Genomic DNA, 57671 nt, shown 5'->3' with positions numbered 1-57671 from the left:
GGCGGAGCCCTCCCGCTCCCACGGTGTCGCGACGATCAGGGACTTGTCGACGAGGGCCCCGATGAGGTCTGCGGCGGGCCCGGTGCACACGGCCTCCGCGGCCTGAAGGTCCCAGCCGCCCGCGAAGACGGACACCTCGCGCAGGACCGTACGCTCCGGCTCGTCGAGGAGGTCCCAGGACCAGTCGACGACGGCGCGCAGGGTCTGCTGGCGCGGCAGGACCGTACGGCTTCCGGAGGTGAGGAGCCGGAAGCGGTCGTCGAGGCGGTCGGCGATCTGGCGTGGGGTGAGCATGCGCAGGCGGGCCGCGGCGAGTTCGATGGCCAGGGGCAGGCCGTCGAGTCGGCGGCAGATCTCGTCGACGGCCTCCGGGTCATGGGCGACGTCGGCGTCCGCGTCGGGACGTACGGCCGCGGCGCGCTCCATGAAGAGGCGGTGCGCCGGGCCGGGCGGCAGGGGCTCGACCGGGCGCACCGACTCGCCGGGCACCCCCAGGGGCTCGCGGCTGGTGGCGAGGATCGTGAGTCCCGGGCAGTGGGTGAGGAGGGTTTCGGCGAGCTCGGCTGCCGCCTCGATGACATGTTCGCAGTTGTCAAGGATCAGTAGTTCGCTGCGCGGGGCGCAGTACTCGATGAGCAGGGCGACCGGGTCGTCCTGCGCCACCGCTCTCTCATGGGTCATCAGCACGGTCTCGCGCAGACCGAGGGCACTGACGACCGCTCCTGCCACCGCCTCCGGCCGGTCGAGCGGGGCGAGCTCGGCCAGCCATGCCGGTGGAAGTCCGGCGGCGACTTCCTCGGCGAGGCGGGTCTTACCTGAGCCGCCCGGTCCGGTGAGGGTGACGAGGCGGGCCCTGTGCAATTCGGAACGGATGGCGTCGAGTTCGGGTTCCCGGCCGACGAAGGAATTCAGGCGGGGGCGGATGTTGCCGGTTCTGTCGGTCCGGTCGGCTCGCTCGGTTCTGTCGGGTTGCTCGGCTCTCGGGGTGGGTTGTGGGGTCAGCAGCTGCGCGTGCAGGGCTTGTAGTTCCGGGCCCGGGTCCGTGCCCAGGTGCTCGGCGAGGGCGCGGCGGGCCTTCTCGTACGCGGCCAGGGCGTCCGCGTTTCGGCCCGTGTCGCGCAGGGCGCGGATGAGGAGGGCGTGCAGGGCTTCGTCGTACGGGTGCGCTTCGGTGAGTTCTCTCAACTCCGGTACGACGTCTGCGGCGTGGCCCAGTCGCAGGTCCGCCGCTATGCGCGCGCGGGTGGCCTCCTGGTGCAGGGCTTCTGTGCGGGTGGCCGCGGCGGTGTGGTCGGGGAGGTCGGCCAGGGCGGGGCCGTGCCACAGGGCGAGTGCCTGGCGTAGGGTGCGGGCCGCTTCCGCGGGGGCGTCGGGCATGGCTGCCCGGCCCTTGCGGACGAGGCGTTCGAAGGCGAACAGGTCTACGTCTTCGGAGGTGGCGTTGAGGCGGTAGCCGCCTGGTTCCGAGGTGATCGCTTCCTTGCCGAGGGCTCTGCGGAGGCGGGCGATGAGGGCCTGGAGGGCGGCAGGTGCGTCGTGCGGCAGGTTGTCCGGCCAGACCTCGTCGATGAGGGTGTCCGGTGTCGTTGCGCGGTTGGGCCGCAGGGCGAGGGCGGTCAGGAGGGCGCGGAGTCGGGGGCCTCCTATGGGTACGGGGGTGCCGTGGTCGTCCTCGGCCTGGGTGACGCCCAGGATTTTGTACCGCACGGGGTCATTCTTACGGGGCTGGCGGCGGAGCGGGTTTTTCTTTCCCCAAGCCCGCCCCTTCCCGAAGCCAAGGGGCTCCGCCCCTGGACCCCGCTGGGGCTGCGCCCCAGACCCCCATCGGCCTGGCGGCCTCGTCCTCAAGCGCCGGACGGGCTGGTGTGCTTGGGCTGAGACGTGCGGGTGCGGTCACTACCCNNNNTGCGGGTGCGGTCACTCCCCCCGCCGAGCCGCCGCCCCCGCCCCCAACGCCCCCCGCTCCGGAGCAATCCCCCCAGGCACCGCCCGCGCCCGCGCAGGCGTCCCCGTCCAGCAAGTCCCCCGGCGGTCCAGCAGGCGGCCGAGCCACAGCTCCAGTGAGACGAGGTCCGCCAAGCCCTCCAGGGGCAGGGGTTCGCCCTCCGCCGCCGCTCGGAGGGCCTTGCGGACGACCCTGGCCTCTATCAGGCCGGCCTGGGCCAGGAGCGGGGTGTCGAAGAGCATGACCAGGTTGTCGGCGGCGGCGCGCAGGCCCGTGCGGGCGGCGGCTGTTGAGGAGGCGTGGGAGGGGGCGCCCCAGCCTGGGGGGAGGTCGGCTACGCCGGCGCCTTCCAGGACCGTACGGAGTATGGCGGCGCGGGCGCCGGGCTGGACACGTAGGGCCTCGGGAAGGGCGCGGCAGGCGCGTACGACCTGGTTGTCGAGGAAGGGGGCGTGCAGGCGCTGGAAGCGGATCTCGGCGGCCTGTTCCAGGATGCGGAGGTCGGCGGCGTGCCGGGCGAGGGCGGCACGGGCGCGGAAGTCGCCGGGGCGCTGGCCGGGGCCGACGCTCGCCCGGCTCGTAGCGCCCGTCAGGCGAACCGATACTTCAGCGAGCGCCTCGCCGGTGAGCCAGCGCGCAGCGGGGCCCGGTCTGGCCCAGGCGAGCGCGGCGAGGGACGCTCCTACGGCACCTCCGGGCTCGTCGAAGCGCCGGTGCAGCAGCCGGTCGGCGAGCCCCTGTATGCCGACGAGATAGGGCGTACGGGCGAGCTTGCGCGCCGCGCCGTACACGCGCGCGGGGACCATGACCGAACCGTCCGCCCTCGCCAACGCGGCGACGGGGCGTACCAGATGACGTCGTTTGCGGTCCATCAACAGGTCGGCGAGGCGCGCCGGGTGGGCGTCCAGGACCTGCCGGGCGCCGTACCCCGTGAAGTGGTCCGCGCTGCCCGCGGCGAGCCGCGCGCGGTGGCGGGCGGCGGTCACGAGGGAGGGGCCTGGTTCGTCCGTCAGGGGGCCTTCCAACTCGGCATAGGGGAGGACCTCTTCGCCGCCTGCGACCACTACGTGGTGCAGCCGTGGGTTGGCGGCCAGGGTCCCTGCCCGCTCCAGCTCGGCCTCGCGCCCCTTCACGGCGAGGTCGTTGAAGGTGACCGCAAGGAGACGCTCACCGGCGCCGGTGCCGTGCCCCAGGACCGTGCCCGGCATTCCGGGGAGGCCGGCGGCAAGGAGGGCGAGGGTTCCCGAAGCGGGGCCTCCGGAGAGGTCGGCTCCTATGCCGGGTACGGGCATGCCGCGCGCCGCACGCCGCTCGGCGGGCCCCATGCCGGGCACGGGACCGGGGTCCACATCCGCGCCGGGGACATGACGGGGAGCGGCGAGACGGGCGCGTACGGACTCCACCAGGGCGTCGCGTACGGCGTCCACCGCGCTGTCCGGGTCCGCTATGGGGGCCGCGACGGCGAGGGAGGCGACCGGTTCGTAACCGGCTATCTCGCGTGCGCCGGCACGCAGGATGAGCGCGTGCCCCGGCGGAATGCGCTCCACGCCCAGGTAGGGCGTGGAGTTGTGCAGGGCGGCGGGTACGTCGGGGGCGGCGAGGATGGCTGCGAGGTGCCCGAAGTCGAGGTTGGCCTCTATGAGGTCGGCGAGGGGCAGCGCGGCCGTGGCGTACGCCGTGCCGCCCGCCCAGGGGGTGTAGAACACCGGCCGTGCGCCCGCCAGATCGCCGCACACCATCACCCGACGGCCCACCTGGACGACCGCGGTGTAGCTGCCGGACCAGGCCGTCAGATGGCGAAGTGCCCCTCCGCGCGCGGCGACCAGGCCCACCCGCAGCTGTTCGTCGGAGGCGCCGCAGGTGCCGAGCACCGCGATCCGGTTCTGCGCGTCGGCCTTCACGACGCGCACCTCGTCGGGGCGCCAGTCGCCGACCGCCCAGAGCGGATCGGGGTCGCCCCACAGGAGTTGGGACCCCACCGGGTGCACCGTCTCACCGTCGCTGCCGGTGGCCCCCGCCGAGCCGACCTCAGGAGCCGCAGTGGCGGTACTGCTCCACCCCACCAACCACCGCATCGCCGCCTCCACAGGCTGTGGACAACCAGTGCACCGTACGAACTGGGCACCATGCTGCCACGAAGAGAGCGCGCCGGTGGGTCCCTGCCGCCGCTTGTGCTCCCCAGAGTGCGCCCCTGAGGAGATGCCCGCAATGGAGCGAACGCACGCACGGAGCACGGAGATTACGACGCGAATGCGCCCCCGGTTCGCTCCCCCACGACACCCAACGCGCCCTCAAGTGCCATGGTAGGAGGGGTATTCGACCTCAGAAGGCAGGGGCGAAAACCAGCCAAATCCGCGATGGGCGCACGGGCGTGCACACGCTCCGTACAGGCCCTGCGCAACGCACGGTCCGGGAGGCGGAGTTCGCCTCCCGGACCGGTCCGCCGCCCGCGGGGATATGTGACGGCGGTGTCCCCCAGCCCGCTGGATCCAGTACAGCGGGCCGACCCACGCAGGATTCATGGAAGCGTTTCGACGGTGGCCGGAGAAGAGCGCACGGGCGGGCGCACAGCCACACACCGGGAGCACAGCACAACGCTGCGTACTTCCCTGCGGACCACAATCCCGCCATCCGGAACTATGCCTCTTAACGCATGGGATGCGGCGAACTACGCTGGGTTTACGAATGCCGCGTGGTTATGCCAACGCGGCAGCCGTCTGTGTCGAGGGGTGGCGCATGTCCAGGGAGCAACGCGGGCCGAACGACAAACTCGGCGCCGTTCTCGCCCTCGCGGGAATCAGCAACGCAGGCCTCGCCCGTCGCGTCAACGATCTTGGCGCACAGCGCGGACTGACTCTTCGCTATGACAAGACCTCGGTGGCGCGCTGGGTGTCGAAGGGCATGGTGCCGCAGGGTGCTGCCCCGCATCTCATCGCCGCGGCCATCGGCCAGAAGCTCGGCCGCCCCGTGCCGCTCCACGAGATCGGTCTGGCGGACGCGGACCCCGCACCGGAAGTGGGCCTCGCCTTCCCGCGTGACGTAGGACAGGCCGTGCGGGCCGCGACGGACCTGTACCGTCTCGACCTCGCCGGGCGCAAGGCCGGCTCCGGCGGCATCTGGCAGTCGCTCGCCGGATCGTTCGCGGTGAGCGCGTACGCGACTCCCGCCTCCAGGTGGCTGATAACCCCGGCCGACAGCTCTGTGGCCCGCGACGCGAGCCCCGTGGAGGGCTCCGGAGCACCGCTGAAAGTCGGCCACAGCGACGTACAGAAGCTGCGTGAGGCCGCCGAGGACGCCAGGCGTTGGGACTCCAAGTACGGAGGCGGCGACTGGCGTTCGTCCATGGTGCCCGAGTGCTTGCGGGTGGAGGCGGCGCCGCTGCTGCTCGGCGCGTACTCGGACGAGGTGGGTCGCGCCCTCTTCGGGGCGTCCGCCGAACTCACCCGCCTCGCCGGCTGGATGGCCTTCGACACGGGCCAGCAGGAGGCTGCCCAGCGCTACTACATCCAGGCCCTGCGTCTCGCGCGCGCGGCGGCCGATGTGCCTCTGGGGGGATACGTACTCGCCTCCATGTCCCTCCAGGCGACGTACCGCGGTTTCGGCGACGAGGGAGTCGACCTCGCCCAGGCCGCCCTGGAGCGCAACCGTGGCCTGGCCACAGCCCGCACCATGAGCTTCTTCAGCCTCGTCGAGGCACGCGCGCACGCGCGCGCTGGTGACGCCCAGGCGGCCGGCGGAGCCCTGAAGGCCGCCGAGGGCTGGCTGGAGCGGGCCCGCGACGGCGACCAGGACCCGTCCTGGCTCGGCTTCTACTCGTACGACCGTTTCGCCGCCGATGCCGCGGAGTGCTACCGCGACCTCAAGGCCCCGCGCCAGGTCCGCCGCTTCACCGAGCAGGCGCTGTCCAGGCCGACGGAGGAGTTCGTACGGTCGCACGGCCTGCGCCTGGTGGTGTCCGCGGTCGCCGAGCTGGAGTCGGGGAACCTGGACGCGGCGTGCGAGCAGGGCGTGCGCGCGGTGGAGGTGGCGGGGCGAATCTCGTCGGCCCGGACCACGGAGTACGTGAAGGATCTTCTGCATCGGCTGGAGCCGTACGGGGATGAGCCGCGGGTGGTGGAGTTGCGGGAGAGGGCTCGGCCGTTGCTGGTCGCTCCGGCGTAAACGCTCCGCTTGGAGCTGGGTTCCTTCGCGTCTGCCTGGTTGGTGTGGATTTGGGGCTGCCGGTCGTGTGTGGCTGGTCGCGCCCACGCGGCGGAGCCGCAAATCGACACAGCCCCGCGCCCCTTTCGGGGCCTGCGGCCCCTCAAGCGGGGCGGCGGGCCCCAGCGCCGACTTTCGGGTTTGAGTGCGTTGTCAGTGGTGCAGTGCACTATCTAACTGGGAGGTGGGAGTGGTGCCGCGGGTGATCGTTTATGACTGTGATGTGGTCGTGGTCGGCGGGGGGATCGTCGGGCTGTCGACTGCGTATGCGATCACGCGGGCCGCGCCGGGGACGCGGGTGATGGTGCTGGAGAAGGAGCCGGGGCCGGCGCGGCACCAGACGGGGCGCAACAGCGGGGTTATCCACAGCGGGATCTACTACCGGCCCGGATCCCTCAAGGCGCGGTATGCCGTGCGGGGTGCGGCCGAGATGGTCAAGTTCTGTGCGGAGTACGGGATCGCGCATGCCGTGACGGGGAAGCTGATCGTCGCCACGGAGCGGGCCGAGTTGCCTCGGCTGCATGCGCTGGTGCAGCGAGGGCGGGAGAACGGTATTGCGGTACGGGAACTGGGGGCGTCCCAGATCGCCGAGTACGAGCCGGAGGTTCGGGGGCTCGCCGCCATTCACGTCGCCACGACGGGTGTCTGTGACTTCGTGGGGGTGGCCCGGCAGCTTGCGGAGGCTTCCGGGGCGCAGATTCGGTACGGGGCGAAGGTCACGTACATCGACCGGCGTCCCGACCTCGGGGTCGCCGTTCGTACGGGCGATGGTGACGTCGTACGCGCACGTGTGCTGGTCAACTGTGCGGGGCTGCACTGTGACGAGATCGCCCGTCTTGCCGGGGACGAGCCCGGGATGCGGATCGTGCCGTTCCGGGGGGAGTACTACTCGCTGGCGCGGCCCTGGCTGGTGAAGGGGCTGGTGTATCCGGTGCCGGATCCCGCGTTTCCGTTCCTCGGGGTGCATCTCACGCGGGGAATCGACGGGAATGTCCATATCGGGCCGAACGCTGTGCCGGCGTTGGCCCGTGAGGGTTATGACTGGCGGACCGTACGGGCTCGGGAGCTGGGGGCGACGCTTGCCTGGCCCGGGTCCTGGCGGATAGCTCGGCGGCACTGGCGGTATGGCGGGGGTGAGCTGCGGCGGTCAGTTTCCAAGGCGGCGTTTGCCGCTGCTGTGCGGCGGTTGTTGCCCGCGGTGACTGCGGATGACCTGGTACCGGCTTCCGCGGGCGTCCGCGCTCAGGCGGTCCTTCGGGACGGCACGCTGGTGGACGACTTCCTTCTTCGGGAGGGGCCACGCACGGTTCATGTGCTGAACGCGCCGTCCCCAGCGGCTACCGCTTCGCTCCCGATTGGCCGTGAGGTGGGGCGGAGGGTTCTGGAGGCGTTGGGGCGGGGGTGACTGCGGGGGTTTCTTTCCTCAGCCCCGCCCCTTCCCGAAACCGGGGGGCTGCGCCCCCAGGCCCCCCAAAGGGGGTGGTGGGTGACACGTCGTGTCGCGGCTGCGGGTGCGTCGTGGCTGGTCGCGCAGTTCCCCGCGCCCCTGAAAAGCCTGCGGCTCCCCGCGCCCGGAGCAAGCCCGCACCCCCACGTGCCCGCACCCTCCCACCGGCGGGAGGGGCCGTGGGCCGGTGCGTCGTATGCCCGTCGCTTAGGTTCTGTCTCGGAGAACCAGGACCCTGTACCAGGCCAGGGCCGTATGCCCGCCCTGCGACGGGCTGACGCACCGGCCCACGGCCCCGCACCACCCACCGGACCCCCAGGGGCGCGGGGAACTGCGCGACCAGCCACAACGCACCCGCACCCGCCCAACCGCCGGAGGCCCCCGCTCCGTAGAATCGACGCACTGTGTCTGAGCGTCAAAACACCGAAGAGCCCCGTCGCCCCCACCCCCGCGCCAAAGGCGCGCCCCGCTTCCCCGACGGCCCCCGCGCCGACCCCGCCGGCTCCCACTTCGAGCGCCGGATCCGCAGCTTCCAGCCGCGCCGGAGCCGGGTCACGCATGGGCAAGCCGACGCGTTGCAGCGGCTGTGGCCCAAGTGGGGGCTGGATATCGACGGCCAGAGGAAGATCGACCTCACGGAGCTGTTCGGGAACGACAAGCCCGTCGTGCTGGAGATCGGGTTCGGGATGGGCGAAGCCACCGCGCAGATGGCCGCCGACGATCCCGACACCAACGTCCTCGCCGTCGACGTGCACACCCCGGGCCAGGGCAACCTCCTCAATCTCGCGGACCAGAAGGGTCTGTCCAACATCCGGGTCGGCAACGGCGACGCGATCATCCTGCTCAGGGAGATGCTCCAGCCGGACTCCCTGAGCGGCCTGCGCGTGTACTTCCCGGACCCCTGGCCCAAGAAGCGCCACCACAAGCGCCGCCTGATCCAGCCGGACTTCCTCACCCTCGCCGCGTCCCGCCTCAGGCCCGGCGCGCTGCTGCACTGCGCCACGGACTGGGAGCCGTACGCCGAGGTGATGCTCGAAGTCCTCACCGCACATCCCGACTTCGAGAACACCCAACCGCACGGCGGCTACGCCCCCCGCCCGGACTTCCGCCCACTGACCCGTTTCGAGAGCCAGGGCCTGGACAAGGGACATGTGGTGCACGACCTGCTGTTCCACCGTGTGCCATCCAGCACCACGCACATCGCGCCGTAAGCCCGACACCGTCGCGAGCCAACCCCCTCCCTGGTTAGGGTCGATGCCGTGGCCACCAGTCCCCCGTATCCGGCGTATCCGGCGTACCCCCCGCCCCCCGGCACCCCCGTCGGCACCCCCACTGGAGGCACCCGGCGACATACACACTGGTGGCGCCGCAAGTGGGTGCGCTACAGCGCGCTGATCACCCTGCTCGCCCTGTCCGGTCTCGTCATCCTGGCCCTGGTCCGCGAACAGACCGGCACCGAGGGCTTTTTGGTGGGCCTCGGCCTGGCCGTGCTGCCCGTCCCGCTGCTGATCGCGGCGTTCCGCTGGCTGGACCGGGTGGAGCCCGGCCCCTGGCGGAACCTGACGTTCGCGTTCGCCTGGGGCGCCTGCGCGGCGGCGCTGATAGCGATCGTGGCGAACAGTTTCGCTACGCGTTGGATAGCCACGGCCACCGCAGACCCCTCGAGCGCCGACACGATCGGCGCGACGGTCATAGCGCCGGTCGTCGAGGAGTCGGCGAAGGCCGCCGCGGTCCTACTCGTCTTCCTGTTCCGCAGACGGGACTTCACCGGAATCGTCGACGGCGTGGTGATAGCCGGGGTCACCGCGACCGGCTTCGCGTTCACCGAGAACATCCTCTACCTCGGCACCGCCTTCGGCACCGACCAGCTGAGCGGCGACGGCGGCATCGCCTCCGTCACCGCCGCCACCTTCTTCGTACGCGTGATCATGTCGCCCTTCGCGCACCCGCTGTTCACCGTGCTCACCGGCATCGGCTTCGGCATCGCGGCGCTCTCGGCGGACCGCCAGCACATACGACGCGTACTGCTGCCCTTCACGGGCCTGCTGCTGGCGATGGGCATGCACGCCCTCTGGAACGGCTCGTCGGCCTTCGGCACGTACGGCTTCTTCGCGGTGTACGCGGCGTTCATGGTGCCCGCGTTCGGCCTGCTGACCTGGCTCGCCATCTGGACCCGGCAGCGCGAACTCGGCACGATCCGCACCGAACTCCCCGCGTACGCCATGGCGGGCTGGCTGACCGTTCCCGAGCCGTTCGTGCTCGGCTCGATGAAGGCGCGGCGACTGGCCCGCGAGTACGCCACGCATCACGGCGGGCGCGCGGCGGGGCGGGCGGTCGCGGAGTACGAGGCGTACGCGACATCCCTGGCGTTCCTGCGCCACCGGGGGCGCCGCGGCCGTGCGGGCACCGATTTCGTCGTACGGGAACGAGAGTTGCTCCACGAACTGTGGGCCCGCCGCGAGCTGGCCCGCCCCGCGCTGGCGTACGCGGCCCGGGCCACGGCTCCGCTCCCCGTACCGCCGCCGTGGCCCACGTACGGGAACGCGTACGGCCAGGCGTCGCCCTACCCGGCGTACAACCCCTACCGAACTTAGAAACCAGGACGCCATCCGCTTCTCGTCCGAAAGCGGATGGCGTCAAAGAACTGGTCAGAGCTGGTCGAAGAGCCGACCGGGACCTACGGGTTTACGGGTTGAGCCCCTTGCTCCGCAGCCAGGCCGCCGGGTCGATTCCGTCGCCGCCCGCCGTGTGGACCTCCATGTGGAGGTGCGCCCCGGTGACGTTGCCGGTCGCGCCGACGCGGCCGATGACCTCGCCCGTGCTGACCTTCTGGCCGACGCTGACGCTGATCGACGACTGGTGGGCGTACCAGACCTCCGTACCGTCGTCGAGCTTGAGCTTCGTGAGGTAGCCGTACGAGCCGTTCCAGCCGGCCTCGGTGATGGTGCCGCTGTGGACCGCTTTGAGCGGCGTACCCGTCGGGGCGGCGAAGTCCAGGCCGGTGTGGGTCCCGGAGGACCACAGCGCGCCGGACTGCCCGTAGGTCGAGGTGATGGTGTACGAGGACGTGGGCAGCGCGTAGCTCCTGGCGAGCTTGGCGAGGCGCTCCGCCTCGGCCTTCTGCCGGGCCTCCTCCTCCGCCTTCTCCTTGGCGGCTTCGGCCTTGGCCTTGGCCGCTTCCCGCTCCTTGGCTGCCTGCTCGGCGGCCTTCTTCGCGGCGGCGGTCTCCGCGGCCCTCTTGGCCTCGCGGTCCACCTGGTCCTGCTGCCGCTCGGCCTGGAGGACGATGCGGGCGCGCAGGGCCTCGCCCGCGTCGGAGTTGCCCTGCTTGGCGTCCGCCGTGCTCAGACCGGCCTGGGTGAGCGGCGTCGTGGAACCCGGCTCTTCCTCGGGCTCGTCCGAGATCAGCGGCAGGTCGGGCAGGGTGATGGAGACCGGCGGCTTGCCAGTGTTCGCGCTGGCCATGCCGCCCGCGCTGACGGCCGCTATGACACCGACGCCCAGAACCGTGGAGCTGCGCGCGAGGCCTCCGCCGCGCTGCTTGCCGACGCGGTGCCTGCCGCGGACGGGCTTGAGGGAATCCTCGGTGGGGTTCCACTCCTCCCAGGTCTCCTCGTCCTGGCGTTTGCCGTAGCCGAATGAGTCGGGCTGCTGCTCATTCGGTGCGAACGAAGTCTGGGGGGCAGGCCGGTTGGACGCCACGTAGGCGCACTCCTTTCCTTCCTTGTCGCCTACCGGGTTAGCTGACGGGTTCGGAGCAGGAAGGTCTCCTACGCGCGTCACTCACGGTGTCTCCACCGAGAACAACGCCCGATTCACCCCAAGTTGGTGGTTCCCCGGTTCCCTTGCGGGATTCGGCGCGTGCGCACGGAGCCGACTCTTGTGCCGGCTGGGACGACCGCGCTGCGTTATCGAACGTTAATAGAGGCGAGCACCGGATTCCAAGCTGTTCTGGAGATTCGTTGGCAGTCTTGGCCTGGACTTTCAGGTCATGAGCGGGACGAATCGGGCGAGTTGATCCTGACTCAGGGGCAATTCACGGCTGTGACTTCTGTTGACAATGTTTCAGTTGTTATGCGGAGTGGGTTCGTTCGACTACTACAAGTGATATAGGGCGCCGCAGGCATGAAGGACCGGCCTCGAAGACCGGCCTCACGGCCTCCTGACCGCCAGCAGCGCCATGTCGTCCGTCGCGCCGCCGACTCCCGTGTGCCGTACGACCTCCTCCACGAGCGTGGCGAGCAGCGCCCGAGGCCGGCGGAAGGTGCGGCCCGCGAGGCACTGAGCCGGGTCGAAGAAGACGCCGTGCCGGTCCCGGGCCTCGGTCACCCCGTCCGTGTAGAAGAGCAGGGTGGCCCCGCCGGGGAACGGGACCTCCTGCGCCCGGTCGGGCCACAGGCCCAACTCGCCCATCCCGAGCGGCAGTGCGGGGTCCTCTGCCCGCAGCGTGTCCAGCGAGCCGTCGGCGTACAGCAGGAGCGGCCCGGGGTGACCGCGGTGGACGAGGCGTACGACGGCGCCGGCGTGCGGGATCTCGGCGAGTACGGCGGTGGTGAAGTCCTCGAACGCCTCAAGGCCGCCGCGCCGGGTGCCCTCGCGCGCCAGCGCCCGCTCCAGCCGCTGCGCCACCGCCTCCAGGGTCGCCTCCTGCTCGGCGGCCTCCCGGAAGGCCCCGATGAGCACGGCCACGGCCGCCACCGCGCCCATGCCCTTCCCGCGCACATCCCCGACGACGAGCCGTACGCCGTGCGAGGTGTCCTGCACGGCGTACAGATCGCCCCCGATGAACGCGTCCGCCTGCGCCGCCTCGTACCGCGCCGCGATATCGAACCCGCCGATCCGCTCGGCCGGCTCGGGCAGTACGGCGCGCTGGGCCGCCTCCGCGATCTCGCGCGCGGAGGCGAGACGTTGGTCACTGCGGCGTACGAGGCGGTTGATGACGAGGGCCAGCGCGGCGACCGCGGCCGCCGTGGCCACCTCTGTGGCCGCTCCCACGTCGTAGGAGCCCCTGATGTGCAGCAGGGCCAGGGCGGCGACGGCCACGACTCCGGTACGCAGCGTGTTGGCGAACGTGGACAGAGGCGCGGCGACGAGCGGGGCGACCGTGAAGAAGGGCACCGCGGTGAAGACGGGCGGGGTGAGGAGGTCGTAGCAGACGCCCGCGACGATCAGCAGCACGGGGAGGGCCCGGACAAGGGTCTGGACGTACGCGCCGCCGCGCGGTCCGCCCTCCGCATCTCCAGGCCCCACCACTTCTCTCCTGCCCTTCACCGCGCTCCGTCCAGATTTCCCGGCGGGTGGTCGGGGGGCGACCTGTGCGGGCCGAGTGGGTGAGCGGGCCATCGGGGACAGGAGGACCGTCGGGAACGCCGGGAAAAACACTCAGGGCCGGAACCCGTAGGTTCCGGCCCTGAGTTTTCAGTAGCGGGGACAGGATTTGAACCTGCGACCTCTGGGTTATGAGCCCAGCGAGCTACCGAGCTGCTCCACCCCGCGTCGGTAAGACCAGTGTACGCCATCCGCGGGACGCTCAGCACACGGTTTTTCGCTCCCTGCTCTTAACCGGTCCGCTGCTCTCAGCCGGTCCTTGTCACTGGCCGAGCAGATGGCGGTTGGGCTCGGCGGCCCGCTCCCCGTATTCCGGGAGTACGACGACATCGACGCCCTGGGCGGAAAGCAGACCGCTTCCGTCGGCGGACGGCACGAACGTGTCGGGCTCGCGCCAGGCGGTGACCACGCGGCGTACTCCCGCGTCGAGGATCAGCCGGGCGCAGGGGGCGGGCCGGGAGGCGCGGCGGGCGCAGGGTTCCAGGCTGCTGTAGACGGTGGCGGTAGGAAGGCGCGGGTCGGCCGGGTCGAGCTTGGCGAGCGCGGCCTCCTCGGCGTGTGACACGGGGTCGGCCTCGCGGGAGTAGCCGCGGGCCAGCTCCGTACCGTCGGCCGCGACGACGACCGCGCCGACGCTGAACGCGGTGCGCGAGGGCGGGCACTGGGCGGCGAGTTCGCATGCCAACTCCAGCCAGTGCCGGTCGGCCGCGGAAGCGAGCCCGCCCGCTCCGGGCGCCGTGGGCACGTAGCGCATGAGCACCACATCGCCCACGGGCCGCGTTTCCACCAGCCGCATTCGGTTGCGCACCCCGCCCGGGTAGCCGCCGGGTCCGAACAGCCGGGGTGCGTCCGGCTGTCCCACGAGGAGGGGCGTGAGGGCGAGCTGCAACTCGTCCGCGAGGCCCTCCTGGAGCAGCTGTGTGTGCACGCGCCCGCCGCCTTCGACCATGAGCCGCCGTACGCCTCGTACGTCGTGAAGGTGCTCGAGTACGGCCGGCCAGTCGAGCTCCGGCCCGACGGGGACGACGTCGACGCCCAGTCCGCGGAGGGCCGCGGTGGCTTTCGGGGCGCCCTTGTCCGTCGTGTAGACGACCTTCTCGCCGCCCGTGGACCAGAAGTTGAGGGCCGGGTCCAGGTCTCCGCCGCCGCTGACGGTGACCTTCAGCGGGTACTCCGGGCGGCCTTCCGCGAGCCTGGCCGCGCGCCGCTCGGCGGAGTTGACCAGGAGGCGGGGGTTGTCGGCGCGCAGGGTGCCCGCGCCGACCAGGATCGCGTCGGACTGGGCCCGCACCTCGTCGACCCGGTCGAAGTCGGCGGGGCCGGAGAGCCGCAGCCGTTCGGGGCCGGTGTCGTCCAGGTAGCCGTCGAGGGAGACGGCGGCGGACAACAGGACGTAGGGGTGGGGCATGGGGCGTACTCTCCGCTCGGCTCGGTGCGTCTGCTTCGGTGCGTCTGCTTCGGGCGATGGTGGTTCAATTTTTAAACAGTACCTACACTGGGTGGCATGACGACCCGCTGGCTCACCCCCGACGAGCAACGCGCCTGGCGCGCGTACATCGCCGCCTCTCACCTTCTGGAGGACGCGCTCGACCGGCAGCTCCAGCAGGAGGCCGGTATGCCGCACCTGTACTACACGATCCTGGCCACCCTCTCCGAGACCGACCACCGCTGTCTGCGGATGACGGATCTCGCCGAGGCGCTGAAGATCACCCGCAGCCGGCTGACGTACGCCGTGACACGCCTGGAGAAGGACGGTCTCGTACGCCGTGAAGGCTGCCGCATGGACAAGCGCGGGAGCCTCGCCTTCCTGACCGACGAGGGGATGGCGGTGCTGGAGCGGGCGGCGCCGGGTCATGTCGAGATGGTGCGCTCCGCGCTCTTCGAGCACCTCACTCCGGAGCAGGTGGGGCAGTTGGAGGCGATCTTCACGGGGGTTGCGGGGGCGCTCCAGGGGGACGGGGCTCAGCCCGCGTCGGATGATCTGCCGTGGCGGCGGCGCTCGTCCACCCAGGTCACATAGGCAACCTGGTTCACATAGGTGACGGGATTTCGTCCGGCTGGCGTCAGGTGCTCGTGAGGACGACGAGTTGCTGGGTCGCCCGGGTCATCGCGACGTAGTGGTCGACCGCTCCTTCAATGCCCTCTCCGAACTTCTCCGGGTCGATGAGGACGACCAGGTCGAACTCGAGCCCCTTCGACAGCTCCGGAGTCAGGGAGCGGACGCGGGACGACGGCGTACGGAATGTCGTACGGAATGTGGGGTCGCCGATGACGCAGGCGATTCCGTCGGCGTGTGCGGTGAGCCAGGTGTCGAGGATCGAGTTCAGTTCCGAGGCGGATCCGTGGACGACGGGGACGCCGCCGCTGCGGATGGAGGTCGGCACGTTGGCGTCCGGGAGTACGGCTCGGATGACCGGCTCGGCTTCCGCCATGATTTCTTCCGGCGTCCGGTAGTTGATGCTCAGGGAGGCCAGGTTGATCCGGTCGAACCCGAGCCGCTCGAGCCGTTCCTGCCATGACTCCGTGAAGCCGTGCCTGGCCTGGGCGCGGTCCCCGACGATGGTGAAGCTCCGGGACGGGCAGCGGAGCAGCAGCATCTGCCACTCCGCGTCGGTCAGTTCCTGAGCCTCGTCCACGACGATGTGCGCGAACGGGCCGGCGAGCAGATCCGGGTCGACGGTGGGCGCTTCGGACTCGTCGACCAGGCTGACCTGGGCGTCCTCGCCGCGCAGCATCCTCACCAGGCCTTCGCCGTCGTCACCGTCGGCGCCGGAGTCGGCCACCGCGTCGACCAGGTTGTCGACGACCTGCGCCATGCGCTCGCGCTGGGCGGCGAGGATGGCCTCGTACCGGCTCTTGCGCCGGGCCGTCTCCGGGTCGCCGAGCCGCTGCCGTGCCGCGTCCAGGAGTGGTAGGTCGGAGACCGTCCAGGCCTGGGGGTCCTCGCGCTGGAGCTTCTGTACGTCCTCGCGGCTGAGCCAGGGAGCGCACATCCGCAGGTAGGCGGGCACCGACCACAGGTCTCCGACCAGGTCGGTCGCTTCGAGCAGCGGCCACGCGCGGTTGAAGGCCGTGAGCAGCTCCCTGTTCCGCCGCAGCGACTTGCGGAGCAGGTCGGGCGAGAACCCGTCCGCGTCGTCCTCGCCGTGCTTGTCCACCAGGATCGTGAGCAGCTCCTCCAGCACCTGGGCGCGTGCCTCGTTGTGCGGAGTACCGGGCTCTGCCGCTTCGAACGCCACGGCCCAGTCGTCGGCGCTCAGCCAGACGTCGGACCAGTGGGTCGTGACCGTCATCCCCTGGGCGGGCGGCTCCTCGTAGAACCTGACGGCCTTCTCGATCCCCTCCACCAGATTCGCGGACGACTTCAGCAAGGCCACGTCCGGGTCGGCCTCGACCGCCGCCGTGGCTCCCTCGGTGACGAGGTCCCGCAGGGTGCAGGTCTGTACGCCCTCCTCTCCGAGGCTGGGGAGGACGTCGGCGACGTACGCCAGGTAGGGCCGGTGCGGACCGACGAAGAGCACACCGCCGCGGCGGTGACCGAGGCGTGGGTCGGAGTAGAGGAGGTAGGCGGAGCGGTGCAGGGCGACGACGGTCTTGCCCGTACCCGGACCGCCGTCGACGACGAGAGCGCCGCGGGATCCCGCGCGGATGATGGCGTCCTGGTCGGCCTGGATGGTGCCGAGCACGTCTCGCATCCGCGGCGACCGGTTGCTGCCCAGGCTGGCGATGAAGGCGGACTGGTCGTCGAGCGCGGCGTGCCCGGCGAACCCCTCCGCGGTGAACACCTCGTCCCAGTAGTCGCTGATCCGGCCGCGGGTCCAGCGATACCTGCGGCGGCTTGCCAGACCCATCGGGTTGGCGTGGGTGGCTCCGAAGAACGGCTCGGCCGCCGGGGAGCGCCAGTCGACCAGCAGCCGACGGCCCGTGCTGTCCGTGAGGCCGAGTCGTCCGACGTACACCGGCTCTTGGTTGTCCGCGCCGACCATGTGACCGAGGCACAGGTCCAGACCGAAGCGACGCAGGGTACGCAGGCGATTGGTCAGCCGGTGGATCTCCGTGTCCCGGTCCATGGCGTGCCGGCCCATGCCGCCGGGTGCCCTGCGCTCGGCATCGAGGCGGCCGGACACCTCGGCGATCGTCTGCTCGAGGCACTCCGCGATGGCCGCGAAGTGCTGCTCGTCGCCGGCGATCAGCTTCGGGTCGGCCTTGGGGGAAAGGTGGTCGGGAAGGTCAAACACGCTGGTGGTCAGCGGGTTCACGTCATCGGCTCCGATCTGGGGTCGTTTGCGACCCTGTGGCCGTTGTCGGTTGAGGGGAGCAGGATGTGCGGGTTCTGGCCTTCTGTGGCGTTCTGGGTTCTGGCTCGACGCTCCCGCGTGGTGCACGCGGGCACCGGCGGCCCTTCTCAGCTGATCGCGTCGAGCAGCAGCTTCGCGGCCACCGCCGCCCCGTCGGTACGGATCGTGGCGGCCACGGCGGTTGCTCGTACGCGGGTCTCGGGGGTCAGGGCCGTTGTGAGCGCGGCCGACAGGGACTCGAAGGTCGGGGTCGGACCGTCGTGTGCCGCGCCGATGCCCAGGTCGGCCACCCGGTCGGCCCAGTATGGCTGGTCCGCCAGCTGGGGGACGACCACCTGGGGCGCGCCTGCCCGGCTGGCCGTCGTCGTGGTGCCCGCGCCGCCGTGGTGCACGACGGCGGCCACCCGGCCGAACAGTGCCTGGTGGTTGATGTCACCGACGGCGAAGCAGTCGTCCTGGGCGTCGATCAGGCCGAGGTCGGCCCAGCCGCGGGAGACGAGTACGCGGCGGCCCTGCGCGCGGACCGCCTCGGCGACTACCTGGGCGGCCTCCGTCGAGCCGTGCAGGGGCATGCTGCCGAAGCCGACGTACACCGGTGGTTCACCGGCCTCCAGGAATGCTTCCAGGTCGGCTGGGAGTGGGCGTTCGTCGGGGAGGATCCACGCGCCGGTCTGTACGACGTCGAGGTCCGGCGTCTCCTGCCACGGGTCCAGGACCGGGTCCGTCGCCAGCCACGGCTGGTCGCCGATGACGTACTCGCGGACGTTGTCCACCGGGGGCAGGCCGATCGACGCCCGGTTGGTGTTGAGCGCCTCACCGAACAGCGCGTTGTAGTTCTGGGCGTCCAGGTCCCACAGCACCCGGTTGTCGGTCACGTCCGGCGGCAACGGCCGGCCCGGATACTCCAGCGGCCGGCGCTGCGGCGACGGCAGGGTGAGCTGCTGGAAGGTTACGGGCACATAGCGGATGCCCAGCTTCTCGGCCACCGACCGCGCGCCGGCCGCGGCCGGCGTCATGCCGGTCCCCACCAGCACGTCACATCCCTCGGCCGCCGCGATGACCACGTCGAACTGTCCGGCGATCACCTCGGCCGCGCGCCGGGGCAGGCCCTCCGCGGACAGGGACGGCGCCGCTTTCGTGAGCGCGCGCGCCGACGGCCCGAAGGGCATCAGCTCCACTCCGACACCGGCCAGCAGCTTCGCGAACTCCTCGTCCGCCGGCGCGCACACCCGTACTTCCGCACCGAGTTCCCGCAACCGCACCGCGAGTCCCGCCATCGGTTGAACGTCCCCACGCGACCCATACGTCGACAGCAACACACGCACTTCGCGACTCCCATTTCCGCAGGTCCTGGCCTTGGCCGGGCAATTCTGCGGCACGACGGGGGCCTTGCCGCAAGCCCCCCGGTGCGCTATAAGTTGAGAGTGGCAAGGAGCGGATGAGCTCCTTGCCTTTGCTTTTGCCGTCCGCGCGTCGTCCGTCTGCCGTCCGCTCGTCGTCCGCGCTGGACGGACAAGCCCCTCGTGAAGCGGCGGCTCGCCACAGCCTTCCGCACAGGCGCGTGTTCTGGGCTCAGGAGCAACATTCGGAACTGTTGCTTCAACTTTGAACCATGAGTTAGGGTATCGATCAGAGGATCTGCTTCAAATCTGTAGCAGAGCAGATCTGAAGCTGTTGTTGAAGCTGTTCTGAACAGGCTGCTTCTTGAAGAGGCCGTTCAGAAGCAGCTCGGATCCTGGACTCGGAGAACCCGCATGCCCGAACTCCCCGCCGCCACCCCGCGCGCACGCGTCCGGGTCCCGCTGCGCTTCCACGACGGCTACGGCGTCGACGCCGACGTGGTCACCTTCCACGGATTGACCGACGGCCAGGAACACGTGGCCCTCGTCCTCGGCGACCCTTCGGCGACCCCGCTGGTCCGCCTGCACTCCGAGTGCCTGACGGGCGACGTCTTCGGCTCGGCCCGCTGCGACTGCGGCCCGCAGCTCCGCGAGGCGGTCGAGCAGATCGCCACGCGCGGCGGCGTCCTGCTCTACCTCCGCCAGGAGGGCCGCGGCATCGGCCTCTACAACAAGCTCGACGCGTACGCCCTCCAGGACGAGGGCCTCGACACGTACGCCGCGAACACTGCCCTCGGCCTGCCGGAGGACGCCCGCGACTACACGTCGGCGGCCCAGATGCTCAACGCCCTGGGCATCTCGTCCCTCGACCTGCTGTCCAACAACCCGGACAAGGCGGAACAGCTCCGCGCACTGGGCGTCGACGTTCAACGCCGGGTCCCGACGGGCGTGTTCACGACGGCCCACAACGTCCGCTACCTGCGGGCCAAGGTCCTCCAGACCCGCCACACGCTGCCGCTGCCGGAACTCAGCGCGGGCTGACTCCGCCGACCTGGTCCATGCTCTCCTCGGCCTCCCAGCGCAACAGGTCTCCCGGCTGGCATTCGAGCACCTCGCAGAGTGCGGCGAGCGTGGTGAAACGTACGGCCTTGGCGCGGCCGTTCTTGAGGACCGCCAGGTTGGCGGGCGTGATGCCGACGCGTTCCGCGAGCTCGCCCACGGACATCTTGCGCTTGGCCAGCATCACGTCGATGTCGACGGCGATCGGCATCAGATCACCTCGGCCAGTTCGGCCTGCATCCGCGTCGCCTCGACATCGCGCGCGACGGCCTGGGCGAGCAGCATCCGCAGTACGAGCACGATGAGCGCGACGCCCAGGACCGCCAGTCCGACCCCGCCCAGCAGCAGCACGACGCCCGGGGCCACGGCCTCGCCCGGCGCCAGGACCACCCCGAGCGCGAACACCAGGAGCGCGGCCGCCACGAACGCGCCGGTCACGACATCCACGTACCGGAAGGCGGCATGGGAGAACACCGTCCCGCGCCGCACCATCGCCACCAGCCGCCACACGCAGACGAGGACGACCTGAACGGTCACCACCCCCAGAACCGCGATCACGAGGAACGGGGTACGCAGGTGCGCCACATCGGCGTTGAACCCCTCCATGTCGATGGCCAGCAACGGCACCATCACCGCCAGCACGAACACCGACCCGACGAGCAACACCACGAGCACGACCCGCAGCGCGAGCACGGCCAGCTTTCCCATCGTCTCTCCTCCAATCGAGCAACGATGGGAATCTATCGATATTCGATAGATTCGGCAAGGGTTCATCCGGGCAAGGTCCACATCCGCGGAAAGCGCGAACACGTACGGGGAGAATGTCCTTCAGACGCTCAGACGAGCGAGGAGCGAACACGGCAGGGAGAAGTGCTCACGCTGTGGGACTCAGGTGTGCCCGGCCGGAGCGTCAGACCAGCCAGCGGCCATCGCGCATCAACTCGCGGTCGCGCAGCTCGTTCTCCTCGCGCCAGGCCTGGATGCGGCGCGGGGTGATACGGAACCAGCGGTACGGCGTGGTCAGCGGGCGCGGGTCGAAGCCGGTGCGTGCGGCGAAGCGGTCAGCCTGCTGCTGCGGCAGCTCGTCGATCTCGAGGACCTCGACCTCGCCGTCGATCATGGACACGTCGCGGGTGTGGCCCAGCCCCAGCCGAGCGGTCCGGGTGGCGGCCAGGTTCCTGCCGGTCGGGCTCTTTGCCGGGGTGGCCACCAGCAGCGCCTCGCCGTCCCAGTCGAAGGACAGCGGCACCAGGTACGGTGCACCGTCCGCCGAGGCACTGGCCACCCAGATGTCGGTGTCGTGGGTGAGCCGGTCCTCGGTGTCGCGGCGGCGCTGGGCAGGGGAGCGGGGGTCGGCGTACACCACGGTCATGGTCACTCCTGTGGTCGGGGGTCACGATCGCTGTGGCCACAGCCTCTCCCGGACCGGATGCGGTCCACCTCCGTGCTGACCACGGAAACCGCCACGGATAAACGGATACGGATAATGAGCCGGTGTCCACTCCAGTGATCTCCGCCCGGGAAGCCGAAGTACTCGCGCTGCTCGGGGAGCACCTCAGCAACGCGGAGATCGCCGCGCGGTTGGTCATCTCCGTACGCACGGTCGAATCACACGTCTCCTCGCTGCTGCGCAAGCTGGAGGTGCCGGATCGGCGGGCGCTTTCCCGGCGCGCGGCCGAGTCCGCCCACGCCGAAAGGTCGCGGTCGGCACCCGCTCTTCCGGCGCGGCTGACGCCGTTCGTCGGCCGGGCGCGCGAGCGTGGCGAGTTGGCCGAGGCGGTGAAGACGCACCGACAGGTGACCGCGGTCGGCCCGGGCGGGGTCGGCAAGACCCGGCTCGCGCTGGCGGTGGCGACGGAAGTGGCCGACGACTTCGCCGACGGGGTGTGGTTCGTCGACCTGGTGCCGGTCACCGATCCGGAGCGGGTGGGGGCGGCAGTCGCGGCGGCCGTGGGTGTCGGCGAGCAGCCCGGGCACGGCATCGACGACGCGGTGATGGCCGCGCTGGCGGATCACCGGGCGCTGTTGGTGCTGGACAACTGCGAGCAGGTACGCGACGGGGTGGCGTCGTTTGTGGAGCGGCTCTTGACGGCCTGTCCGCGGTTGCGGGTGCTGGTGACGAGCCGGGCCCGGCTGATGGTGCCGTTCGAGCGGGTCTTCCCGGTCCCGCCGCTGTCGCGGGCCGGCGGCGACAACTCGGAGGCGGTAGCTCTGTTCATGGACCGGGCGGCGGCGGTCGGCCAGCCTCCGGGTCCGGCGGTGAGCGAAGGGGTCGTGGCCGTCTGTGAACGGCTCGGCGGCATGGCGCTGGCGATCGAGCTGGCGGCGGCGCGGTGGTCCACGCTCGGCCTTGACGGCCTCACGGCCGGCCTCTCCGATCAGCTGCGGATCCTCACCGGCGGAGCCCGCGCCGACGACAGGCACCGGTCGGTGCGCGCGGTCCTTGACTGGAGCCATGACCTGCTGGAGCCGCAGGACCAGGCCCTGCTGCGCCGGGTGTCGGTGTTCGCCGTGCCGTTCACCGCCGAGGCGGCCACCGCTGTGGCGGGGTTCGCCCCGCTGGATCCGGCCGCGGTCACGGATGGGCTCGGCAGGCTTGCCGAGCAGAGCCTGCTCGCCGTGACACCGTCCACGGACGGCACCCGTTACCAGCCGCTGGAGACCATCCGCCAGTACGGTACGGAGCGGCTCGCCGACGCCGGTGAGCTGATCGACGTCCGATCCCGCCACGTGGACTGGTGCCTGGCCGGCGCGACCGCCCTCATGGGAGCCGGCGGCGCGGACTGGCGCGCCCGGTTCGACGCTCTGGCGGACGACCTCAGGGCCGCTCTCAGCTGGGCCGCCGAACAGCCGGAGCGACGCGCGGACGCCTGCCAACTCGCTTTGTCCCTGGCCGAGTTGGCGTTCACCCGCAACCTGCTCGGCGAGGCCCAGCAGCGGTACGAGCAGGCGGCCCGGCTCGCCGACGACGACGCCGGTGCCACTGCGCTGCGGCACGCCGCCTCGGTGGCCGGGTGCCGCAGGCTCGGCGACGACATGTTCCGGCTGCATCGTGCCGCCTCGGAAGCCGCCCGCCGGGCCGGGGACAGCGCCGGCGCCGGCCGCGACCTGGCGGACGCCGCCACCGTCGCGTACCGCTTCTCCACCTCGTTCACGCGCATTCCCCCCGTGGACGAGGTGACCGCCATGCTCGCGGAGGCGCGAGAGCTGTCCGGTGACACCCCGGCCGCCGCGGCGGCTGTCGCGCTGGCCGAGGCGGCGGTGGTCGCGGACGCGTACGGCGCGATTCAGGGAGACGCGGAGAACACCGTCGAGGAGACGGTCGAGCGAGCCGAACATGCCGTCGGGCTCGCCCGGCGCACCGGCGACTCGGTGGCGGAGTCGGCCGCCCTCGACGCGCTCTCCGGCGCCCGGAGTTGGGCCGGCGACGCCTTCGCCGTCGCGAGGCTCGCCCGGCGCCGGATCGACATCCTGGCTTCCGTACCGCCTACTCCTGCCAGTACGCACGAGTTGATGGACGCCCTCGCCATGGCCGCCGGAACCGCCCTCGGTGTGGGTGAGCTGCCGGAAGCCCGACGGTGGGGCAAGCAGCTGGCCGACCACCCCCAGCTGGCCGAGGCGGGCCACCACGCCACGTCCTGGATCCTGACCGCGGACGCGTTCGCCGGCCATGCCGACGACGTACTCACCCGCAGCGTGAGGTTCCTCGACGCGTGGGAGCACAGTGGCCGCCAGCGCTCACTCTCCCTCGGCGCCGCAGCCGCGTCGGTGGCCATGATCCACGGGCTGCGCGGCGACCACGACGCGCGGGCGACCTGGCTCGCGGTCGTCGATCAGGCGGACACGGCGGTGGAGCAGCACCGTCATGGCTACGGTGCGGTCTTCGACGCCATGGTCCTGCTCCACCACGGGGAGGTGGACGCCGCGCTGGAGCGGGTCGCGCCGAAGCCGGACGAGGTGTGGAAGTGGGTGTGCTGGATCTGGCATCACTGGTACGTGGCGCTCCGCGCGGAGACGGCGGTGCTCGCCGGGCACCCGGACGCCCGGGCCCGGATCGACGCCGCACGCGCCGCGGTCACCGGCAACCCGGTGGCCACCGCCCAACTGGACCGAGCGGAGGCACTGCTGGACGGCGACCTGCCACGCCAGCTCGCCGCCGCGGCGGCGTTCGACGCGGCGGGCTGCCCCTACCAGTCGGCGCGCACGCTGCTGCTCGCCGGCGGCGAGCATGCCACCGCCGGCGCGGCCGCGCTGGCCGGCCTCGGCCTGACACCCAGGGCCGTCCGATAACCGCCGCTGTGTGCGCCTTCAGCTGACCGCCTGCTTCACCAGTGCGGCGATTCGTGCCTCCGCCTCGTCCGTCACCTCGGTCAGGGCGAAAGCGGTCGCCCACATCGTGCCCTCGTCCAGCTTCGCCGGATCGTTGAACCCGAGGGTCGCGTAACGCGACTTGAACTTCGCCGCGCTCTGGAAGAAGCAGACGACCTTGCCGTCCAGTGCGTAGGCGGGCATCCCGTACCAGAGCTTCGGCGCGAGGACCGGGGCGTTGGCCTTGACGATGGCATGGACGCGCTCGGCCATGATCCGGTCCGAGTCCGGCATCTCCGCGATCTTCGCGAGCACGTCCCGCTCCGCCTCCGCCGCCTTGTCCGCACGCGAGCCGCGACGCGCCGCCTTCTTCTGCTCCTGGGCGTGGTCCTTCATCGCGACCCGCTCCTCGGCCGTGAATCCCTCGTACGAGCTGTTCTTGGCGCTGGGCATGGTCACTCCTGTGGTCGTGGGTCACGAGCGGTTTGGTGTGCCCGGTCGGGCACTGCCGCTGTGGTCACAGCCTGTCCTGACCGGGGTGCGGCGGCATCCGTGCCGACCACGGAAACCACCACGGATACGGAGTCGGTGTCTGCCGCGGTCGGCGCGTTCACGGCCGGAACGGGAGCCGGGGCGGTCGCCGGTCTATGAACGGCCTCCCGGGTCTCGGTCGGCGGTTACGCCGTGCTGCTTTCGCTCGCTTCGACGCCGTCGGCGTCCTCGGTGGCCGGTACGGGCAGGCGCAGGCCGCGGGACTCGGCGACGCGCAGGGCGTCGGTCAGGCACTCGGCGAGCCGGAGGCCGGCGTAGCGGACCTCGGTGTACGGCGACAAGGGGTCGTCCAGCACGTTGCGGGCGAGGCCGAGCACGTCGGCGCCCATGGCGAGCTGTACGGCTTCCAGGTCGTCGGCGAGGCGGGATACGTATCCGCCGCCGCTGTCCGTCATCAGGTAGCAGGGGTTGCCGGTGGGGGACGGCCAGGGCAGCAGGCGGGGGGAGTTGGAGGCCGTCGCGGGGTCGGTCGTGTGCTTCATCAGGCGGCCACCTCCTGCGCACCGACCAGGTGCCGGTCGAGGTCGATCCCGAAGTCGGCGGCGAGGACGAGGGCGAGGCGACGGCGTTCCTGGAGGGCGGCTTCCCGTTCATGGGCGGCCAGGTAGGGGCGTACGAGGGCGGAGTCGGCGCCGTCGAGGAGGGTGGGGAGGCCGTACGGAGAGCGGTGGCGAGGGAGGTTCGGGGGCAGAGGGGACGAGGGGCGGCGTACGACGGTGAGGTGGACACAGAAGTGTGGGTGCCGGTGGGGGCGGCGCCGTTTGCCCGTACCTGGGGCGAAGAGGAGGCGCAGCCATTCGAGGGTGCGGCGGATAAGGTCGTGCATGTCGACGCTCCTAACAAGCGTTGGCCGTGCCCCGGGAGGTCTCTCACACCTCGCCGGGGTCTTTTCGTTTCGAAGCTACACCGGGATGCAGCCCTCTGTATACAAGTACAGAGGGATCCACACGACCGTGCAGGTCACTGCCGCTCTACGTTGGACGTATGAGCGATAAGGCAGAGCCGAACGCCACCCTGGACCCGATGAGCGCGAGACCGCTCTACGTACAGCTGGCTGACGTCGTCGCCGGGAAAATCGCGTCCGGGGAGCTGGCTCCGGACAGGCCTATCCCCTCGGAGAACCACCTCGCCGACGAGTACGGCGTGGCACGACTCACGGCACGGCGGGCCGCACAGGAACTCCGCGAGCGCGGGCTGATCGTCACTGTGCGCGGGAAGGGCTCCTTCGTCGTCGAGCAGCCGCCCAGCGATGGTTCCGATGAGGACGAACCGAACGCCTGAAGGGGCCGCGCGTTGCATCGCGCGGCCCCTTCGGCGTCACCCCGTCCCGTCGGCTACTCGACGGCCGACCGCCGACCGCCCCGCTTCTTCTCGGGGCGCCAGTCGCGGAGGTCGGAGTCGGAGAGGCACGCCAGCTCACAGCCACCGCGCTGAACTTCCACCGCCTCAACGCCTGGTGGACCGAAACCCCGCGAGCCCGCACCAATGTCTCGCCTGACAGCTCTCCGGCCCACCGATTAGGCCGCGTCAGTTCGACGTCGTCGTAGTCGCCACGAGAAAGACCCCAAGCCCGGCCATGGTCGCGCCTCCTGTAGCCGTGACCGCCTCGAGACGACGAGGCGAGCGGGCGAACCACGAACGGGCGCTGCTGGACAGCAGGCTCCAGGCCGAGTGGCAGACCACTGCAATCACGGCGAAGACGAACCCAAAGGTGATCATCTGCAGCGGCACATGCCCACTGCTTCCGTCCACGAACTGAGGCAGTGCCGAACCGAAGAAGATCACATTCTTCGGATTCGTCACCCCAACGACAAACCCGTCCCGCGCGGCGCGCAAGGCCCCGCCGGGAGCTGTGGCTGCTCCGAAGTCTCCTTGGCTGCGCCTCTGGCGGAACGCCTTCACGCCGAGATACACCAGATACGCGGCACCCATCAGCTTGATAACGCTGAACAGCAGCGCCGACTGCTCCAAGAGCGTACCCAGGCCCAGCGCCACCGCGACTGCCTGGATGAAGGTCCCCACATCGTTGCCGACCACCCCGGCCAGCGCTGCCCGTCGGCCCTGCGCCAGCGCCCTGCCGATGACGAACAGCACACTCGGACCCGGAGTCAGCGTGATCAGAAGAGCCGCGACAGAGAAGGCAGCAAGGCGATCTAAGGGGACCATGAGCGGATCTTAACGTCAGCCTCACATGCGACGAGCGAGTTGGCCGCCGTGGCGGTGGTCGCAAGGAGTGCCCGCCCGAGTAGAGATGGCCGTCCGCCTTCGTCTCCCCCAATCCCCGGAGTGCTGGCGGTATCAGGCCCCGGCCCCTGTGTCCCGGCCGGGGCCGCTCCATGTCCTGAACGTCTACGCTTCGATTGAGCTGTGACTGAGCTACCGATCACCAGAGCCCCGAAGCGCACCGAAGCCCCAGATCAGATCCGCTCTGAACTGGGGCTCTCCTGTAGGCCCTGTGGGACTCGAACCCACAACCAATGGATTAAAAGTCCTGGTGGGGGTGTGGTGGGTGGTTCCGGACGGTGTTTCGGGGTCCGGAACCACCTGGTCACTGAAGATGCCGGGTGGTTCGCGGCCTGCTCCGTGACGGCCTGTGTTACACCATCCGCTCACGCAAGAACGTCTGCTGACCAGCGACTCTCCCAGGTTGCCCGTCGGCCGGATCATCCAAGTACAGGGCCCACCGACCGCTCGAACGAGCATCCGCGATTCGGGACAATTGCATCACTGGGCCAGGCTCGAACACATAAAGGGTCTGGGGTGGGTCCTCCCCTTAGGGCCTGCAGAGAATTAACTTGCGGGTTTTGCGGCTTGACTCCGCAGGTCAGCGCGTCACTTGCCCGCAAGTTGTTCTTCTGCGAGCCCTTAGGACTCCTAACAAAAGTGGTGGGCTTGACCTGGTCAGCGGTCGGTGTCGCGCACGAGGCCGCCGGGTGGCGGGACGCGGTCAGCCGCCCAATCGCACGCGATAAACCTGGCGACGTCGGCGATCATCCCCGGGATACTGGTCGCCCATGGATGAGGTCAAAGTCGTCGTCGCCCATTCCGAGCGCGCGACCCTGCGCGTCGGCGACGTGTTCTTGAAGGTGGACGCCGATCAGGCGCGCATCGACGTCGAGGTCGAGGCGATGGCCCTGGCGCCGGTCCCGACCCCGGAGGTCCTGTGGCGCAAGCCGCCCGTGCTCGCGACCGCCGCACTCCCGGGGACGACGCTTGGGCGCCTCGGCGGGCCGTCGACCGGGTCGCCGGCGGCGTGGGCCGCGGCGGGCGCCGCCATCCGAAAGCTGCACGACGCGCCGCTGCCGCCCCGGCCGGGCCGGGCCGGCCGGAGCATCGTCGCGCTGGCGGCGGAACTCGACGACGAGTGCGAGTTGCTCGTGACGAACGGCGTCCTGCCCGCCGACCTGGTCACCCGCAACCGCCAGGTCGCCGAGGCCGCGCTCCGGCCGTGGACTCCGGCGTTCACACACGGCGACCTGCAGATCGCGCACGTCTTTGTCGACGGCGACGAGGTCACCGGCATCATCGACTGGTCCGAGGCGGGCCAGGGTGATGCCCTGTACGACCTCGCCACCTTCACGCTCGGACACGAGGAGCACCTCGACGACGTCATCGCCGGCTATGGCACCGACATCGACCTCGACGTGATCCACGCGTGGTCGTCGTTGCGAAGCCTGCTGGCAGTTCGCTCGCTGATCGAGCAGGGCTTCGACCCCTTCGCGCCGGGCTGTGAGGTCGACGTGCTGAGATCCCGGATGTGAGGCTGCGCGGGCCCGACTGCTACGAGTGCGTTCTGAAGCATCGAGCAGGCCATCTCCTCAAGCGCATCGCCTGCCCTTACCCAGGTTGAACTCGCGGTGTCTGTGGGCCCGTGACGGTTCTTGATCGCTGCAGTACGACTTTCATGCGGTATGCGCATGGGGGCGGGCTGACGCCCAAGGAGCAGCAGAAGCGGGAGCGGGTGCGTCTGGAGGCGGCCGAGCGGTTCGCTCGCGGTGAGAAGGCCGAGGCCGCCGCGAGAGATCTTCGGGTCACGCCGTGGTAGCCGGAGCCCGGCTCCGCACAGCCGTGGACAACCACGGCAACCGGTCTCCTGCTCGAAAGAGCGGCATGCGCCGAGGTCGGCCGGTCGCGGACGGCCGTGGCGTGCGGTGTCCCCCAGGGAGAGGTATCACTGATGCCAGGGAGAACCGCGGAATGGGCGCAGGGCGGTTCCGGCGCCGCCGGAAGGAGCGGCCGGTATGCCTGAGCGAGAGTCCCGGACCGGGAACAGCTGGGGGGACGGCATCACCGCTGCGCCGGGCGGACTGCTCGATCTGCTGCGGGTCGCTGCCCTGGTCCTGGGGAGCGACGGCCGGATCGTGCTGTGGAGCCCCGAGGCCGAGCTGTTGTTCGGTTTCTCCGCCGCCGAAGCACTGGGCCGGAACGCGGGCGGGCTGCTGGTGGCACCGGAGAACCGGTCACGGTCCCGGGAGCTGTTCGAGCGCGTGCGCACGGGTGCGAGCTGGGCGGGAGTCTTTCCGGTACGGCACAAGGACGGCTCGACGAGGCGGGTGGAGTTCCGCACCATGCAACTGCGCGATGCGCGCGGCGACGTTCATGCCCTGGGCCTGGGCACCGACGCCGACACCGTACGGAACGTGGAGAGGGACCTGGCCCTGTCCCACATCCTGGTCAGCCAGTCGCCGGTGGGCATCGCGGTGTTCGACACCGACCTGCGGTGGGTGCGCGTCAATCCGTCACTGGAGCGGATGAACGGCGTGCCCGAGGAAGCCGTGCTGGGCCGCCGGGTCGGCGAGGTGCTGCCGGCGCTGGATGTGGAGGCCATCGAGACGCGGATGCGGCAGGTCCTGCGGACCGGTGAGCCTCTGCTGGATCAGCAGACCATCGGCCGGACGGCCGCGGACAGCGAGGAGCACGCGTACTCGGAGTCGTACCACCGGATCGAGGACTCGAACGGGCGTGCGCTGGGCCTGGCGATGGCGGTGATCGATGTCTCCGAGCGGCAGCGCGCGGCGGCCGAGGTCGCGAAGGCCCGGGAGCGGCTGGCGGTGATCGCCGACGCCGGTGTCCGCATCGGCACCACGCTGGACCTGCGCCAGACCGCCCGTGAGCTGGCGGAGGTGGCCGTGCCGGAGCTCGCCGACCTCGCTGCGGTCGACGTACTCGACTCGGTGGTCGGTCCCGGCGGCACGGCCGCGATACGGAGGGACGGCTCCATCGACTTCCGGGCCCTCGCCGTCGCCGCGGGCTATCCCACCGATGCGATCGAGACCGCGGATCCGATCGGCCAACTGGCGTCGTACGGCTCGTCACGGGTGATCACGCAGAGTGTACGAGAGGCACGGCCGATCCTGCTGCGGCGGGTGAGCGGCGCGACGATGCGGCGTATCGCCCGGGACGACGCCGCCGCCGAGACGCTCCGGCGGGCCGGGGCCCACTCCTGTCTGACCACCCCCCTGATGGCCCGCGGCGAGGTGCTGGGCACCCTCAGCCTCTACCGCACGGTCAACGCCCAACCGTTCGACGACCAGGACCTCACGCTCGCCACCGAGCTGGCCATACGCGCCGCCCTCTGCATGGACAACGCCCGGCTGTACGGGCGCGAGCACAACACCGCGCTCACCCTCCAGCGCAGCCTGCTCCCCCAAGAGCCACCGCGCTACCCCGGCATCGAGGTCGCCTCCCGCTACCTGCCCGCGGTCAGCGAGGTCGGCGGGGACTGGTTCGACGTGCTGCCGCTCAAGCACGGCAAGGTCGGCCTGGTCGTCGGCGACGTGATGGGCAAGGGCGTGCACGCCGCGGCGATCATGGGCCAGCTCCGCACGGCCACCCGCGCCCTCGCCCGGCTCGACCTGCCCCCGGCCGAGCTGCTGTACCACCTCGACGACATCGCCGCCTCGCTCGGCGACTCCGACTCGATGGCCACCTGCCTCTACGTCGTCTGCGACCCATGGCGCGGCCGATGCGAACTCTCCCGCGCAGGCCATCTGCCGCCGGTGCTGGTGGACCCGGCCGGGAAGGCCGAGTTTTTCGACATTCCCAGCGGCGTGCCGCTCGGGGTGGGCGGCGTGCCGTTCCGCGCCGAAGAGCGGGAACTGGCGGAAGGAACGCTGCTCGTGCTGTTCACGGACGGCTTGGTGGAGAGCCGCGGAGAGTCCATCGAGGTCGGCCTGCAGGGCCTGCTACGGCTGTTGGGCGGGACCCGGCTCCCGCTGGAGGAGACCTGCGACATGCTGCTCGGCACCTTGAACCGGGAACCGGACGACGATGTGGCGCTGCTCCTCGCGCGGCGAAGGAGTTGCTCCGGCCCGACGTTCCGCGGCACGCCGAGCTGAACGTCGAGATCAGCCCCGCGACGACCGGAGGGCGGGCGGCACCAGGCCCCGGCCGGTTCCTGTGTCCCGGCCGGGGCCACTCCATGTCTTGATCATCTGCATCTCGTCCGAGCTTGGGCCGAGCTAGCGATCTCCGAGTGGCCCCAGAACGCGAATCAGCCCCTCGCCCAGAGCTTCCGTCGCAGGTGAGGGGCTGATCGTCCGGTAGGCCCTGTGGGACTCGAACCCACAACCAATGGATCAAAAGTCCCGCGGCCTCCTGCCGAGCGGTTCCGGATACTCCCCCGCCGTCCGGTAGTTCCTGGTCAAAGCAGGTGAAGCGCGACGCTCGGTCCGGCTCGTGACCGGCCGGTGCGGCATCGTCCGCTCACGCATCGCTCAGGCAAGCCCATGCGGCTGCCGTGCGATCAGACCGTGTGTTTCCGGCCGGCGCACTGTCCACCCGCGGGCCCTGACGACCTGGACCCAGGGTCTCGAACGGGACCCGGCACCACTGCTCCCTGGCCGGTGGCCGGTCTCCTACTTGTCCCAGATCTTGCGGTACGCCTGGCGGTAGCCCTCGGAGTCCCAGGACAGTGCGCCGCCGCTGTTGGCGGCCGTGGCGATGTGGACGGGGGCGACGTATCCGCTGTCGGGCCTGTCGGCGAAGGCGCGGTTGAACTCGTCGACGATCTGCCAGCCCTGTTCGGAGAGAGGCTCGGGCACGGTGGCGGCCTGGTACTCCTTGCTGTTGATGCGCTGGAAGGCCGACGGGTCGCCGTCGCCGGCGCCGATGTTGAACGGGGCGTCGGCGCCCGGCCGGTCGGCGGCGCGCAGAGCGGGAGCGGCGTGCTCGAAGTACAGGTCGTTGATGGCGACGGAGTAGGTCCACTTGCTGCCGAAGCGGGAGAGCAGGGAGGACACTTCGTCGACGGTGCGGCTGTTGGCTTCCGGGATGGGGATGTTCTCGTAGCTCAGCAGCCTGATGTCGGAACAGGTGCCGAGTTCCTTCTTGATCAGGTCCGACTTGCGCTTGGCGAAGGGTATCGAGGCGTCGGTGAACAGCACGACGCCGGCACGGCCGTTGGATCGGGCGATGATCCAGTCGGCGCTGATCTTCGCGACGTCCTCGACCCTGGTCGTGATGTTGCTGAAGAGCTCCGGGTCCTTGCTGGGGCCAGGGGCGGCGACGGCGTGCCAGCCGATCAGTGGGATGCCTGCGGAATTCGCCTGCCGAACCTGCTGGGCGGTTGTTCTGGGGTCGAAGCCGCCGATGACGATGCCGGCGGGCATGAGGGCGACGGCCTCGCTGAAGGCGGCCTTGATGCCGGCGGGCGTGCCCTGGCCGTTGATGACGCGGACGTTCCAGCCGATGACCTTGGCGGCCTCCTCGACGCCCTGGGCGACGCCGGCGACGCCTGGGTTGGCCAGGGTCTGGGCGACGAAGACGATGGTCTTGTCGGGGACTGCCCGGGGTCCGGTGGTGGGACCGCCCCAGGGAGCGTTGATGTCTTCGGCCTTCTTGACGGCCCGCTTGGCGTTGGTGAGAACGGTGGGGCAGCCGGGCTTGGCGGAATCAGCGGTGGATGCGGCGGTGGATGCGGCGGTGGTCGAACCGCTCTCGCAGCCGACGGCCGCGGTGGCCAAAGCCAGCAGCGCGGCGACCGACACGGTCGCGTTGCGGGTGGGATGCACTGGGGTCTCCTCACAGGGCAAGAGAGGGTACGGGGTCCGTGGGGGGAGGAGATGGTTTTACGGGCGCCAGCGGCTTCGGCGCGTGGCCTCCACCGGAGGAGAGGCCGCAGCGCCGACGCGAGACCGAGCTTGTGGCGGGGATGGCCACGGCAACGACGGTGCCCCAGGCGGTGGCAGGGGGTTTGCCGGATGGGAATGTAGCAGGGCTCCGGTGAAAACCCGGCAGCTCGCGTCCTGGTGACGCCGAGGGTGCCGATCCGCCGCTGAGCGGCGGTGATCAGGACGCCGACGATTCCTGCCCCGTACGCACTGCTGGTGCCGAAGGCCACGCCGAACACGTCGGCATCAACTCCGCCTTCCCGCACCGGAATCGATCGCTTGCGGACACCCCGACGGACGAAGCGCCGTATTTCGACATATGAGCTGTAAAACTTCTTGTTATCAATTTTTTATTATCTATAGCCTTCCAAACCTTCGTACGGACGGTAGTCTCCGCACGGCCGGTTCCGGACACGTGGCGCGATCGCTTCGCTCCTATAAGCGATGAGCGCCTCGAAAGTGTCACTTCCGCTCCCCGGCGGTCGGCGGTCCGGCAACAAACGACACCTCGGTCACCGCTCAGGACCACAACGAAGGAGGCCCGGGTGTCCGCGAACAGAGTGGACCCGCCGCCCGCCCTCGCCCTCGCCCCGTCAGGGCCTGCGGGGGCGACGCGTCGGTTGCGCCGGAGGGCAGGAGCCGTCCTCGACCGATGGCCGTTCCGGCGGAAACTCAACGTCCTGGTGATCGCACCTGTCGTGGCCGTCGGCGTGCTGCTCGGCGTCGGTGTCAGCGCTCAGGTGGAGCAGGCCCGGGAAGCGGACCGGACCGCGGAACTGGTGCGCGACAGCGAGCAGGTCGCGAGCCTGATCAACGGCGTGCAGGCCGAACACCGGCAGGCGCTCGTGCTGTCTGTGCGGTACGAGTCGGACCGCCCCGGGGCCGCCCGCCCGTCGACCGCCGACTACCGCCAGGCGCAGCGGAACACCGACGCACAAGTCGCCGCCGTGCGTTCCGCGTTCGGTTCGAGCCTGCCGGGCAAGGAGAAGCAGGCCCTCGAGTACATCAGCAGCCTTGCCGTCCTGCGCGAGAAGCTCGAACGGGACTACGTACCCGCCGCCAACATCGACCCCGCGTACGCTTCCGCGGTCGACTACCTGATCGACGGCATCGGGCTCGACCGCTTGTCGGACACCTCCTCATCCTCGGTGATCACTCTGCTCGACACGGTGTTGCGCGCCGACGCCGCCCACGCGGCCTTCGAGACCGCCGTGTTCTCCGCGCAGACCCGTGACGCCAACGCCCTCACCGAGTACAGCCGCGCGGTCGGCGCCCACACGCTCTACGAGCACCAGTCGGACCGGTTCGGCCGGATCGCCACGCCGGCCCAGGTCCTGACCCTGAGCGGCATCGAGCGCAGTGCCGGGCAGAGCGGCATCGAGGCCCAGTTCGCGGAGCTCCAGATCGATCCGGGTTCCCTGCAGGCCCAGACGCCACAGCAACTGAGCAAGAAGAGCGCTGCCGGAGCACAGCATGCCGAAACCCGCCTCGGCATCACCCGGTCGCTGATCGACCAGACCGCCGCTCGGGCCGACGCCATGTCCGCGAGCGCCCTGCGGAATGCCTTGATGCTGCTCGGCCTGGCCCTGCTCGGCTTCGCCGTCTGGCTGGCCTTCTCCGTGCTGGTCCGGCGCTCGGTCGTACGCCCCCTGGCGGCGCTGACCGGCGCGGCTCAGCAGGTCGTCGACGTGGCGGGTGAGGAACTCGCCCGGGTCGCGGACGACGAGGCCGCCGACAGCACGCCGCTGCGTCCGCAGGCGATCCCGGTCCCGGTCCGTGACGAGATCGGTGAGCTGGCTGAGGCGTTCAACCAGGTGCAGGTCGCCGCCGCCGCGCTGCTGGAGCGGCAGGTGCTGAGCCGCCGCAACGTCGCCGAGATGTTCGGCAACGTCGGGCGACGTGTCAGCAATCTGTCATCGCGTCAGCTCACGCTGATCGATGCCGTCGAACGCGAGGAAACCGATCCCGACCTCCTCGAGCGGCTCTACCGCATCGACCACATCGCCGTACGCCTCCAGCGCAATGCCGACAGCCTGATGCTGCTCGCCGGCATCCGGGAGACCGGCGTCGAGGCCCGGCCGACCCCCCTGGCCAACGTCATACGGGTGGGGCTCGGCCAGATCGAGGGGTATCAGCGGGTATCCCTGCGGTCCGAGACAGAGGTCACCGTCGCCCCCGACATCATCGGCGACCTGACGCTGATGCTCGCCGAACTGCTGGAGAACGCGGTCGCGTTCTCCCCGTCCCACACACCCGTCGAGGTGGCCGTCCGGCCCGGTACCGACGTCACCTCGGACGGTGGTGCGCTGGTCGAGGTCATCGACCACGGCCTCGGCATGAGCGCGGAACGCCTCGCCGAGGAGAACGCCCGGCTCATCCGCCGGGAACGGCTCGACCTCGTACCGACCAAAGTGCTCGGCCTCTTCGTGGTCGGAAGCCTCGCCCGGCGCTGGGGCATACGGGTGACCCTGAGCCGTACGCCGGGCGGCGGGGTCACCAGCACCGTCTGGATCCCCTCCGCGCTCCTGCTGACCATGAGCCCCGTGGACCCCACTCCGCCCCCGAGCCCGACCGGGACCGTGGCGGTACTCCCGACGAGGTCCGAGCAGGGGTCCGAGCAGGAGGCCATCGCACCCGTGAGCGAGTCAAAGGCCGCGCCGCCCGCGGCGAAGACGCTGATCGACGCAGCGAGACCGCACACGGACACAGCGAGGAACGAGCGAAGTCCGAGAAGCATCGGCGCCGCAACCGAACGGCCGGAGGCGAACGAACTCGAATACCGAGAGCCCCGGCCCGTACGGGCCTCCGCACCCGAACTGCGGCTGGCGACCCCGTCGCCGCAGGGCGGCCTCCCCCAACGCGTCCCGGCCCGCCGCCCCGCGGACCGGACCGCCGCCCCCGGGGAGCCCGCGGCGGAGGCCTCCCGGACCCGGCCCAGACGGGTGCGTGGCGCGACACTCGCCAGGACCACCCAGCCGGCCGACCGAGAGGCCCCGGCTGCCGTACGGCCCCCCGTCGACGCCGAGGCGATCCGCTCGGAACTCGATGAGTTCGAGGCCGCCGTACGCAGGGCGGCGCAGGACAGCCCCCTGGGCAGGACGGAGCCTGCACCATCGCCACACCAGGAATCCAAGAAGGAGTCGGGCAGTGACCACGTCGACAGGTGACAGCAGTTCCGAGCGAGCAACACCCACCGATCTGCGAGCCGCCGCGGCCGATTTCACCTGGCTGCTCGACCGGTTCGCCTCGGAGACGGACGGTGTCCTCGACGCCATCGCGGTGTCGTCCGACGGCCTGCTGATCGCGGTCTCCCGGCTGCGCGACCAGGCCGACTCCGAGCGGCTCGCCGCGATCGTGTCCGGCATGACGAGTCTCGCCGCGGGCGCCTCCGGCAACTACGGCCTGGGCGGCCTCAACAAGGTCATCATCGACCTGGAAGGCGGCCATGTTCTGGTGTCGGCCATCGGCGGCGGCGCCGTCCTCGGCGTGGTGACCTCGAAGGAGGCGAAACTGGGCAACATCGCCTATGAGATGGCCCTCTTCGCCAACCGGGCCGGGGCCGCGCTCACCCCCCAACTGGTACTGGAGCTGAAGAAGAGCGTCGGTGCCGCGCCGGCCGGCTGACCGTCCCGCAGCGAGAGCGCGGGTACAGGCATTCAGAAAGGGACCGTGATGGCCGTCGGTGGAGCAGCACCACACGATGCAGCAGGGGAAGCCGGGGGCTCACCGGAGCCGGCCGGCCGCGCCCGCTCGATCCGGCCTTTCCTGCTGACCGCCGGTCGGGTGTCGGGAGGCGGCACCGCGCCACCGATCCCCGTCGAGACCCAGGTCGTGTCGACCTCGACCGGGCTCTCCGTCCTCCGCACGCTCACCTTCGAGCACCACGACATCATCGCCGCCTGCCGACGGCCGCAGTCGGTGGCGGAACTGGCCGCCCAGCTGCGACTGCACCTCAACGTCGTCCGCGTGCTGGCCGAGGATCTGTGTGCCGCCGGGCATCTGGCGGTCCACAGGCCGAACGCCGGGACGGCCCAGGATCTCTCCGTACTGAGAAGGGTTATCGATGGTCTCCGTGCCGTCCCCGAGTCACGGGGCACACTCCGCGACTCCGGCTGAACAGCCGCCGCTGCCCGTCAAGTTGGTCATCGCCGGCGGCTTCGGGGTCGGCAAGACCACGGCCGTGGGCTCGATCTCCGACATCCGGCCGCTCACCACAGAGGCCGCAATCACCGAGGTCGCGGCCGGCGTGGACGATCTCACGCACACCCCTGGCAAGAGCACCACCACGGTCGCCATGGACTTCGGCTGCCTCACCATCGACCCGACACTGAAGCTGTACCTGTTCGGCACGCCGGGCCAGGACCGGTTCGGTTTCATGTGGGACGACCTGGTGGAGGGCGCCCTCGGCGGCCTGGTGATCGTCGACACCCGCCGCCTGGACGACTGCTACGCAGCGGTGGACTATTTCGAGCACAAGAACCTCCCGTTCGCGGTCGCCGTCAACGCGTTCGACGGGGAGGTCGGGGACGATCTGGACGAGGTGCGGTGGACACTGGACATCTCCGAGCACGTGCCGCTGATCGTCTTCGACGCACGGAGGACCGGCTCGGTCCGGGACGCGCTGCTGGTCGTACTCGACGTCGCACTCTCCCGCGCCGAGGCGGCCGCAGCGACCTGATCCACTTCGCTCACGCAGCGGGGCCGAGAACGCGGAAGCGCGGGTCGGACGGGGTATCCGCCAACCCGCTGAAGGTAGGCCCTGTGGGACTCAAACCCACAACCAATGGATTAAAAGTCCTGCCGGGATCTTGCTGGGTGGTTCCGGACGCTTCTTCGGTGTCCGGAACCACCTGGTCAGGACACATCCGCAATGATCGCCAGTCTGCCCCATGTCGGCTTGTGCCATCCCGTCCGCTCACGCATCGCTCACGCACGCCCCACCGAGATGCTGACAAGGTGACGGAATGACGGACAGACTCCGCTGGGTGTACGAGGCGTATGACTTCGGCTACAGCCTCGTCTTCTGCGAGGACCTCACGCCGGAGGAGGTGCTCGAACGCCTCGGCGCCCGGCGCGAGTCCGTCTTCCCGCTCACCCGATTCGAGGCCCAGGAGATCGAGGTCCGCAACGCGGCGGACGAGCCGTACGATCTCGACCACCTGGACGATCTGGATGTGGAGGCCGTGGAGGAACTGGGCTTCCTGCGCCCTTCGACGAACGCCGTGATCCGGGCCGGGTCAATCGAGGGCTGGTCCTTCGCGATCCAGGGCTCCGTATCGTACGTCTCCGCCGTGAGCTACCTCCCCACGCTCTCCCGGGGCACCCGCGTCATCGCCGCCAGCCGGGACGTGAACGCCGTACAGCGGGTGGAGTACGCGGTGGACGGGCGTGTCCTGTCGTCCTTCGACCCCCTTTTTCCGGCGTACGACGACGGGGCCGAGCCGTTGGCGCTCGGCTGGCCGTCGGGCGAGCGCATGAACCCGACGCAGGTTCTGGAGCAGTTGGAGAGCCGGTTCGGGCTGTGGGTGCCAAAGGACTCGGAGGAACGTCGGCTGCTGGCGGCGGGCCTGTCGACGACAGACCGATGAGTTCTTCCCGCCCCTGCCGGTCTCCCTTGAGATTCGTTAAGTCGAGGGATGCGGTCCTGGGTCCGGTGCTCGAATTGCGTGGTGATGCAGTGAGGTCCTATCGCGCGGCCGGCTGGCAGCCGGTTTCAGTGGACTGGTCGTGCAGGTAGCGGGACTGTTCCAGAGGGGTGAGAGTGGTGTCGATGGCCTCGCAGATGTTGCGGATTGCGCGGGCCGGGTCGGGCAGGTCGACGTTCCACAGCCCGACGGAGCTGCCCGTGCTGATGGCCAGGGTCCGTCCGTCCGGGCTGAACGCCACTGCTGCGAGCGAGCGGGTCGGCAGAGTGCTTCTGGTCTGGCTGGTGGCGAGGTCCCACAGCTGGACTCCTCTTACGGTGCTTGCGGCCAGGGTGCGTCCATCAGGGCTGAAAACCAGCGACGCCACCGCACCGCTGAGGCTGGAGCTGTCCTGGAGCTGACCGGTGCGGGCATCCCACGTCTTCACGAGTCCGTTACTGCTGCCTGCGGTGGCCAGGGTGTGCCCGTCCGGGCTGAAAGTGAGGGACAGCGGGCTCCGGGTGCCCGGCTTGATGATGCGCTGTGTGCGGCCGGTTGCGGCGTCGAGCAGCGTGACCTCGTCGCTGGCCTCGATGTCCACGACGGCAAGTGTGCGGCCGTCCGGGGTGAACGTCACCGCCCTTACGGGTTGGCCGTGGCCGGTGCGGGCGGTGTGTAGCGCGCCGGTTGAAAGGTTCCAGATCCGCACCGATCCGTCCCTGCCGACGATGGCGAGCCGTGTCCCGTCGGGGCTGAAGACCGCCGTGTCGATGGCGCCCAGGGCACGGCTTTGGTGAAGACGGCCCGTGGCAACATCCCGGACCTCGATCACCCTGTTCTTGCCGGCCCTGGCAGCCAGGGTGCGCCCGGTCGGGCTGAACCCCACAGCCCCGAGGCGGGAAACCGGGAAAGGCCGCTGCTTTCCCCGGAGTGCCAGGTCGGTGTCGAGCGCCAGTGTGGCTTCGCCATCGCCGGTCCTGACATCCCAAAGCTGTACCGACCCACGGCCGGGCGGCCCTTGGCGAACCGTGGCCACCGTGCGTCCGTCCGGACTGAATGCCATGTCGGCGATGTACGTGCCGGCATGGCCCGGCAGAGTGGTCTGCGGGTGATCAGTAGACAGGCGGTGGACGCGGACGGCGGGATCCAAGTTGCTGCTGGTCACCAGGGTGCGGCCGTCTGCGCTGAGGGCTACTTTCATGGCCCCCCGTCCGTGGTGACCGGCGGTCACGGTGGCCCGCGCTGTGCCGGAGGCGGTGTCCCACAGTCGCACCGTGTCCCCAGGGCCCGAGATGGCGAGGGTCCGCCCGTCCGGGGCGAAGGCCACCTCGTTGAACTCGCTGGGACTGTCCCTGATGGTGCGCCGGACGATGCCAGTGGCCACCTCCCGCAGTTGCACCAAACCGTCGGTGCGGACAACCGCGTATGTCCGACCGTCGGGGCTGAAAGCCACCGCAGCGCCCTCATTTTGGCTGTCGTGGACGGTCCGGGCGCGGCCGGTGGCCACGTCCCACACCCGCACCCGTCCGTCGAGGCTTACCGCGGCGACGGTACGTCCGTCAGGGCCGAAGGCGACCGCCTGCGGGTCGAACTGGCTGGTGAAACGCGTGCGGCCGGTGGCCACGTCCCACACCCGTACAGCCGCCGGGGAGGAGGCGGCCACGGTACGACCGTCAGGGCTGAAGGCCATCCCGCGTACCGAACCGTCGGGGACCGTGATGGTTCTGAGTTTCCTGCCGGTGACCGGATCCAGTAGCCCTATCATCCCGTCGGCGCCACGGACGGCAGCGACAGCGAGGGTGCGTCCGTCGGGGCTGAACGCCGCGACTTCGCCGCTGTCGTAGCCAGTGAACGTGTGTCGGAGCCGGCCTCCGGGCAGACTCCAGATCCGCACCTTGCCGTCTTGGCTGTTGGCGGCGACGGTATGTCCATCCGGGCTGAGGGCGATGGAATCCACGGGTTTGGTGCCGCTGATCAGGCGCTTGCGCAGCGGTAGCGCCGCGGCGGCATACAGGGCGGCAGTGGCTTCGCGGGTCGGGCTGGTTCGGTAGGCATGGACAGCGAGCAGTGAGGCGAGGTCGGGTTCGGAGTCCAGCAGTGCACTGGACTGGGCGGCCAGTTGCCGGGACTGGGCCAGGTGCTGGGCGGTGACCGCGCTCTGCCACTGCCCCACGGCGAGGCCGGCGGCGACGAGGGCGAGGCACAGGGCGGCGGTGACCGCGGTGAGCACCAGCCGGTACCGGCGACGGCCCTTCTGCTCGTGGTCGCGGCTGGCGTCGAGGAAGGCGTGCTCCAAGTCGGTCAGGTCCTCGCGCGGTGCGCCACCGAAGTGTTCCTGGGCGGCGGCGAGCCGGCTTCCCCGGTACAAAGCGCCCTTTTCGCGGCCCAGTTCCTGCCAGGCGTGGGCCGCTTCGGTCAGGTTCCGGTGCACACGCAGGCGTTCACGGTCTTCCTCGATCCACCCGCGCAGCCGGGGCCAGGCTGTGATCAGGGCCTCGTGGGCCATCTCGACCGTGTCGCCGTCCAGGGTGAGCAGCCGCGCTCCGGCGAGTGCCTCCACCACCTGGGCGGTGTCATCCCGGCCGGTGCCGGGCAGTTCCGCGCGTTCGACGGGACGACGGGTGTCGGGGGTGCCGTCACCGGGAGTGACCAGGCTCAGCAACACCCGGCGGGCGGCAGCCGCCTGGTCTTCGGTGAACCGGCCGTAGACCTTCTCGGCGGTCTTGGCGATCGCGCCGTCCAGGCATCCGGCCGCCTCGTACCCCGCCATGGTCAGTGTCTTGCCGCGGCGGCGGCGCCAGGTCTCCAGCAACGCGTGGGACAGCAGCGGCAGCCCGCCCGGCGCGTCGGCAACCTCCTTGACCAGCCGGGTGGTGAGGGCACGTTCCACGGTCAGTCCGGCGGCCGTGGCCGGCTTGACGACGGCGTCGCGTAATTCCGGCTGGCTCATCGCACCGGCCAGCAGGTTGGCATCGCGCAGTGCGTCGGCCAGGTCGCGGTGCTCGGCGCAGCGGCCGTAGAAGTCGCCGCGCACCGCCAACAGCACCCGCAGGCGGCTCTCGGGCTGCCGGGCTGTCAGCAACAGATCGATGAAGCGGGCACGCTCGGCCGCATCGTGGCAGAGAGTGAAGACCTCCTCGAACTGGTCCACGATCACGAACGTGTCCGCTCCGGCGCTGCCGTCGCGGGGAATTGCGGGTGTGAGGAGGGGTGCGTGGCTGCGGGCGGGGCGTTCGCCCGGTGTCAGGATCCGGATCGCGGCCGGGCGCAGGCCCGGCTCCTGAGCGCGCCGGAGGACGGGTATCAGGCCGGCCCGCAGCAGGGATGACTTGCCGCTGCCGGACGGGCCGAAGACCGCGGCGAACCGCCGATGGCGCAGCAGGTCGACGAGGTCGACGGTGAGCTGTTCCCGGCCGAAGAACAGGCCGCTGTCCCCGGTCTCGAACCGTGCCAGACCCCGGTACGGCGTGAGTGATCCGTCGTCGTCCCGAGAGCCGTCACCGGCGGACTCCTCCACCGCCTCCTTCCACCGGGCCTCCCATTCCGCCAGGTTTCCACCGCACGCGCCCACATAGGCCAGGGCCACCGGCAGCGTCGGCAACTGCTCGCCCGCAGCCGCCTGCGACAGCGTGGTCACCGAGTAGCCCGCCCGCTGGGCCAGCGACCGGTAGGTGATCCCGTCCGCCTCCGCCCTCAGCTTGCGCAACTCGAACGCGAACCGCTGCACCGGACCCGCCGCCGGATCTACCGGCACCTCACGACGCCCCGCCACACCTTCACCCCCTCCAGCCGCCCCTGCACCTCTATGACACCAGAAGGGTTCGCGCACCCCGTCATTGTTCGGCCGCCGGAACGGTACTGCCGAACAATGCTCCAGCCGCTGGACTCGGTGATGTGAGCGGCGCGGGGGACCGCTCTGCGGGGAACGCCCTGCTGGCCGTCGGCGGCCAGCAGGGCGGCCTGCAAGCGCGCCAGCAGGATCGAAGGCTTGGTGATCTCCCCCGCCCATTACGGACCACGCCGGCACCCGCCTCACGACAAGCCCAACCGACACCTCACCAAAGAGGACTCTGTCTACGCATGGACTCCCCACCCCTCGTCCCCGCTTCACCGACGCACTCACTCTCAGTCAGATCACGATTACTGGTAGCCATCGCGACGGCCGGTCCGTCGCGGTTGGGCTGGCTGGACGCGTTGCGCGGCCTCGCCGCCCTCGTCGTGGTGTTCGACCACTCGTCGTACACCTTCATGGCGGACTTCCGGCGGGAGTTGATGCCGCAGTTCAACACCAGCCGCTACGGCATCATGGTGTTCTTCCTGGTGAGCGGCTACATCATCCCAGCGTCGCTGGAGCGCCGGGGCTGCGTCCGGACGTTCTGGATCGGACGGATCTTCCGTGTGTATCCGCTGTGGGCGGCTGTCGTCACCGCGCTCCTTGCCGTCAACCTCTTGGGCATTGCGGAGATGCGTGACTTCGGTCAGCAGAGCGCTGCCACCGTGGCTGTCGCCCACGCCACGATGCTCCAGGAGCTATTGGGGACACCCAATCTCCTGCTCATCCTGTGGACGCTCTCGTACGAGATGGCCTTCTACCTGCTGGTCGTCGCGCTTTTCACGGTCCGGCTTCACCAGCGGTCCGCAGCGGTCGCCGTCATCTTGGCCGTGCTCGCCGCTGTGAGCGTGACGGCTGGCGTAGTGCTGCCAGCCTCTGCCCTGTCCGGCCTGGTCGGCACCGGCCCACTGATCGCGTTTGCCTCGATCGCCATGGGGGTCGCCATCTGCTGTGCGAGCGCCAGGTCACCCGTGCTCCGGGGGTTCGGGGGTGTGTTGGGCGGCGTGCTGGCGCTCGTCCTGGTCCCGTTCAACGGCACGGTCCCGCTGTGGGAGGGCCTGGTGATCCTCGCCGTGATGTTCCTCGGCACCGCCGTCTACCGTGCCGAGAACGGTCAGAGCACCTGGCAGTATGCGGCCGGCACTGCCGTCATGGTGGTCGCCTGTGCTGTGGGGAGTGCGTACCGGTACGGCGACGGTGACCACTTCACACGGCGCGGCTGGATCGTCGCATTCCTGCTGGCTGTGCTCACCTTCGGCGCCGGACTGGCGTCGCGCCGCAGGCGCATACCGCGGATGCTGACCGGATTGGGAACGATCAGCTACTCGGTCTATCTGGTGCATCCGGTGCTGCTGGCGGTGATCGACCACACGATCGGCCGACGGCGGCAGGACAATCTCGCGCTCGAAGTGGCGTTCTTCACCGTGCTGCTGCCCCTGTGCCTGCTGACCCACCGTTACGTTGAAGCGCCGAGCCAGACCTGGGGCCGCAGGTTGGCACGCCGCGTGCAGCCACCGTGACGAGCGCCCGTGCCGCACCGCCTTTGCGGTGCCTGATGATGGTCAGCGGATGGCGCGGATCATCACGGTAGGGACCGGCGAGGCCGGTAACGGCTGGCTCTGCCCGATGTCCTCGTACCCCCACGACTTGTAGAGCGCGTGGACCTTTCCGTCGCCGGCGGCCGGGTTGACCATGAGCGTGACGTACGGCTCGTCGCGTGTGGTGAGGAGGGCGTCGTGGATGCGTCGGGCAGTGCCGGTCTTCCGCCAGGCCGGGCGGACGCCGATCTCCTTCAGGGCCACGGCCGGGCGCTCGGTGTACTTCTCCACCGGTGCTGGGCTGGTGCGCTGCCAGTAGCGGTCGCCGTGCTCGATGGTGTTGCCGTAGGCGTAGCCGACCGGATGCCCGTCCGCGTACGCGAGGACGGCCGTGAATCCCGGTTCGGTGCCGTGCCGGTCCAGGCGCTCGCCGAAGGCGGTGACCGCGTAGTTCGGCAGGTGGAGGAGCGGGGCGCGCACGTCGGCGTACACGTCGAGGAGATCGCCGCGGACGGTGTCGAGGGTGGTGAACGTGCGCAGTTCGATGGCGGGCGCCGTGGTCATGCGGCCATCCTCCAAGAGGCCGTGTGCTCGGTCCAGGTCCGGACGGTGAGGCTGCCCGGCGCGGTGGCGCGCAGCGCAGCCCCGAACTCCTGCAGCATGCGCGTCACCCGGGCGTGCTGGGTGGCGGCGACGAGCGAGTCGAGGTCGAGCATGTCGCCGCGGGCGATCTCGACGCCCCGCTTTTCGAGCCTGCTCGCGTCGGTGGTCGGCCGGACCAGGGCGCGGACGTTCTTACCGCGCTTGAGCAGTTCGTCGACGACCTTGCCGCCGAGGGAGCCGGTCGCGCCGACGACGAGGACGGGGAGGGTGGTGGTCCTGGGGGTCTCACATTCCATCAGGTCAGGAGTGGGGGGATCAGGTGGCGCAGACGTGGGTGCCGTCGGCCCGGGTCGCTCAAGGGGCGGGCCTGTGATGGGCGGATCTGCGGCGCGGGCCGCCGCCGGTCCGCAGGAGCTTGCGGGGGTCGACGGTGAACGGGACGCGGGTGATGCGGCCGTCCTCGATGTGCCGCCGGCTGGCGACGGGGAAGGGCTCGACATCCCCGTGGGAGGGGTGTTGCCCTTTCCCCGGACGAGTTCCGCCTGCCTGCACCGGGACAGCTCGCGCTTGCCCCTGACGCTGAGGCCCCGCTCAGCCCTTTCTCCCTGACGTACCGGGGTGAGCGGGGATCGCGCCACATCCGCCGGCTCGGCTCACCGGGCTTCTTCCGACAGTCGCGGAGCCTGGCTCCGTTCAGCTCGGGCCTTCATGCAGCTGAGTGCGCTGCAGCACTGTCCACTTCGCAGGAACGCCGGAAGCGATGTGCACTCCAGGCCGGAACCGGGATGCAAGCCGAGGGGAGTTACTCAGACTCTTCCCGCGGCAACGCGCGGCTGTTGATCGCGTCGGCGATGACGTAGGCGATACGGACGAAGGACTCCGCCTGCTGCGCCGAGAGGTCCCGCGCGGAGGCCTCCTCCAGGGCCTGCCACATCGCTGCCAGGGGCTCGCGCATCGCCCGGCCCTTGTCGGTGAGGTGGACCACCATGACGCGCCGGTCATGTGCGGCCGGCTCCCGGACGAGCAGACCGGCGTCCTGCATGCGGCGAAGGGACTTGGAGACCGTGGACTGGTCCAGGCCGACGCTGTCGATCAGCTCAGACTGGGTCTGGCCGTCCCGGTCCAGGAGTTGCATCAGCATCAGCTCCTGTCCGAGATGCAGATCCATCTCGCGGAGCATGGCGGCGGCGTAGGCGCGGTGAGCGCGGGCGAGCTGGAAGATCGCGTAGCCCATCGGTCCTGTGTCGGCCGTCGTGGGGATGCGGTGTTCGGGGGTGGACATGGTTCGGTTCCTCAGACGGTGTGGGTGGGGTAGTCGGTGTAGCCGGCCGCTCCGCCGCCGTAGAAGGTCGCCGGGTCGGGGGTGTTCAGCGGCGCGCCGGCGCGGAGCCGCTCGACCAGGTCGGGGTTGGCGAGCGCGAGGGCGCCGACGGAGACGAGGTCGGCCGTGCCGTTGCCGATGTCCTTGGCGCGGGCGGGCAGGTCGGTGCCGCCCCGGTTGAGGATCAGCGTGGTCGGCCACAGCGCGCGCAGAGTGCCCAGCAGCTCCTCGTCGCCGACGTGTATCACGTGGAGGTAGGCCAGGTCGAGGGGGCGCAGGGCGTCCAGGAGCGCCGGATACAGCTCGGCGGTGTCGGACTCGGCGATGTCGTTGTAGGGGTTGCCGGGGGAGATACGGATACCGGTGCGGGCGGCGCCGATTTCGTCGGCCACCGCGGCGGCGACCTCGACGGCGAAGCGGATGCGGCCCTCTATCGAGCCGCCGTAGCCATCGGTGCGCTGGTTGGTGTTGTCGGACAGGAACTGGTGCAGCAGGTAGCCGTTGGCGCCGTGGATCTCCACGCCGTCGGCGCCCGCCGCGACAGCGGCCGCTGCGGCGCGGCGGAAGTCGTCGACGGTCGCCGCGATCTCCTGCGTCGACAGAGCACGAGGGGGCGGCATCTCCTGGGGCCCGGACGCGGTGAACATCACGCCCGCTGGCCGGATTGCCGAAGGGGCGACCGGCCGGCGCCCGTGGGGGGTGTTGTCGGGGTGGGCGATGCGTCCGGTGTGCATCAGCTGGATGACGATGCGGCCGTCGGCCGCGTGCACGGCGTCGGTGACCTTGCGCCACCCGGCGATCTGGTCGTCATTGTGGATGCCGGGGGTGAGGAGGTAGCCCTGGCCGTCGGCGGAGGGCTGGGTTCCCTCGGTGATGACGAGCGCGTGCGAGGCCCGCTGGGCGTAGTACTCGGCGTTCAGCTCGGTGGGGACGCCTTCGGGTGTGGAGCGGTCACGGGTCATGGGGGCCATGACCAGGCGGTGCGACAGAGATATGCCGCCAAGAGTGGTCGGCGTCCACAGGGCGTTCAGCATGAGGGGTCCTTCGATATGGCGGTGACCGGCCGGTCACCGCAAAGGCAGCGGGTGGTCGTGGGGAGGCGGTGGGCCGGGGGTGCTCAGTCGACGGTCAGGACGAGCTTGCCCCGCACGTGCCCGGCGTCGCTGGCCTGCTGGGCCGTGGCCGCCTGGTCGAGCGGTAGGCGGTGACGGTGGTGACGAGCTTGCCGGCTCTGGGAGCTTGCGACTCAAGCCGCTCACTGTGCGGGGAGTCAGCCGAAGAACTTTTCCAGTTCGGCTGCCAGGGCCTCCGGCTGCTCCTCCGCGACGAAGTGGCCGCTGTCCTCGATGCCGCTGTAGCGGATGTCGTTGGCCTTGCCTTCCATCATGGGTCGCATGAAGTCGCCGCCGATGGCCAAGACGGGCATCTCCAGCGGGGGATACGAGTCGTTGTCGGCCACATCCTGGTGGAAGGTGTGGAATACGCCGAAGCCCGCGGTCAGCGCCTCGGGTGTGTCATAGGCCTGGGCGTAGATGGCCCGGCTCTCCTCGCTGATCCGTTCCGGGTGGAGCGCGAGGTGTTCGGCCGACCAGTCGATCACGTGCCGGAACCGCCCCGCGAGAAGCTTGGCGGGCAGTCCCTCGACCTGGCTCAACGGGTATATCCACAGGTTCGGATCACCGGGCCTGGGGAACGGCTTGGCGAAGTCCTGGAATGCCTGCGAGAAGGGTGCGCCTTCCCACAGGGCGAGCTTCTTGGTGGCCTGCGGATAGTTGGCGGCGAAGCTGTAGGCGACCATCGCACCGATGTCAGCACCGGCAATGTTCACCTGCTCGTGGCCCAGGCCGCGGACCAGTTCGTAGACGTCCTTCGCCATGTTCTTCTTGTCGTAGCCGCCCTCGGGCTTGTCCGACTCTCCCTGACCGCGGTAGTCCACGGCGATGACGCGGAAGTGTTTGGCCAAGGGGGTCATGATCTTGTGGAGGCCGTGCCAGGTGCGCGGAAACCCGTCCATGAGGACCAGCGGCTCGCCTTCGCCGCCGATGACGTAGTGGAGCCGGGTGCCGTTCACGTCGGCATAACGGTCTTCGAATCCTTCAAGCATGTGTGGCTCCTACTCGGGCTGATCATTTCTGTGGTGGGAGCTCCCGCTGTGCGGGGCGGCGCATGCGGGAGGGGGTACCACCGAGATTGCTGATGCATCAACCATTGATGCGGTCAACGCCCCCTTCCGCCTGTGCAAGGCTTGGCGCACTGGAGGCAGGGCGTGGTCAGGTTCGTTTGTCGGTGGTGTGTCCGGTCGAGGGGCTGTGTCATTGACCGGTGCGGGACACCTGAAGTCCGGTGCGGACTGGAGGACTTCGCGGCGATGTGTTCGAGCCGTTCGCACGGGCGGATCGGCGTCGGCGGGGCGGGGGTGCACCTGCGGGGCCCACTGTTGGACGGGCAGTGGAAATAGGTGGAGCACCCGCTCGCGGTGTCGCTGACCGGCGGAAACCGCGGGCGACGTCACGCAGTTGCTGCCGCTGCTGGACAAGGTCCCGGCGGTGGCCGGCGCCGTCGGCCGCCCCAGAATGACCCACCGCCACGTCCAACGCCTGGCTCCGTGAGATGACTTTGCTAGGACCTCTTAAGCCAGCGTTGCAGCGCCTCGGGCACGTTCGTCGGATGCGAGCTGAAGCTCAACCGGATGTCGGGCTGCAGGTCGATGAGCACGTTGACGATCCGTTCGAACAGGACGGTGTACTCCGGGACATTCTTGATGCCGCCGCCGATCATCGCCACCCCGAACGAGTTCCCGTCGAACAGTCGGCGCAGCTCGGCCTCAGCCTCGTCGGGGTCCAGGCTGACATAGCCCTCCTCGCCGTCGATGCCTGTGGCCCGGAGCGCAGCCCAGTTGCGCTTCCTCAGGGCGACCAGTTCCTCGAGCGTCGCAATCCCCGGCGGAAAATCGTCCGGCGAAAGCGCATCAGGGGTGACGCCGAGGGTCAGCACGCGTTGATTGATCGGAGGCTTCACTTGAGAGTTCTTGTGGGACATGGGGTCGCTCCTCCAAGGCAATATGGCCCCCTCTGATGGCACACCCATGGGGTCTCCTCAGTTCTGTGGGGGAAGTTCAAGAGAAAGTGTGGCTGGCCACATGAGTAACGTAGCAGCAATCGCATGGCTAGCCAAGTATTCGCGGACGCGAGGGCGGAGGTGGCCACCTCGGCTCGCTTCGGGGTGCGCCGACCACTTGCGTGGCCGACCACGTAATGCGGCGACCGCCAGGGTGTGCCCGTACCGCAGATCACCCAGAAACCTGTCATCACCCGGGCAAGCGACCCTCGGTCGCCACCGTCTACCGCACCCTCGCCGAGGATGAATCGGAGAGCCGAGCAGCTCGTATCTCGGCAGCACAAACTGAGCTACAGGGCGGCTCCACGCTGGTTCACCTGCCCGGCCGTCGGCGGTCACGGCGAGGTCGCCGAACTGATCACCACGTTCAACACCATGCTCGACCGGCTGGAAGCCGAACGCGCCACCAGCGCCGCCCGCGCCCTGACCGCCCAGGAGTCCGAACGCCACCGCATCGCCCAGGAACTCCACGACGAGATCGGCCAGACCCTCACCGCCGTCCTGCTCGACCTCAAACGCGTCGCCGGCCAAGCACCCGACCCGGTGCGCGAGCAACTGCACCAGGTACAGATCACCGCCGGGTCGGCGTCAGGAGGACCGTCGTCGAGGCCGATGAACCCCAGGTCGGTGATGGCGCCGAGCCCGGCGGCCCGCAGGTGGGAGGTGAGCTTGTCGTGGCGGCAGGCGGTGATCTCGGATGTGCGCCCGGGCCGCACCGCGGAGATCCACACCAGTCGGCCGCGGTCGTCGGTGAGCGCGATCAATCAGCGGTCGAGTCGTCGCGGGGCTCCGGGGGGCCAAGTTTTTTGAGCCATCAGACGGCGGCAAGCCCTCAGCCATACCCGGAATCCCCGGGCCTCACCGCTCCTACGCATGACCGGCTCAGTCCCGCCCCGAAAACGTAGGACGAGTTCAACGGAAAGGTCAGTAGGTGCCTGCCCCGCGCCGGAAGGTCCCAGCGAGGCGTTCGTAGGGCAAAGGCGGACTGGTCAGCGATCCTGTGGCCGCAGAGACGCGAAGACCGTCAAAGGTGATCTCTGCATGCCGCTCCCAGGCCTTTGAACCCACAGCCGTGCACGCGGAAACGACGCGCTGGACCCCGAAGGCCAGCAATATCAGGTCGGTGAGGACCACATCGGTGCGGACGGTGCCCTGGGCCTGAGCGCGTGCCAGGAGGGTTTCCAGGACGTGATCGACGTGGACGCGCATGTCGGTGATGACTGATGTCTCGGGATAGCGACGTTCGAGCAGGTCGTGTAGTGCGGGATCGGCGGCTGTGGACTGGCAGATCTTCTCGATGTAGGTCACCAGTGCGGTCCAGCCGTCTTCGATGAGCAGGCACTCCTCGCCGACCTGGCGAAATGCCGTCGCGGCGTCCTTGAAGACGGCTTCATAGAGGTCGCCTCGGGTGGGGAAGTGCCGGTAGAGCGTTGCGTTACCCACCCCGGCCCGGCGGGCAACCTCGTCGAGCACCGCGTCGAGTCCGTGGACGCGCAACAGGTCCCTTGCTGCCTCGACGATGAGCTGGCGGTTCCGCCTTGCGTCTCGCCGTCCCGGTTCTCTTCCTGCTCCCACGCCTCGACCGTAGCACCGATGCGGGGAAGTATCCCCGGTTGATGGTACGGTCCAAACCGGGGATGTCTCCCCGGTTTGGTGTTCTATGCCGACCTGAAGGCGACCCCATGACGGTGTATCCGAACGAGCACCAGGAGGTATTCGGCGTGAGTGTGTTCCATCAGGTGGACGGGCTGTCCGATCTGCCCGCGAATTTCGGCGGTACCGTATTCCGGCCGCAGGACAGCGGCTTCGCCGAGGCCGCGAAACTCTACAACGGCCGGGCGGCGGACCAGCCGCCGGCTGTGATCGTGCGGTGTCTCGACCCCGACGATGTGGTCGCCGTGGTGCGAAGCGTGGACCACGCCATACCACTTGCCGTTCGCGGCGGCGGGCACAGCATAGACGGGTCGGCAGGAGCGGCTGGAAGCGTCGTCGTCGACCTGTCGCAGATGCGCGCGGTGACCGTCGACCCGGCGGCCCGAGTCGTCCGCGCCCAGGCAGGCGCTCTGCTCGGTGATCTCGACACTGCAGCCCAGCATCACGGGCTGGTCGTTCCTTCCGGTACCAACAGTGTCACCGGAATCGCGGGGCTGACGCTCGGTGGTGGCATCGGCCATCTCATGCGCCGCTTCGGAGCGACCGTGGACAACCTGCTGGCCTGCGAGGTCGTCACCGCCGACGGGCGTGTGGTGCGGGCAGACGAACAGACGAACCCAGATCTTTTCTGGGCCCTGCGAGGCGGCAGCGGCAACTTCGGGATCGTCACCCAATTCGAGTACCGGGCTCATCCCCTCGAGTCCGACGTCCTCAGCGGCCAGATCATCTTCGGCGGCGAGCAAGTCTCCGGGATCCTGGAGAGTCTCGACGACTACATGCGATCGGCCCCCCGTGAGCTGAGCCTGCTCGCCACGGCCCTTGCAGCACCGCCACTGCCGTTCTTTCCCGACGAGGTCCACGGCACGACCGTGCTCGTCATGACCCCCGTCTACAGCGGCGATCTCGAGAACGCAGACGAGATCATCGACTCACTCCTCGCCCTGGGCCATCCCCTGGTCAACGACGTCACCCGGCGGAGCTGGATCGAGACGAACAGCCTGCTGGACGCGATGGCTCCTCCAGGCAGGCGCGTCTCCCAGCGCGGTGGGTACCTCGCCGCCCTCACCAAGGACACCATCGCCACGGTCATGAGTGAGGTGGCGGACACTCCTCGGCACGCCGGCACGATGCACGCTCTGAACGTGTATGCCATGGGCGGAGCCATTTCGGAGGACTTCGCCGAGGACTCCGCTGCCTTCTCCCGCCAGGGCGCGGGTTGGATCTGGGAGAGCCTGGCTCTGTGGGACGCACGCGAAGAAGACGATGGCCATGACGCATGGTCCAACCGGGTCTACGACTACTTCAAGCCCCTCAGTCTCTCCAACGGATACATCAACCTGACTCAGGACCTCGGTCCGTCCTGGCGCGGCCGCGTCTATGGTGACGTCGCCAAACACCAGCGCCTGGCCGAGGCGAAGCGGACGTGGGATCCGACCAACCGTTTCGCGTACAACAAGAACATCGAGCCGGCGTGAGGGCTGAACTTCCTGTGACCAGCACCCCACTAACGCCCGTCATGGGCGGCGAGTTGGTCCGCGTACGGCTGGGCGGCGGCAAGGACCTTCCTCCCGAAGTCGGTCAGGCGCATCCGGTGCCCGCACCGGCCGCAGATCAGCAGTTGTCCTTGGAGATCTTGTTCCAGGTGCTGGATCTGCGGGGTCGGGGCGGAGGGGCTGATGCCGACGTCGCGGCAGAACGCCGCCAGGGTGGGTAGGCGGCGGCGCTCAGGAAGCGGTGCAGCCGGCGCTGCCCGGCGTACGTACGTACGCCGGGCAGCGCCGGCTGCAAGAGCGCGCCAAGGTCTGACTCGTCCAGACCAGCGTGAAAAAGCTCGTCAGCAACAAGTCGAAGAACGCGATCAGAATCACACGACACTGGATGTCAGGTCGCGCAGCAGCTTCCGCGGCGGAGGGTCGAACCGACTGCGTGCCAGTGCTCGCTGTCGCTGTCCGCCCGGGCGCCGGTGAGGCGGTGGGGGCCGACCAGGTTCTCCTGACGGTGCATGATGCCGTCGCGCATCACCCAGGAGACGCGCGTCAGGTCGGTGAAGTCCCGGAAGGGGTTGCCGTCGATCACGGTGAGGTCGGCAAGCTTGCCGGGTTCCGCGGTGCCCAGATCGTCCTCGGCTCCGAACATCCGGGCGGGCGTGACGGTGGCGGTTCGCAGAGCCTGCGCGGGGGACAGACCGCCGTACTGGTGGAGGGCGCGCAGGCCGAGGTGGAGCTGAAGACCGATGGGCCTGTTTGGGGCGTCGGTCCCCATGACGAGGGTGCCGCCCTCGGCGACGATCCGCCGGTAGGTGGCCATCTCGAGCCGCAGTTGACGCAGCTGCTCCTCGGTGGGCCGGACCTTGGCCAGCGCGGTCACGGTGGCCGTGTCCCAGGGGGGCATGAGGGTGGTCACCCGTGGGTCGTCGGCCAGGGCCGGGTCCACGCCCAGCAGGACGAGGGCGTCGAAGGGGGTGATGATGAGCCCGAAGCGGCCATCGCGGTAGATCTCGTGGACGTCCCCGTAGCTGTGCAGGGTCGGGGAGGTGGAGCGGCCGTACTCCTGACGCTCGGTCGCCGTCAGATGGGTCGTCAGGTCCTGGCCGACGTGGATGCCGGGTGTCAGATGGTGGCTTCCGGCGGGGACACCGAGCTCGTGTGCCGTCCGGGCCGCCTCCTTCATGATCGAGGCGGGGGCACGGACGTAGGTCTTGACGAAGTCGTAGTCGAGCGCGACGGCACGTTCGAGGGTGCGCCGGAGGCCGTCGGAGGTGCTGTGGGCACGGCCTATGCTGAATCCGACCCGGCTTCCGTCGATGAGTTCGCCGCTGGTGAGCTGCCGCGGGCCGGTGAGGGCACCGGCGTCGATGGCTTCGCGGAGGCGTGCCCCTTCGTAGGCGAAGCCGCCCAGGGAGACGCTGGTGGTGACGCCGTAGGCGAGGTCCAGGCTGGTCTGTCGACCGCCGTAGATGTTCTGGAACGGGTGGTTGTGGGAGTCCCACAGGCCGGGGATGACGGTGGATCCGGAGGCGTCGATCCGACGCTCTCCCGCTCGCCCGGCACCGGATCGGTGCGCTTCGACGGCTGAGATGCGGTTGCCGGTGATGACGATGTCGACGTCCTCGCGGACGGCGTCCCCGGTGCCGTCCCACAGCCGTCCGGCGTGGACCCGGACCACGTCGGTGCGGGGCGGCAGGCGGCGGGCTGCCGTCAGGGTGTTCGGGAGGGTGCGGCGGCCGGTACCGTCCCGGTTGACCAGCCGCAGCCTGCCGCCGGAGAGGTAGAGCAGGCGGCGGGAGTCGCCGGACCACGACGGGTGGTCGGCCGCCTCGTCGGTGATCTGCTGCGGCCGGCCGGCCGGGGTGCCGTCCGGGCCGACGGGCAGGACCCACAGCGCGGACTCCACGACCAGAGCCAGCCACGCTCCGTCGGGCGACCAGACCGGTCCGCTGTCGCAGCGGTCGGACACCGAGGTGTGGGGCATCGGCAGGAAGGCCCTGGAACCGCCGTCCCGGGTGTCGATCACCCGGATCACGTTGTACCCGTTCTGGAACCGCGGATTGAGCTGGTTGCGGTCACACATGGCGATGTACCGGCCATCCGGGGACCAGCTGGGACGGCCCGGCAGGCCGTCGGGGACGAGGGGCGTGGCGACCTTGGTCTCATCACCGGACGCGACGTCGACGACGAGGAGATTGCCGGTGATGTCGTGGCAGGCGAGCCGGGCGCCGTCGGGAGAGAGGGCCGGGTTGAGCCGGCCACCGGTGGCCAGGACCGTGACCTCACCGGTGTCCGGTGAGATCCGGTGGACGGCGGCCAGACCGTCGCCGTCGGCGTCTCCGTCGTACGAGTAGACGACGCTCCTGCCGTCCCGGGCCCAGGAGGGCATCTGCACGTACCGGGAGGGGTCCGCCTGGAACAGCTTGCGGGGCCGCGCGCCGACGGGCATCAGCCACAGGGCGTTCAGGGCGGCGAAAACGACTGATCCACCGTCGGGTGAGAGTGCCGGGAGGTGGATGCCGCGGGTCGGCCTGGGTGCGGTGGAGTCGAAGTCGCGTGCCTTGCGGCGGTACTCGGGCGGCGTCACGTCCAGCGAGGCGGTGAACGGGATGTCCCCGGCCGGCTCCAGGGAGGGGCTCAGTGCCTTGATCTCGCCGTCGGCGAAGTAGAGCAGGCCGCCGTCCGGCGTCCAACAGGGCGGGAGCGGCGAGACGTCCTCGGTGCCCGAAACCGTCCGGCCGTCCACGACCAGGGCAGACGTCCCCGCGAAGAACGCGGTCCCGCCGTAGGTCCACACGTAGGCCACGCGGCCGTCCTTGGAGACGGCGGGACACTGCGGAGTGCCGGTGTCCACGGCGCGTACCGTGGTCACCTCGCCGCCGGCGGCCGGTACCGAGACGATGGTCCGTCCCCCGGCGCCCACGCGTACGAACAGGATCCGGTCGCCGTCCGGGTGCCAGGCGGGGTCGTAGTCCTCGACGTCCGGCTGACTGGTCAGGCGGGTCAGCTCACCGGTCGCCACGTCGAGGGTCCAGATGTCGTACGAACTGCCCCGCACCGCGTCCCCGTCGCGCTCGGAGGCGAAGGCGATCCGCGTGCCGTCCGGCGACCAGGACACGCCCCGGTCGTCCCAGGGACCGGAGGTGAGCCGGCGCGGGTTCGAACCGTCAGGGGCCATCGTCCACAGGTGGAATCCGCCGCCCTTGTAGGAGCAGAAAGCAACCGCCGAGCCGTCCGGCGACCAGGCGGGACGGGTCGGCTCCAGCCCGGGAGCGGTCAGCGCGGTCGCCGTCCCCCCGCTCCGTGGCAACGCCCACAGCACGCCCTGTACCTCGATGACGAGCCGGTCGCCGTCGGGCGAGACGGTCACGGAGGCATTGGTGCCTGTGGTGAACGTCAGCGTCCGGGTGTCCGGACCGCCTGCCGCGGATACGTCCGGCGCAGGGGTTGAGGGTGAGGCGGCCGCCGCCGGGGACGCCGAGAACGGAACGAGCGCGGTGCCGACACCGCCCAGGGCCGCCGCGCCCAGGAGATCCCGCCGGGTGACGCCTGCGGGGATCCGTCTCGCGGAGGTCACGTCGGATTCGTCGGAGAGGTATGCGGGTGCGTCGGCTCCCGGGGTGGCCAAGTGCTCGTCGGACGGTTCGCCGGGGAAGCCCTGCGTGACTGTGTTCATGAAGAAAGCTCCAGTGGTTGGGGGGGCACCTGGCATCCGTAGTTCTGTGGGGGAAGTTCAAGAGAAAGTGTGGCTGGCCACATGAATAACGTAGCAGCAATCGCATGGCTAGCCAAGTATTTGCGGACGCGAGGGCGGAGGTGGCCACCTCGACTCGCTTCGGGGTGCGCCGACCACTTGCATGGCCGACCACGTAATGCGGCGACCGCCAGGGTCTGCCCGTACCGCAGATCACCCAGAAACCTGTCATCACCTGGGCAAGCGACCCTCGGTCGCCACCGTCTACCGCACCCTCGCCGAGGATGAATCGGAGAGCCGGGCAGTCACCGGAGCTTCAAGATCAACTCATTGCCCCTTTGGCTCGTATCTCTAAAGCGGCCGCAATTTCATCTGATGCAACACTGCGGTCGGGCGGCACACCGGAGGCTGTAGGGCTCATCGACGCAGTTCAGGGCCTCAGCGTATGCGGTTTCTCCCGCAAGGCGGGTTGCTCTCGCAGCCTTCGACGCACCTGCGGACAGGCTTCCTACCTGCGCATTTGCGGTCAGGTTACTTCTGATGAAAGATCCCTTCGTCTGCTGTAAGTGACGGAGGGTGGTCGTGGTGAGCAGGAACAGCCTTGCGCCGGGGGCAGTGGGGCTGCATTTGGTCAGCGATCTGCCGCTGCTGCGACCTGACGAACAGGTCTTCACCGCGATGTTGGACGGCTGGCGCAATCAGCAGCTGGCACGGAACCTGGCGTTCTCCACGATCGAAGGCCGGGAGAAGACTGTGCGGGCGTTCGCCCGGCAAGCGGACACCTTCCCGTGGGCCTGGTCGCCACAGATGCTCGACGAGTGGATGGGCGATCTGCGGGCAGTACGAGGGCTGAAGCGCTCAACACTGCGGAACTACCAGGGTGCGGTGCGCTCGTTCTGCGGGTTCGCCATCGACCCCGCCTACGGCTGGGCGGTGACCTGCGAAGAGCGCTTCGGCACCCACCCGATACAGGTCGTGCACGAGTGGAACGCCGCGGTGCATGTGGAGGACGCCGAAGCCGACGCGGCGAAGCGGCCCTTCACTCAGGACGAGTTGCAGGCGTTCTTCGACTACGCCGACGACCAGGTCACCAAGGTTCGCGGCCGGGGCCGCAAGGGCTGGCTGCCCGCGTTCCGTGACGCGATGCTCTTCAAGACCGCGTACGCCTTCGGCCTGCGCCGCAATGAGACACGGATGCTCGACGCGGTCGACTTCGGCCGCAACCCCGATGGCCCGGAGTTCGGCGACTACGGCGTTTGCTATGTCCGCTACGGCAAGGCGAAGAAGGGCTCGCCGCCCAAGCGCCGCAGCGTGCTGACGGTCTGGGACTGGTCGGCGGAGATCCTTCAGCAGTGGGACGAGGAGGTCCGGCCGCTGTTCTCCACCTCCGGCTCCGGAGCTCTGTGGCCCTCGGAACGCTCGGCCCGCATCGGGTTTTCGCAGATGAACACCCGTTTCGGCGCCTACCGGGACGCCCTCGGACTCGACGCGGGACTGGACTTCCACTCTTTTCGAAGGTCGTACGTGACCCACCTGATCGAGGACGGCTGGGACGCCCGGTTCGTCCAGGAACAGGTCGGCCACGACTACGCGTCCACGACGGCGATCTACACCTGCGTATCCTCCGACTTCCGCACCCGCACCTTGCGCAGAGCGCTGGATGCGACGATGGAGGCCGCCCTGCGGCCGGCAAGGAGAGCCTGATGAAACGCCAGGTCAGTTACCAGTGGCGGCTGCGCGAGGTGATGGCGACGCGCGGGATCTTCGTCGCCTCCGACCTGTCCCCGCTGCTGGCCGACCGCGGCATCGAGCTGTCCTCGGTCCAGGTCTGGCGGCTGGTCACCCAGACCCCCGAGCGGCTGTCCCTGCCCGTCCTCGCCGCTCTCTGCGACATCCTTGATGTCACCCCCGCCGAGTTGATCGCCACCAAGGCGGAGAACGCGGCCCCGCGCCGCACCGCCGCCTCCGGCGGCGCCGACGTGGTCGACCTCGCGGCCACCGTCCGTCCCAAGCGGGCACGGGTCCGCCCGGAGAAATGAGCCGCACCAGAGTCCGGCCCGAGGACCTGTTCTGCGCACGCTGCCATCGCACCGTCCGCCTTGGAGCCGCCCACTGGCCCGAGGGCTACCTGTGCTCCGCTTGCTACGACCATGCACTAGTAGGACTCCGTTAGGTCTGTCTTGATCTTGGTGTGGTCCTGCTGGGCAGGGGTTG

General features: G+C 69.9%; 44 protein-coding genes, 1 tRNA gene, 5 pseudogenes and 1 riboswitch (1 of these 51 running past the window's edge). Of the genes and pseudogenes, 23 read left to right on the top strand and 27 right to left on the bottom strand.

The window, feature by feature from the left end; genetic code table 11:
* Both ACYVO6_RS36730 and ACYVO6_RS36725 read right to left on the bottom strand, forming a co-directional pair.
* Positions 1–1707 carry the 5' portion of a BTAD domain-containing putative transcriptional regulator gene (locus ACYVO6_RS36730; RefSeq protein ID WP_461069015.1) on the bottom strand. The gene continues 1521 nt to the left of window position 1, outside the view, so the window shows 1707 of its 3228 coding nt (coding positions 1–1707); it begins with the start codon at positions 1705–1707; its stop codon lies off the left edge, out of view.
* A 210-nt stretch (positions 1708–1917) separates the two neighbouring features.
* The gene (locus ACYVO6_RS36725) at positions 1918–4020 is read right to left on the bottom strand and encodes an asparagine synthase-related protein (RefSeq protein WP_461069013.1); all 2103 of its coding nucleotides are present in this window, start codon (positions 4018–4020) and stop codon (positions 1918–1920) included.
* 661 nt (positions 4021–4681) lie between these two features.
* On the opposite strand from ACYVO6_RS36725, the gene ACYVO6_RS36720 reads away from it, so the two are divergent.
* The 4 genes from ACYVO6_RS36720 to ACYVO6_RS36705 all read left to right on the top strand — a co-directional run bounded on the left by ACYVO6_RS36720 (position 4682) and on the right by ACYVO6_RS36705 (position 10186).
* Positions 4682–6106: an MFS transporter gene (locus tag ACYVO6_RS36720; RefSeq protein ID WP_461069011.1), complete on the top strand. Its 1425-nt coding sequence runs from the start codon at positions 4682–4684 to the stop codon at positions 6104–6106.
* Positions 6107–6338: 232 nt separating this feature from the next.
* Positions 6339–7550, top strand: coding sequence for an L-2-hydroxyglutarate oxidase (gene lhgO, locus ACYVO6_RS36715; RefSeq protein WP_461069009.1), 1212 nt, complete (start codon positions 6339–6341; stop codon positions 7548–7550).
* A gap of 446 nt (positions 7551–7996) precedes the next feature.
* Entirely contained in the window at positions 7997–8803 is an 807-nt protein-coding gene (trmB, locus tag ACYVO6_RS36710) for a tRNA (guanosine(46)-N7)-methyltransferase TrmB (RefSeq protein ID WP_461069007.1), read from the top strand.
* A 48-nt stretch (positions 8804–8851) separates the two neighbouring features.
* Positions 8852–10186 carry a PrsW family intramembrane metalloprotease gene (locus ACYVO6_RS36705; RefSeq protein WP_461069005.1) on the top strand — a complete coding sequence of 445 codons (1335 nt, stop codon included), beginning with the start codon at positions 8852–8854 and terminating at the stop codon, positions 10184–10186.
* Positions 10187–10277: 91 nt separating this feature from the next.
* On the opposite strand, the gene ACYVO6_RS36700 is transcribed toward ACYVO6_RS36705, so the two are convergent.
* From ACYVO6_RS36700 to ACYVO6_RS36685, 4 genes are all read right to left on the bottom strand, one after another.
* Entirely contained in the window at positions 10278–11294 is a 1017-nt protein-coding gene (locus ACYVO6_RS36700; protein WP_461069003.1) for a M23 family metallopeptidase, read from the bottom strand.
* Between the two features lie 11 nt (positions 11295–11305).
* Positions 11306–11462, bottom strand: a riboswitch (cyclic di-AMP (ydaO/yuaA leader).
* 282 nt (positions 11463–11744) lie between these two features.
* Positions 11745–12935: a PP2C family protein-serine/threonine phosphatase gene (locus ACYVO6_RS36695; protein ID WP_461069001.1), complete on the bottom strand. Its 1191-nt coding sequence runs from the start codon at positions 12933–12935 to the stop codon at positions 11745–11747.
* A 79-nt stretch (positions 12936–13014) separates the two neighbouring features.
* A tRNA-Met gene (locus tag ACYVO6_RS36690) sits at positions 13015–13088 on the bottom strand.
* Positions 13089–13182: 94 nt separating this feature from the next.
* Complete coding sequence (locus tag ACYVO6_RS36685) at positions 13183–14328, bottom strand: dihydrofolate reductase family protein (RefSeq protein ID WP_461068999.1); 1146 nt, start codon at positions 14326–14328, stop codon at positions 13183–13185.
* Between the two features lie 96 nt (positions 14329–14424).
* On the opposite strand from ACYVO6_RS36685, the gene ACYVO6_RS36680 reads away from it, so the two are divergent.
* Positions 14425–14940, top strand: coding sequence for a MarR family winged helix-turn-helix transcriptional regulator (locus ACYVO6_RS36680; RefSeq protein WP_461068997.1), 516 nt, complete (start codon positions 14425–14427; stop codon positions 14938–14940).
* Positions 14941–14983: 43 nt separating this feature from the next.
* Here ACYVO6_RS36680 and helR read toward each other — a convergent pair whose 3' ends face one another.
* On the bottom strand, positions 14984–17179 hold the full coding sequence (gene helR, locus ACYVO6_RS36675; RefSeq protein WP_461068995.1) for an RNA polymerase recycling motor ATPase HelR: 2196 nt from the start codon (positions 17177–17179) through the stop codon (positions 14984–14986).
* A gap of 146 nt (positions 17180–17325) precedes the next feature.
* The gene (locus tag ACYVO6_RS36670) at positions 17326–18543 is read right to left on the bottom strand and encodes a glycosyltransferase (protein ID WP_461068993.1); all 1218 of its coding nucleotides are present in this window, start codon (positions 18541–18543) and stop codon (positions 17326–17328) included.
* A gap of 429 nt (positions 18544–18972) precedes the next feature.
* Here ACYVO6_RS36670 and ACYVO6_RS36665 point away from each other — a divergent pair, with 429 nt between their 5' ends.
* Complete coding sequence (locus ACYVO6_RS36665) at positions 18973–19599, top strand: GTP cyclohydrolase II (protein ID WP_461068991.1); 627 nt, start codon at positions 18973–18975, stop codon at positions 19597–19599.
* Here ACYVO6_RS36665 and ACYVO6_RS36660 read toward each other — a convergent pair.
* From ACYVO6_RS36660 to ACYVO6_RS36650, 3 genes are all read right to left on the bottom strand, one after another.
* Positions 19586–19828, bottom strand: coding sequence for a helix-turn-helix domain-containing protein (locus tag ACYVO6_RS36660; RefSeq protein ID WP_461068989.1), 243 nt, complete (start codon positions 19826–19828; stop codon positions 19586–19588). The genes ACYVO6_RS36665 and ACYVO6_RS36660 overlap by 14 nt on opposite strands.
* Positions 19828–20325 carry a DUF2975 domain-containing protein gene (locus tag ACYVO6_RS36655; protein WP_461068987.1) on the bottom strand — a complete coding sequence of 166 codons (498 nt, stop codon included), beginning with the start codon at positions 20323–20325 and terminating at the stop codon, positions 19828–19830. Before ACYVO6_RS36655 ends, ACYVO6_RS36660 begins: the two co-directional genes overlap by 1 nt.
* Positions 20326–20527: 202 nt before the next feature.
* Positions 20528–20989, bottom strand: a complete 462-nt coding sequence (locus tag ACYVO6_RS36650) for a pyridoxamine 5'-phosphate oxidase family protein (protein ID WP_461068985.1) — start codon at positions 20987–20989, stop codon at positions 20528–20530.
* A 122-nt stretch (positions 20990–21111) separates the two neighbouring features.
* On the opposite strand from ACYVO6_RS36650, the gene ACYVO6_RS36645 reads away from it, so the two are divergent.
* Complete coding sequence (locus ACYVO6_RS36645; protein ID WP_461068983.1) at positions 21112–23907, top strand: ATP-binding protein; 2796 nt, start codon at positions 21112–21114, stop codon at positions 23905–23907.
* Positions 23908–23925: 18 nt separating this feature from the next.
* Here ACYVO6_RS36645 and ACYVO6_RS36640 read toward each other — a convergent pair whose 3' ends face one another.
* The 3 genes from ACYVO6_RS36640 to ACYVO6_RS36630 all read right to left on the bottom strand — a co-directional run bounded on the left by ACYVO6_RS36640 (position 23926) and on the right by ACYVO6_RS36630 (position 25303).
* Complete coding sequence (locus tag ACYVO6_RS36640) at positions 23926–24378, bottom strand: iron chaperone (protein ID WP_461068981.1); 453 nt, start codon at positions 24376–24378, stop codon at positions 23926–23928.
* 224 nt (positions 24379–24602) lie between these two features.
* A complete protein-coding gene (locus ACYVO6_RS36635) occupies positions 24603–24959 on the bottom strand; it encodes a hypothetical protein (RefSeq protein ID WP_461068979.1) in 357 nt (118 codons plus the stop codon).
* The gene (locus ACYVO6_RS36630; RefSeq protein ID WP_461068977.1) at positions 24959–25303 is read right to left on the bottom strand and encodes a hypothetical protein; all 345 of its coding nucleotides are present in this window, start codon (positions 25301–25303) and stop codon (positions 24959–24961) included. Before ACYVO6_RS36630 ends, ACYVO6_RS36635 begins: the two co-directional genes overlap by 1 nt.
* A 158-nt stretch (positions 25304–25461) precedes the next feature.
* Between ACYVO6_RS36630 and ACYVO6_RS36625 the strand changes: the two genes are divergently transcribed.
* Entirely contained in the window at positions 25462–25758 is a 297-nt protein-coding gene (locus ACYVO6_RS36625; protein WP_461068975.1) for a GntR family transcriptional regulator, read from the top strand.
* A 246-nt stretch (positions 25759–26004) separates the two neighbouring features.
* On the opposite strand, the gene ACYVO6_RS36620 is transcribed toward ACYVO6_RS36625, so the two are convergent.
* Positions 26005–26643, bottom strand: a complete 639-nt coding sequence (locus tag ACYVO6_RS36620; protein ID WP_461068973.1) for a LysE family translocator — start codon at positions 26641–26643, stop codon at positions 26005–26007.
* 848 nt (positions 26644–27491) lie between these two features.
* Between ACYVO6_RS36620 and ACYVO6_RS36615 the strand changes: the two genes are divergently transcribed.
* From ACYVO6_RS36615 to ACYVO6_RS36605, 3 genes and pseudogenes are all read left to right on the top strand, one after another.
* Positions 27492–28238, top strand: a complete 747-nt coding sequence (locus tag ACYVO6_RS36615; RefSeq protein ID WP_461068971.1) for a phosphotransferase family protein — start codon at positions 27492–27494, stop codon at positions 28236–28238.
* Positions 28239–28381: 143 nt separating this feature from the next.
* Positions 28382–28513: pseudogene (locus ACYVO6_RS36610) on the top strand (IS630 family transposase); the annotation flags it as partial.
* Positions 28514–28718: 205 nt separating this feature from the next.
* The gene (locus tag ACYVO6_RS36605) at positions 28719–30815 is read left to right on the top strand and encodes a SpoIIE family protein phosphatase (RefSeq protein WP_461068969.1); all 2097 of its coding nucleotides are present in this window, start codon (positions 28719–28721) and stop codon (positions 30813–30815) included.
* A gap of 519 nt (positions 30816–31334) precedes the next feature.
* On the opposite strand, the gene ACYVO6_RS36600 is transcribed toward ACYVO6_RS36605, so the two are convergent.
* Positions 31335–32489 (bottom strand): substrate-binding domain-containing protein, encoded by a 1155-nt coding sequence (locus ACYVO6_RS36600; protein WP_461068967.1) that lies wholly within the window; start codon positions 32487–32489, stop codon positions 31335–31337.
* 644 nt (positions 32490–33133) lie between these two features.
* Here ACYVO6_RS36600 and ACYVO6_RS36595 point away from each other — a divergent pair.
* From ACYVO6_RS36595 to ACYVO6_RS36575, 5 genes are all read left to right on the top strand, one after another.
* Positions 33134–35755 (top strand): sensor histidine kinase, encoded by a 2622-nt coding sequence (locus tag ACYVO6_RS36595; protein WP_461068965.1) that lies wholly within the window; start codon positions 33134–33136, stop codon positions 35753–35755.
* Complete coding sequence (locus ACYVO6_RS36590; RefSeq protein ID WP_461068963.1) at positions 35736–36212, top strand: roadblock/LC7 domain-containing protein; 477 nt, start codon at positions 35736–35738, stop codon at positions 36210–36212. The genes ACYVO6_RS36595 and ACYVO6_RS36590 overlap by 20 nt, the downstream gene beginning before the upstream one ends.
* A gap of 48 nt (positions 36213–36260) precedes the next feature.
* The gene (locus ACYVO6_RS36585) at positions 36261–36704 is read left to right on the top strand and encodes a DUF742 domain-containing protein (RefSeq protein ID WP_461068961.1); all 444 of its coding nucleotides are present in this window, start codon (positions 36261–36263) and stop codon (positions 36702–36704) included.
* Entirely contained in the window at positions 36652–37266 is a 615-nt protein-coding gene (locus ACYVO6_RS36580) for a GTP-binding protein (protein ID WP_461068959.1), read from the top strand. Before ACYVO6_RS36585 ends, ACYVO6_RS36580 begins: the two co-directional genes overlap by 53 nt.
* A gap of 286 nt (positions 37267–37552) precedes the next feature.
* On the top strand, positions 37553–38176 hold the full coding sequence (locus ACYVO6_RS36575; RefSeq protein ID WP_461068957.1) for a DUF6461 domain-containing protein: 624 nt from the start codon (positions 37553–37555) through the stop codon (positions 38174–38176).
* 97 nt (positions 38177–38273) lie between these two features.
* On the opposite strand, the gene ACYVO6_RS36570 is transcribed toward ACYVO6_RS36575, so the two are convergent.
* A complete protein-coding gene (locus tag ACYVO6_RS36570; protein WP_461068955.1) occupies positions 38274–41984 on the bottom strand; it encodes an nSTAND1 domain-containing NTPase in 3711 nt (1236 codons plus the stop codon).
* A gap of 404 nt (positions 41985–42388) precedes the next feature.
* Between ACYVO6_RS36570 and ACYVO6_RS36565 the strand changes: the two genes are divergently transcribed.
* Complete coding sequence (locus tag ACYVO6_RS36565) at positions 42389–43564, top strand: acyltransferase family protein (protein WP_461068953.1); 1176 nt, start codon at positions 42389–42391, stop codon at positions 43562–43564.
* A 42-nt stretch (positions 43565–43606) separates the two neighbouring features.
* Here the strand turns inward: ACYVO6_RS36565 and ACYVO6_RS36560 are convergent, their stop codons facing one another.
* From ACYVO6_RS36560 to ACYVO6_RS36535, 6 genes and pseudogenes are all read right to left on the bottom strand, one after another.
* A complete protein-coding gene (locus ACYVO6_RS36560; protein WP_461068951.1) occupies positions 43607–44146 on the bottom strand; it encodes a GNAT family N-acetyltransferase in 540 nt (179 codons plus the stop codon).
* Entirely contained in the window at positions 44143–44481 is a 339-nt protein-coding gene (locus ACYVO6_RS36555; protein WP_461068949.1) for an NmrA family NAD(P)-binding protein, read from the bottom strand. The genes ACYVO6_RS36560 and ACYVO6_RS36555 overlap by 4 nt, the downstream gene beginning before the upstream one ends.
* A 506-nt stretch (positions 44482–44987) precedes the next feature.
* Entirely contained in the window at positions 44988–45467 is a 480-nt protein-coding gene (locus tag ACYVO6_RS36550) for a MarR family winged helix-turn-helix transcriptional regulator (protein ID WP_461068947.1), read from the bottom strand.
* 11 nt (positions 45468–45478) lie between these two features.
* Positions 45479–46540 carry an alkene reductase gene (locus tag ACYVO6_RS36545; protein WP_461068945.1) on the bottom strand — a complete coding sequence of 354 codons (1062 nt, stop codon included), beginning with the start codon at positions 46538–46540 and terminating at the stop codon, positions 45479–45481.
* 83 nt (positions 46541–46623) lie between these two features.
* Positions 46624–46733 (bottom strand): annotated as a pseudogene (locus ACYVO6_RS36540) (NADP-dependent oxidoreductase); the annotation flags it as partial.
* Positions 46734–46776: 43 nt separating this feature from the next.
* A complete protein-coding gene (locus tag ACYVO6_RS36535) occupies positions 46777–47610 on the bottom strand; it encodes an alpha/beta fold hydrolase (RefSeq protein ID WP_461068943.1) in 834 nt (277 codons plus the stop codon).
* A gap of 363 nt (positions 47611–47973) precedes the next feature.
* Here ACYVO6_RS36535 and ACYVO6_RS36530 point away from each other — a divergent pair.
* Positions 47974–48079 (top strand): annotated as a pseudogene (locus ACYVO6_RS36530) (IS5/IS1182 family transposase); the annotation flags it as partial.
* A gap of 46 nt (positions 48080–48125) precedes the next feature.
* Here ACYVO6_RS36530 and ACYVO6_RS36525 read toward each other — a convergent pair.
* Entirely contained in the window at positions 48126–48545 is a 420-nt protein-coding gene (locus ACYVO6_RS36525) for a hypothetical protein (RefSeq protein WP_461068941.1), read from the bottom strand.
* A gap of 399 nt (positions 48546–48944) precedes the next feature.
* On the opposite strand from ACYVO6_RS36525, the pseudogene ACYVO6_RS36520 reads away from it, so the two are divergent.
* Positions 48945–49208, top strand: a pseudogene (locus ACYVO6_RS36520) (histidine kinase); the annotation flags it as partial.
* Here ACYVO6_RS36520 and ACYVO6_RS36515 read toward each other — a convergent pair.
* Together ACYVO6_RS36515 and ACYVO6_RS36510 are read right to left on the bottom strand one after the other, a co-directional pair.
* Positions 49193–49387: pseudogene (locus ACYVO6_RS36515) on the bottom strand (IS5/IS1182 family transposase); the annotation flags it as partial. The pseudogenes ACYVO6_RS36520 and ACYVO6_RS36515 overlap by 16 nt on opposite strands.
* 160 nt (positions 49388–49547) lie before the next feature.
* A complete protein-coding gene (locus ACYVO6_RS36510) occupies positions 49548–50198 on the bottom strand; it encodes a TetR/AcrR family transcriptional regulator (RefSeq protein ID WP_461068939.1) in 651 nt (216 codons plus the stop codon).
* A 107-nt stretch (positions 50199–50305) separates the two neighbouring features.
* On the opposite strand from ACYVO6_RS36510, the gene ACYVO6_RS36505 reads away from it, so the two are divergent.
* Both ACYVO6_RS36505 and ACYVO6_RS36500 read left to right on the top strand, forming a co-directional pair.
* The gene (locus tag ACYVO6_RS36505; protein ID WP_461068937.1) at positions 50306–51751 is read left to right on the top strand and encodes an FAD-binding oxidoreductase; all 1446 of its coding nucleotides are present in this window, start codon (positions 50306–50308) and stop codon (positions 51749–51751) included.
* Positions 51752–51765: 14 nt separating this feature from the next.
* Positions 51766–51990, top strand: coding sequence for a hypothetical protein (locus ACYVO6_RS36500; protein WP_461068935.1), 225 nt, complete (start codon positions 51766–51768; stop codon positions 51988–51990).
* A gap of 167 nt (positions 51991–52157) precedes the next feature.
* On the opposite strand, the gene ACYVO6_RS36495 is transcribed toward ACYVO6_RS36500, so the two are convergent.
* Complete coding sequence (locus tag ACYVO6_RS36495; protein ID WP_461068933.1) at positions 52158–55439, bottom strand: amidohydrolase family protein; 3282 nt, start codon at positions 55437–55439, stop codon at positions 52158–52160.
* A gap of 603 nt (positions 55440–56042) precedes the next feature.
* Between ACYVO6_RS36495 and ACYVO6_RS36490 the strand changes: the two genes are divergently transcribed.
* Positions 56043–57161, top strand: coding sequence for a tyrosine-type recombinase/integrase (locus ACYVO6_RS36490; protein ID WP_461068931.1), 1119 nt, complete (start codon positions 56043–56045; stop codon positions 57159–57161).
* A complete protein-coding gene (locus ACYVO6_RS36485) occupies positions 57161–57496 on the top strand; it encodes a helix-turn-helix domain-containing protein (RefSeq protein WP_307679748.1) in 336 nt (111 codons plus the stop codon). Before ACYVO6_RS36490 ends, ACYVO6_RS36485 begins: the two co-directional genes overlap by 1 nt.
* The last annotated feature ends 175 nt before the right edge of the window (positions 57497–57671 follow it).

The sequence above is a fragment of the Streptomyces pseudoechinosporeus genome (assembly GCF_054783935.1).
Note: the sequence above shows the minus strand (reverse complement) of the source record. Positions and strands in the feature narration are given on the sequence as shown.

What these genes read in the sequence shown, in the direction of transcription:
- ACYVO6_RS36650 (WP_461068985.1), bottom strand. Translation starts at nt 20,989, where the DNA reads ATGACCGTGGTGTACGCCGACCCCCGCTCCCCTGCCCAGCGCCGCCGC.
- ACYVO6_RS36580 (WP_461068959.1), top strand. Translation starts at nt 36,652, where the DNA reads ATGGTCTCCGTGCCGTCCCCGAGTCACGGGGCACACTCCGCGACTCCG.
- ACYVO6_RS36640 (WP_461068981.1), bottom strand. Translation starts at nt 24,378, where the DNA reads ATGCCCAGCGCCAAGAACAGCTCGTACGAGGGATTCACGGCCGAGGAG.
- ACYVO6_RS36685 (WP_461068999.1), bottom strand. Translation starts at nt 14,328, where the DNA reads ATGCCCCACCCCTACGTCCTGTTGTCCGCCGCCGTCTCCCTCGACGGC.
- ACYVO6_RS36625 (WP_461068975.1), top strand. Translation starts at nt 25,462, where the DNA reads ATGAGCGATAAGGCAGAGCCGAACGCCACCCTGGACCCGATGAGCGCG.
- ACYVO6_RS36615 (WP_461068971.1), top strand. Translation starts at nt 27,492, where the DNA reads ATGGATGAGGTCAAAGTCGTCGTCGCCCATTCCGAGCGCGCGACCCTG.
- ACYVO6_RS36665 (WP_461068991.1), top strand. Translation starts at nt 18,973, where the DNA reads ATGCCCGAACTCCCCGCCGCCACCCCGCGCGCACGCGTCCGGGTCCCG.
- ACYVO6_RS36485 (WP_307679748.1), top strand. Translation starts at nt 57,161, where the DNA reads ATGAAACGCCAGGTCAGTTACCAGTGGCGGCTGCGCGAGGTGATGGCG.
- ACYVO6_RS36655 (WP_461068987.1), bottom strand. Translation starts at nt 20,325, where the DNA reads ATGGGAAAGCTGGCCGTGCTCGCGCTGCGGGTCGTGCTCGTGGTGTTG.
- ACYVO6_RS36555 (WP_461068949.1), bottom strand. Translation starts at nt 44,481, where the DNA reads ATGGAATGTGAGACCCCCAGGACCACCACCCTCCCCGTCCTCGTCGTC.
- ACYVO6_RS36585 (WP_461068961.1), top strand. Translation starts at nt 36,261, where the DNA reads ATGGCCGTCGGTGGAGCAGCACCACACGATGCAGCAGGGGAAGCCGGG.
- ACYVO6_RS36550 (WP_461068947.1), bottom strand. Translation starts at nt 45,467, where the DNA reads ATGTCCACCCCCGAACACCGCATCCCCACGACGGCCGACACAGGACCG.
- ACYVO6_RS36575 (WP_461068957.1), top strand. Translation starts at nt 37,553, where the DNA reads ATGACGGACAGACTCCGCTGGGTGTACGAGGCGTATGACTTCGGCTAC.
- ACYVO6_RS36695 (WP_461069001.1), bottom strand. Translation starts at nt 12,935, where the DNA reads ATGGCCCGCTCACCCACTCGGCCCGCACAGGTCGCCCCCCGACCACCC.
- ACYVO6_RS36720 (WP_461069011.1), top strand. Translation starts at nt 4,682, where the DNA reads ATGTCCAGGGAGCAACGCGGGCCGAACGACAAACTCGGCGCCGTTCTC.
- ACYVO6_RS36630 (WP_461068977.1), bottom strand. Translation starts at nt 25,303, where the DNA reads ATGCACGACCTTATCCGCCGCACCCTCGAATGGCTGCGCCTCCTCTTC.
- ACYVO6_RS36635 (WP_461068979.1), bottom strand. Translation starts at nt 24,959, where the DNA reads ATGAAGCACACGACCGACCCCGCGACGGCCTCCAACTCCCCCCGCCTG.
- ACYVO6_RS36620 (WP_461068973.1), bottom strand. Translation starts at nt 26,643, where the DNA reads ATGGTCCCCTTAGATCGCCTTGCTGCCTTCTCTGTCGCGGCTCTTCTG.
- ACYVO6_RS36660 (WP_461068989.1), bottom strand. Translation starts at nt 19,828, where the DNA reads ATGCCGATCGCCGTCGACATCGACGTGATGCTGGCCAAGCGCAAGATG.
- ACYVO6_RS36495 (WP_461068933.1), bottom strand. Translation starts at nt 55,439, where the DNA reads ATGAACACAGTCACGCAGGGCTTCCCCGGCGAACCGTCCGACGAGCAC.
- ACYVO6_RS36545 (WP_461068945.1), bottom strand. Translation starts at nt 46,540, where the DNA reads ATGCTGAACGCCCTGTGGACGCCGACCACTCTTGGCGGCATATCTCTG.
- ACYVO6_RS36680 (WP_461068997.1), top strand. Translation starts at nt 14,425, where the DNA reads ATGACGACCCGCTGGCTCACCCCCGACGAGCAACGCGCCTGGCGCGCG.
- ACYVO6_RS36725 (WP_461069013.1), bottom strand. Translation starts at nt 4,020, where the DNA reads ATGCGGTGGTTGGTGGGGTGGAGCAGTACCGCCACTGCGGCTCCTGAG.
- ACYVO6_RS36605 (WP_461068969.1), top strand. Translation starts at nt 28,719, where the DNA reads ATGCCTGAGCGAGAGTCCCGGACCGGGAACAGCTGGGGGGACGGCATC.
- ACYVO6_RS36505 (WP_461068937.1), top strand. Translation starts at nt 50,306, where the DNA reads ATGACGGTGTATCCGAACGAGCACCAGGAGGTATTCGGCGTGAGTGTG.
- ACYVO6_RS36525 (WP_461068941.1), bottom strand. Translation starts at nt 48,545, where the DNA reads ATGTCCCACAAGAACTCTCAAGTGAAGCCTCCGATCAATCAACGCGTG.
- ACYVO6_RS36535 (WP_461068943.1), bottom strand. Translation starts at nt 47,610, where the DNA reads ATGCTTGAAGGATTCGAAGACCGTTATGCCGACGTGAACGGCACCCGG.
- ACYVO6_RS36560 (WP_461068951.1), bottom strand. Translation starts at nt 44,146, where the DNA reads ATGACCACGGCGCCCGCCATCGAACTGCGCACGTTCACCACCCTCGAC.